Source organism: Streptomyces sp. NPDC048623 (genome assembly GCF_040650755.1).
Classification (GTDB): domain Bacteria; phylum Actinomycetota; class Actinomycetes; order Streptomycetales; family Streptomycetaceae; genus Streptomyces.
The window spans coordinates 283853-340255 of sequence record NZ_JBEZHV010000003.1; the positions used below are offsets into that span (position 1 = coordinate 283853).

Genomic DNA, 56403 nt, shown 5'->3' on the forward strand with positions numbered 1-56403 from the left:
TAGCCGCCGCTCATGGCGAAGAAGCCGGCCGGGGCGTGCACGGCGACCGCGCCCGCCATGGCGCCCGCGGCGGCGGCGCCGGCCGCGGGGGTGGCGAGGCCCAGGGCGAGCATCACTCCGCCGCCCGCCTCGCCGAGCCCGGCGGCGACGGCGCTCTCCCGGCCCGGATGGAAGCCCATGGCCTCCATCGCCTTGGTGGTGCCCTCGATCCCGCCGCCGCCGAACCAGCCGAGCAGCTTCTGGGTGCCGTGCGCGGCGAGCACGGCACCGGTGCCGACCCGCAGGACGAGCAGCCCGAGGTCGCGTCGGTTGAAAGCGGTCATGTCGGTCTCCCGGTGGCGGTGGGGGCACGGGTGCGGCGGATGCGCGCGCCCTGCGCGGTCGTCTCCACTCTGCGCCGGTCCGCCCGCCGCCGCCGGTGGACCGTGTGCCCGACTCATCCATACAGGTCATCTTTTGCCGTGTTCGCCCGCCGGTGCTTGAGTGAAAGCGCTGTGACGGCCCGCGGCGGGCCGCCCGGACGAGACCCGGCGAGACCCGACGAGACCGGACGAGAGTGGAGACGACGCATGAGCACCGATTCCGCCGAGACCGAGGCGCTGCGCGCGAGGGTCCGGGCCCTGATGCCCCGGGCCAAGGAGGACCTGACGCGCCTGGTCGCCCTGCGCTCGGTCGCCGACCCCCGGCAGTTCCCGCCCGAGGAGTGCGCCGCTGCGGCGGACTACCTGGTCCGGGCGTTCACGGAGGCCGGGTTGCGCGACATGCGCCGGGTGACGACCCCGGACGGCACGGACGCGGTGGTCGGGCACGCGCCAGGCCCCGAGGGCGCGCCGACGGTGCTCCTGTACTGCCACTACGACGTGCAGCCGCCGCTCGACGACGCCGCCTGGCGCACCCCGCCGTTCGAGCTCACCGAGCGGGACGGGCGCTGGTACGGGCGGGGCACAGCCGACTGCAAGGGCAACATCGCCATGCATCTGACGGCGCTGCGGGCGCTCGGCGGCGAGGACGGCAAGGGCTTCCCGGTCAACCTCAAGTTCGTGGCCGAGGGTTCGGAGGAGCAGGGCACCGGCGGCCTTGAGCAGTTGGTGCCGCGGCAGCCCGAACTCTTCGCCGCGGACTGTCTGCTGATCTGCGACACGGGCAACTTCGCGCTCGGTCTGCCGACCGCGACGACCTCGCTGCGCGGGCTCGCCAATGTGGTCGTGACCGTGTCCACGCTCAAGGGCGAGATGCACTCGGGCATGTTCGGCGGCCCGGCCCCGGACGCGCTCGCCGCGCTCGTACGCATCCTCGACAGCCTGCGCGACGAGGCCGGCAACACCACGGTCAAGGGTCTCGCCGGGGACGGCGGCTGGGACGGTGTGGACTACCCGCCCGAGCAGTTCCGTGCTGATGTCGGCGCCCTGGACGGGGTGTCCCTGCTCGGTACGGGCTCGGTGGCCGACGAGCTGTGGGCGCGGCCGGCGGTCACGGTGCTCGGCATCGACTGCCCGCCGGTGGTGGGTTCCTCGGCGGCGGTGCAGGCGAGGGTACGGGCCCGGGTCAGCCTGCGCGTACCGCCGGGCATGGACGCCGAGCAGGCGCGGGCGGCGCTCACCGACCATCTGGTGGCCGCGGCGCCGTGGGGCGCGCGGGTGGAGGTGGAGCCGGAGAGCGCGGGCCAGCCGTTCCGGGCGCGCACCGACGGGCCCGCCTACCGGGCGCTCGGAAGGGCGCTCCGCGCGGCGTACGGCACGGAGATGGTCCAGTCGGGGCAGGGCGGGTCGATCCCGCTGTGCAATGTGCTCGCCTCGCAGTTCCCGGAGGCGGAGATCGCCCTGATCGGGGTCGAGGAGCCGGGCTGTCTCATCCACGCGCCCAACGAGAGCGTGGATCCGGGCGAGATCGAGCAGATGGCGCTCGCGGAGGCGCTGTTCCTCAGCTCGTACGCGACGCCGCTCTGAGCGGGCGCGAAGAGAAGCGAACGCGATGAGAAGCGGGCGCGAAGAGAAGGGAGTGCCGCCATGGCACAGACGCATGAAGACTCTCCGTACGGACGCGACGCGTCGCCGGAGGACGTGCCGCCCGGGCCCCTCGGTCTGCTGGCCGGCATGGCCTGGCAGGCCCTGCTGGTGTCGGGCCTCGTCGCCCTCGTCGTCGGCATCCTCGTCCTGGTGTGGCCGGGGCAGTCGCTCCGTGTCGCCGGCATCCTGTTCGGCCTGTATCTGCTGATCAGCGGTGTGCTGCGCCTGGTCGCGGCCTTCGGCACGCATATGCGGACCGCGCTGCGGGTGCTGGCCTTCATCAGCGGCGCCCTGTCGATCCTGCTCGGTCTGTTCTGCTTCCGGGGAGCGATGCAGTCGGTGCTGCTGCTCGCGCTGTGGATCGGGATCGGCTGGCTGTTCCACGGCATCACGCAGACCGTGGCGGCCGTGTCCGACGACACGATGCCGGCCCGCGGCTGGCAGATCTTCCTGGGCATCGTCAGCGCGATCGCCGGTGTGGTGCTGATCGTCTCGCCGCTGGAGTCGGCGGAGATCCTCATCCTGCTCGCCGGCATCTGGCTGGTCGTCGTCGGCCTGATCGAGATCGTGACCGCCTTCATGGTGCGGTCGCGGGCGAAGCTGCTGCCGCCGGGCCTCTGAGCCCCGGTTTTTTCCGTGAGTGTCAGGCCCGCCCGGCTCCCACCGGGCGGGCCTGCGCTACATTTTGCCGGTCCTTGACCGCGATCGGTCACGATCCCCTTCTCCGGAGCCCGGCATTCCATGAGCGACATCGTCAACGGCCTCGGCCGGACCACCGCGTACGGCGCCCTCGGCGTCGTACTGCTCATCCTCGGCATCGTCCTGGTCGACATCCTGACCCCCGGCAAGCTCGGCCGGCAGATCTGGGAGGACCGCAACCGCAACGCGTCGATCCTGCTCAGCTCCGCGCTGCTGGGCATAGGCGGCATCGTCTTCACGGCGATCTGGACCACGTACGACGACTTCGCCAAGGGCCTGGTGTCCACGGCCGCGTTCGGCCTGCTCGGCCTGGTGCTCATGGCCGTCGCCTTCCTCGTGGTCGACCTGGTCACCCCCGGCAAGCTCGGCGCGACCCTGGTCGACCCGGAGCCCCACCCGGCGGTCTGGGTGACCGCCTCCTGCAACCTCGCCGTGGCGGCGATCGTCTCGGCGTCCATCGCCTGAGACCTGTCGGCCTGTCAACCGGTCAGCCGGTCAGCGGTCAGCCGGTTCCCGGGTGCGCCGCCTCCACCTCCAGATGGCGGTGGCGGCGCGCGCCCCGGTAGAGCAGGGCGTCCCAGCCGAGCCGTTCGAGGGCGCTCGCGCAGGCGGTCAGGGCCGCCTCCTCCTCGTGGGCGGCTCCGGAGCCCGGCGGGCCCAGCCACTCCACGACCGCGGTCCCCGGGCGTTCGCCCGGTATGACCCGGTAGCCGGTCGCCACCCGGGCGCCCGTCGCGTCGACCGCCGACGGCGGCTGCTTCGCCGCCTCCAGGGCGAGCGCCACCGCCCGTACCGGCTGGTGGAGCTCCCACGCGGCGGGCCGGGCGGCCGGGTCGCCGCCCTCACGGTTGCTCATACGCCGGATCTGCAGCAACCCTTCGAAGGCGGCCCGCACCTCGCGGGAGCGCTGCTCGGCCGCGGAGCCGGGCCGCGGCGGCCCGTCCCCCGTGTCCGCGGCGAAGGCGCCGCTCACAGCAGCCGCCGGATGTCGCCGCGCACGCGGTAGAAGCCGCCGGACGCGGAGTGCAGGGCGTCGACCACGTACCGGGCGCCGGGCTCGCGGATGGCGCGCGGGAACTGCACGTTCCACCCGCGGTCGTAGCCCTCGGTCACCACATGGACCCGGGTCCGGCCGCCCTCCTGGACGCACTCCACGACGATCGAACCGGCCGGGGCGACGCTGACCGCGTCGACGGCCGCGACCGTGGTGGCGGGCGCGTAGGTCGGCAGGGCCGCGGCGAGCTTGACGTCGTGGGTGACCGGGACGTCGCCCTGCTGAGCGGCCGCGATGGCCGCCTCGCTCGCGTCCACGCACAGCAGCGAGCCGTCCGTGGTCACCAGATACAGGCGCTCGTCGCGGTACTGCATCGAGAGCGCCGAACCGCCGCCCGTACCCAGCTTCCACAGGCGCGTGCCGTCCTCCGCGAAGCAGTAGACGGACGAGGCGTTGTCCCCGGCGAAGACGAACCGCCCGCCGGGCGAGGTGGCGCACGAGTACACGACGTTGTCGCAGCTGTAGACGGCCTCGGTCCGGCCGTCCCGCTTGGCGAGGCGGTGCACCTTGCGGCGGGCCGTGCCCGCGTAGACCGAGGTGTGCTCCTGCCAGCCGAACAGCACCCCGCCCTCCAGGGGCGTGTGCCAGAGCTCGCGCCCTCCGTCGGGGGCGTGGGCCGCGACGCCGCGGCTGTCGCCGTAGTAGACGGCGTCGGAGTCCGCGCGCACCATCCACGCGTGCTCGCCGCGCCCGCCGCGCGCCCACTGGTGCTCGTCCTCGTGGTCGATGACGGTGAGCCGGCCCGAGCGGTCGGCCACGTCGAGCACGCCCTCGTGGATGTCGAGCCAGAAGATGTCGACGTCGGCGGCGATGTCGTAGGCCGCGAAGGGCAGCTTGGACGACAGGTCGTACACCCGCCCGTCGTCACAGCCCGCGTAGATCCAGAAGTCGTCGGCCACCAGGCACTTGACGCCGTCGGGCAGGCTGTAACGGGCGAGCACCTCGCCGGTGTGGCCGAGGGTGAAGACCTCGCCCGCCTGGTTGCCCACCCACAGACGCTCGTCGTCGACATGGATGCCGAAGGCGGCGGAGCCGGTGCGGAAGCGCCACAGGACGGGCGCGACCGCCCGGGCCGTGGACGGCGCGGAGCTGACGGCGCGCCGGGTGACCGAGCGGGGCGCCCGCTGTCCCCGGACCGCCGGCTCGTACCCCTTGCGGACCTTCTCCCCTATCTTCTTCGCCGCCGCGGCCTGCGCCTTCTGGGGCGTGGCGAAGGTCGAGGTCTGCGTCTGACCGGCCGCGCCGATCCGTCCGTAACGGACCGACACCACCGTGCCGTCGACCGTCACCTCGTAGAACTTGTGCGCGCCGCCGCCGTCCTGCGACAGCTCCAGATAGGTCTTCGTCGTCATGCCCTGAACGGTAGGGGCACCCACTGACAACGGCCCGGCAGCGGCCGGCGAGGGGCGCGTCCGGCAGCACTTCCGGAACACGTCTCCTGGAGTCCCCCATTCCGTACATCTGTTCGCATACGCTGCGACCGCACCATCAACAACAAGCCATTCCAGGCGACTTGATCCCAGGGGGGATTCAGTGAAGCGCTTCTTCACGCGCGCGCTGTGCGCGCTCGGCCTGCTGCTCGGCAGCCTGGCCGCGACGGCCGCACCGGCCGGCGCGGCCTCGGCCACCAACACCGTCACGGTCAAGAACGTGGCCGGCGGCACGTGTCTGGAAATGCCCGGGTGGACCAGCGAGTGGGGTGCCCAGGCCACGGTGTGGGGCTGCAACGGCGGCGACAACCAGAACTGGGTCTTCAACGCCATGGGCGGCGGCTTCTTCCAGATCGTCAACCGTTCCTCCGGTCTGTGCCTGGAGCTGCCGGGCCTTCCGCCGTCGACCGCCGACGGCACCCGGGTCCAGCAGTGGCCGTGCAACGGCGGCCGCAACCAGCTCTGGTGGTTCGACCACTGGGGCAGCGGCAGCGGCGACGGCTCCCGCACGGCCGAGATCAAGAACGCCTACGCCGGGTGCCTGGAGATCAACGGCTGGCAGAGCGGAACGTGGGGCACGGGGGCCCAGCTGTGGAGCTGCAACGGCGGCGCGAACCAGCGCTGGGCGTTCCCGTACGAGTTCATCTACAACCACTGACGCCCTACGCCTGAGCCACCTCCTCCGCCCGGTGGTTCTCCTTCAGGGTGATCCTGCCCTTGCGGAGGGTGGCCAGGCGCGGGGCACGGCGGGCGATGGCGCTGTCGTGGGTGACCATCACGAAGGTCAGACCGTGCTCCTTCCAGAGGCCTTCGAGCAGGTCGACGATCTCGTCGCGCATCGACTCGTCGAGATTGCCGGTGGGTTCGTCGGCGAGCAGCACCTTGGGCCGCTTCACCAGCGCCCGGGCGATGGCGACGCGCTGCTGCTGGCCGCCGGACAGCTCGGCGGGCAGATGGCGGGCGCGCTCGCCGAGGCCGACGGACTCCAGGGCCTCGGCGGCGCGCCGGCGCCGTTCGCCGGCGCGGATGCCGAGGGGTACGAGCGCGGTCTCCACGTTCTCCTGGGCGGTGAGCGTGGGGATCAGGTTGAAGCTCTGGAAGACGAAGCCGATGAGCCGGCTGCGCAGGTCGGTGAGGCGGCGTTCGGAGACGGTCGCCAGGTCGGTGCCGTCGAGCAGGACGCTGCCGGCGGTGGGCCGGTCGAGGCCGCCGAGCATCTGCAGCAGGGTCGACTTGCCGCCGCCGGTGGGGCCCTGGATGACGAGGCGGTCACCCTCGCGGATGGTGAGGTCGATCCCGGCGAGGGCCTCGACTCTGGCCTGGCCGCGCCGGTACTGCTTGGTGACGCCGGTGAGTTCGTACATGGGATCCAACTCCTGGTGGTACGGGACGGGGTGCGGGCTCGGCGGTCGCCGTGGGTGCTGGGGCTACTCGATGCGGCGCAGCGCGTCCGCCGGGCGGAGGCGGGCGGCGCGCCAGGCGCCGAACGCGCCCGCGACGAGGCCGCCGCCGAGGGCGAGCAGCACGGCGAGGCCGACGGTGGTGAGGCTGACCGGCGCGGTCAGCGCGATGTCGAGGCTGCGGCCGAGCCCGCCGGCCGGTCCCCCGGCGCCGCCGCCCACGAGCACCCGGCCGCCGCCGGGCCCGCCGAAGCCGCCGCCACCGCCACCGCCCGCGCCGCCGCCGAGCTGGGCGGTGAGGGTGGGGCTGACGGCGGTGACGAGGTACGCGCCGCCGAGGCCGACGGCGATGCCGAGGACACCGCCGATGAGCCCGTTGACCAGGGCCTCGCCGACGACCTGACGGGTGATCCGGCCGCTCTTCCAGCCGAGCGCCTTGAGGGTGCCGAACTCCCGGACGCGCCGGCTGACGGCGGAGGAGGTGAGCAGCCCTGCGACGAGGACGGCGGCGATCAGCACCGCGTACGAGAGCCAGCGGCCGACGGTCGTGGCGAGGCCGGCGGCGGTGTCGAGAGAACCGGAGACGGTCTGCGCGAGGTCGGCGGAGGTGGTGACGGTGGTGCCGGTGACGTTCTTCTGGATGGCGGCCTTGACCGCGTCGATCTCCTTGGAGTCGGTGGCCCTGACGTACACCGTGGTGATCTTGCCCTTGGCGTCGGCGAGGGTCTGGGCCTGCTTCAGGGGCAGATAGACCTGCGCGGCGGCCTGGCCGCTGTCGGCGGTGGCGATGCCGATGACGGTGAGCTGCACGCCCTTGACGGTGAGGGTCTTGCCGACGGTCAGGCCCTCCTGCTTGGCGTAGGCGCTGTCGAGGACGGCCACCTTGGCGTCGGTCTCGGTGGTCTTGAAGCCGCGGCCGGAGGTGAGGGTGGAGGTGGTGAGGGGGCCGAGGTCGGGGGTGGCGACGTCGGTGCCGTAGAGGGTGAAGGAGTTCACGTCGAAGGCCGCGCCGCCGCCGGTGACGGTGTCCCCGGGGCCGGCGCCGCCGGGGCCTATGACCTTGCCGTCCTGGCCGTCCTGGCCGTCCTGGCCGCCGGCCTGTCCGCGCTGGATCTCGCCGCGCTTGAACTCGCCGTTGATCTTGAGGTTGACCAGGCTGAGCCCGCCGACCGCCTCGGCGACACCGTCCTGCCCGGCCACCGTGCCGACGGTGGAGTCCGGCAGGGTCTGGAAGCCCTGCACCATCAGCCGGTCGCTGCTCTGCTCCTTCCCGTCCCCACGCCCCTGGAACTCGAAGCGCGGCCGCTGCGCCTGCCCACCCGCCCCGGGCTGCTCGCGCGCCTTGGTGACCGTGAGGTCGGTGCCGAGACCGTAGAGGGATTCCAGGACCTTGCCCTGGGCCTGCTTCATGCCGGACGACACGGAGTTGACGACGATGACGAGCGCGATGCCCAGCGCGAGCCCGGAGGCGACGACAAGCGCCGCCTTCCTGCGGCGGCGCAGTTCGCGCCGGAGGTAGGTGAAGAACATGGGCGCGAAGGTAGGCGCGCCTGGTGATGACGGGATAAGGCCCGCGTGAGAGCGGGATGAGAGTGTGCGGCCGGGGGGCGGGGGGCCGCGTCGGGGCCCACGGCCCCGGGACGGGCCCGAGGCTTGGGACGGACCCGGGACGGGGTCGGGGCCCGGGACCCGGACTCGGGACGGGGTCGGGCCCGAGGCCGGGCCAGGCCCGGAGTCGGGGTCGAGGTCGGGGCCGGGGTCGGGGTCGGGGCCAAGCCGAGCGTGGGGCCGAGGTCTGGCCGTGCCGGGGCGGGCCGGGGGCCGGGGTCCGAGGCCGGAGTCAGGTCCGCGTCGGGACCGGGTCGGGGTCGGGGTCGGGCCTGGGTCAGGGCTGGGGCCGGGGCCGGGCCGGGCCGGGCCGGGCCGGGCCGGGCGGAGCCTAGCGCCGAGGTCGGACCGAGCTGGGGGCCGCGTTCGGGCCCGGAACGGATCCGGAGCAGGCACAGAGTCCGGGCCGGGCCCGGGATAGCGTCAGGGTCCACGTCGGGACCGGGGCCCGGGCTGGGGCTGGGCCCGAGGGTGGGCCGATCCCAAGGTCGAGGCGCCCCCGTCGGGGCAAGGGTCCGGGCGCCAGGGACGAGTTGGGGCCGAGGCCGGGCCGAGGGCAGGGCAGGGGTCGGGGACCGGGCCGGGCCCGGGGCCGGGGCGAAGTTCGGGTCAGGGGGCGTAGGTCAGTGGGTCCGACAGGATGTCGCGGATGACCAGCGCGGCGGCGCCGCGGGCCGTGTCGGCCGTCGTGGTGGCCGCGCGGAGGCGGCCCTTGGCGGGGGTCCAGAGGCCGGAGACGACGCGGCGGGCGAGTTCGGACTCGGCGGCCGGGGCGAGCCAGGGCATCAGGCGCGGATAGATGCCGCCGAGGACGACGGCCTGCGGGTCGAGCAGGTTGACCGCGCCGGAGACGGCGACACCGAGCATCCGGCCGGCCTCCTCCAGCGCGGCGAGCACCCGTGGTTCGGCCTCCTCGGCGCGCCGCACCAGGGTGTCGATGCCGCGCGCCCCGGCGTTGCGCAGCAGGGCCGCCTGGCCGGCGTACCGCTCCAGGCAGCCGTGCGAGCCGCACCGGCAGCGCGGCCCGTCGGGCAGCACGGTGAGGTGGCCGATCTCACCGGCGAAGCCATGGGCGCCGCGCAGCAGTTCGCCGTCGAGGACGATCGCGCCGCCGACCCCGATCTCGCCGGTGACGTGCAGGAAGGTGCGTACGTCCCCGAGGTCGCCGAACCACAGCTCGGCGAGGGCGGCCACATTGGCCTCGTTGTCGGAGGCGACGGGCAGCGCGGGCGTGCCGGCCGGGCGGGCGGCGCGCAGCGCGCGGTCGAACAGCACGTCCGCGTCGATGCGGTTCCAGCCGAGGTTGGGGGCCTGCTGGACGGTGCCGTGGGAGACCAGACCGGGCAGCGCGAGCCGTACGCCCGTGGGGCGCAGGTCGCGGTCGGCGGCCTCGGCGAGCACGTCGGCGGCGATGGCGGCGGCGCGGCGCAGCACCTCGACAGGGGCGAGGGCGCGGTTGTCGAGCGGGAGGGTGCGGCGGACCCGGCCGGCGCCACCGAGGTCGGCGACGCACACGCTGACGTAGTCGACGTTGAGCTCGACGCCGAGTCCGGCGGGGCCGGTGGTGGCCGGTTTGAGGACGGTGCCGGGGCGGCCGGCCTGGCCGCTGAAGGTCTTGCCGGACTCGACGAGCAGCCCGCGCTCCAGGAGCTGTTCGACGAGCGAGGACACGGCGGCACGGGTGAGGCCGACGCGAGCGGCGACGGCCGCGCGCGTGGTCTCGCCGCTCTCGTGCACGGTGCGCAGCACGAGGCTGAGGTTGTGCCGGCGTACGCCCGCCTTGTCGGCCTTGGGCTCCGAGGTGTCCTTGCGGCTGTTCATGGTGCGCTGAGCCTAACCGGCGGGCGGCGGAACGACCCCTGTCGCAGACGACAGTTCAGTGACCGAACCCTCTGCGCTAGGGTCTGTGCATGTCACTTCCGCGCGACTACGGCGGCCGGCGGGGCGCCCGCTGAGCGCCGTCCCTGCGGTGACCGCTTCCGTACGGCGCGGGGCGGCAGGCCTCGGCCCTCGACCGCCCGCACCGGCCGCCCACCCCGCCCTCCCCCGTACCGCTATCACCAAGAGAGGCTGAACCACCATGAAGATCCTGGTCGTCGGCGCCGGTGCCACCGGTGGCTACTTCGGGACGATGCTCGCCCGGTCCGGACAGGACGTCACCTTCCTCGTCCGGCCCGCGCGGGCCGCGGCGCTGCGCGAGCGCGGACTGCGCGTCGTGGGCCGGGACGAGGAGTGGCGGGTCGACCCGGGGCTCGTCACGGCCGACGAGCTGGCCGCCGCGCCCGTCCCGTACGACCTGGTCCTGCTCTCGGTGAAGGCGACCGGACTCGCGCGGGCGGCCGAGGACCTCGCGCCGGCCGTCGGCCCGGACACCGTGATCGTGCCGCAGCTCAACGGTCTCGCGCATCTGGAGGCCCTGAACGAGCGGTTCGGCGCGGACCGGGTGCTCGCCGCGGTGACGAAGGTGGTCACCACGCTCGACGAGACGACCGGCGACATCCTCCGCCTCGCGCCCCTCGCGCAGCTGATCCTGGGCGAGCAGGACGGCGGCTCGGCGACACCCCGGGTGGAGGCGGTCCGCGCGGTGCTCGCCGGCGCGGGCATCGACGCGCGGGTGCCGGAGAACGCGGTGACGGCGATGTGGCACAAGTGGGTGTTCATCACCACGATCGGCGCCCTGACCAGCCTGATGCGCGGCACCGTCGGCGAGATCAACGCGGTCCCCGGCGGTACGGAGCTGGCGACGGCGCTGCTCGACGAGGCGTCCGCGGTGGCGGCGGCCGCCGGGCACCCCGTGCCGGAGGGCGAGCGGAAGACCACCCTCGACGTGGTGACGGCCGCCGGCTCGCCGATGGTGCCCTCGCTCTACCGCGACCTCGTCTCCGGCGCGCCCACCGAGGTCGAGCACCTCTTCGGCGACCTGGTGGCCCGCGCCCGCCGCCTGGGCGTGCCGACGCCGCTGATGGACCTGGCGACGCTGCATCTGCGGGTGCACCAGGCGCGCGTGGCCACGTCGCGCTAGGGCGTGTGTCGAAAGTAGCGTCGTCCGCCCGCAGGGCGGGCCGGGAGGCGTCCGGTGCATGGGGCCTCCCCAGGCCCGCCAGGGCCGAGGGGAAGGTCGCAAGGCGGAGGGAGGAGAGCGCAGCGTGCTGCGCCGACGACTGACAACGCGGCGAGCGTGCGTGCAGGGCGCCTCCCGGCAGACGGGACTTTCGACACACGCCCTAGGGCGCCACGAAGAGGCCGGGGAAACGCGGGCCCAGCCAGGGCTTGCGGCCCCAGGCCAGGGCCCGGCCGGTGGCCATGACCGGGCGCGGGTCGATCCGGCCGAGGGCCATGAGGAGGAAGGCGACCGGCTCGGTCAGGACGGTGCAGTCGGGGCGGTCGGCACTGTCCGGACCGGTGGTCACCCGGCCGTCGGCGACCGTCACGCCGAACCGGGCGCCGCCCCAGAGTCGTACCCGGTAGCGGGCGGTGAGTCCGGCGACGGCGTCGGGCGCGGTGACCCGGGGCATCGCGGCGAGCAGGAAGGGGAGCGTCAGCTCGACGCGGGTGCGGTCCAGCATGTGGGGGCGGCCCAGCGCGCGGGCCAGGTCATAGCCGTGGCCGAGCATGTGGGTCAGCAGATAGGAGCCGAGGGTCGGCCGGTCGAGGGGGCCGAGCGGGGTGTCGAGGAGTTCGACGGGGTCGCCCTGTTCGACGGCGTCGAGGAAGGCGAGCGCCTGGTCGTGGACGAGGTCGGCGAGCGGTCCCGCCGCCCGTTCGGGGAAGGCGGCCAGGGCCTGCTCGTTGGCGGCGGCGAGGCTCTGCGGCGTGCCGTCGCCGTACGGGCGGGGCCGGCCGGCGGCGAGATCGGCCATCAGCTCGTTGGCCTGCCCGAGATGGGCGGCGGCCTCGCCGAAGGTCCAGATGGAGCGGGGCACGGGCCCGGAAGTGTCGGGGGCGGCCCGTACGACCTCCGCGATGTCACGGGCCGTGCCGCGTATCGCCTCCGCGAGCCCGTCCGGCAGCACCGTCATCTCCCGCCCCCTCTCACGCCCTGCTGATCAGTGGCGCAAGAGTAGGGGGCGGCCCCGACCGCTGCCCAGGGCCCGGGGCCGCCCGTCCCGGTCACGATCGGCTCACGACCCGGGCGAGCCGCAGGGTGAGGAGCTGGAAGGGGCGCAGGGCGATGAGCACCTCGTCGCCGTCGGTCCCGGTCTCTCCCTCCTCGCCGGGCCAGGGGCGTTCGAGGAGGTCGCAGGACGTGGCGCCGGCGAGCGGGAAGCCGGCGGTGAGCCGGGTACGGGCGCGGGCGCCGCGCGACTCGTAGAGCCGTACGACGACATCGCCGCTGCCGTCGTCGGCGAGCTTCACGGCGCTCAGGACCACGGCCTCGTCGCCCACGCTCACCAGCGGCGCCACCTCGGCCGCGGCGGCGCCGGGGACCCGGCGCTCGGGCTGGTTGATCCGGTGGCCTTCGCGGACGGCGTCGCCGATGCCCGCGCCCGGCACGAGGGCGTGCCGGAAGCGGTGCACGCCCTGGTCGGTGTGAGGGTCGGGGAAGCGGGGCGCGCGGAGCAGGGAGGCCCGGACGGTGGTGGTCGTGCCGCGGTCCTCCGGCCGTACGCTACGGGTGACGTCGTGCCCGTACGTCGAGGCGGTGACGAGGGCGACGCCCCAGCCGGGCTCCTCGAAGTGCACGAAACGGTGGTTGCAGGCCTCGAACTTGGCCGCCTCCCAGCTGGTGTTGGTGTGGGTGGGCCGGTGGAGGTGCCCGAACTGGGTCTCGGCGGCGTAGCGCTCGGTGTGCAGGTCGAGGGGGAAGGCGGCCTTGAGGAACTTCTCGGTCTCGTGCCAGTCGACCTCGGTGTCGAGGTCGAGGCGCTTCTCTCCCGCACGGAGGGTGAGGGTCTGGACGGCGGTGGAGGACCCGAAGGAGCGGCTGACGCGGACGGCCGCCGCCGCACCCAAGTCGTCCTGAATCAGGGTCAGTTCGTCGGCTTCGGTGAGGTCGGTGACGGTGTTGCGGTAGAAGCGGTCGACGTCCCAGGCGTCCCACATGTTGGGGAAGTCGGGGTGGAGCTGGAGCAGATTGGCGGCGGTGCCGGGGGCGATGGTCTCGCGGCCCGAGTCGAGGTCGACGAGGGAGACGACGAGGCCGCGGGCGTCGACGGCGACCCGGAGCAGTCCGTTGTCGAGGACGTGGCCGCCCTCGGGGCGCGGGACGGCGGTGCAGCCGCGCCCGGGGGTGGTGGCCGGTGCGCCGGCGGGGCGGGCACCGCCGGCGGGGACGCCGCCGCGGGCGTGCGGGGCGGAGTTGAAGACCACGTCCGCGTCTCCCTCCCCCGCCAGGGCCCGCTGGGCCCGGTCGATGATCCCGGTGAGCTCCTCGGCGACGGCCGCGTACATGCGCTCCGCCTCGCGGTGCACCCAGGCGATGGAGGAGCCGGGCAGGATGTCGTGGAACTGGTGGAGCAGCACCGTCTTCCAGAGGCGGTCCAACTCCGCGTACGGGTAAGGGAGTCCTGCTCGTACGGCGGCGGTGGCGGCCCACAGCTCGGCCTCCCGCAGCAGGTTCTCGCTCGCCCGGTTGCCCTGCTTGGTGCGGGCCTGGCTGGTGAGGGTCGCCCGGTGCAGTTCCAGGTACAACTCCCCCACCCACACCGGGGGTTCGGGATACTCCGCCTGGGCCTTGGCGAAGAACTCCGCGGGCCGCTCCCAGCGTACGGTGGCGGAGCCCTCCAGATCGCGCATCCGGGCCGCCTTGGCGATCATCTCGCGCGTGGTGCCGCCGCCTCCGTCGCCCCAGCCGGTGGGGGCCAGGGAGTGCCGGGCGCGCCCCTTGTCCTTGAAGTTGCGGACGGCGTGGGCGATCTCCCCGCCCTTCATCGAGCAGTTGTAGGTGTCGACGGGCGGGAAGTGGGTGAAGATCCGGGTGCCGTCGATGCCCTCCCACCAGAAGGTGTGGTGCGGGAAGGAGTTGACCTGGCTCCAGGAGATCTTCTGGGTGAGCAGCCACGTGGAGCCGGCCTGCCGGATGATCTGCGGGAGTCCGCCGGCGAAGCCGAAGGTGTCGGGCAGCCAGGCCTCGTGGTTCTCGACGCCGAACTCGTCGAGGAAGAAGCGCTTGCCGTGCACGAACTGACGGGCCATCGCCTCGGACGACGGCATGTTGGTGTCGGACTCGACCCACATGCCGCCGGCCGGGACGAAGCGGCCCTCGGCGACCGCCTTCTTGACCCGGGCGTACACCTCGGGCCGGTGCTCCTTGATCCAGGCGTACTGCTGGGCCTGGGACATCGTGTAGACGAAGTCGGGCTGGTCCTCCAGGAGCGCGGTCATGTTGGCGGTGGTGCGGGCCACCTTGCGCACGGTCTCGCGCAGCGGCCAGAGCCAGGCGGAGTCGATGTGGGCGTGGCCGACGGCGCTGATGCGGTGGGCGGAGGGCTCGGCGGGCGAGGCGAGGACGCCGGCCAGCTCGGCGCGGGCCGCGGCGGCGGTGCCGCCCACGTCCTGGAGGTCGACGGCGTCGAGGGCACGCTCGACGGCGCGCAGGATGTCCCAGCGGCGGGCGCCCTCGACGGGCAGCTCGGCCATCAGCTCGCCGAGCACCTCCAGGTCCATGACGAGTTCCCACACGGTCTCGTCGAAGACGGCGAGGTCGAGCCGGGCGAGGCGGTACCGCGGCCGGTCACCGGCGGTCTCCTTCTCGCCCAGCTCCGTGGGCAGGAAGGGGTGGTAGTCGAGGATCACCGGGTTGGCGGCGGCCTCGACATGCAGGACGACCTCCTCGCCGCCGGCCGCCGGGGCGGCGATCCTCACCCACTGATTGCGCGGATGCAGGCCCTTCACCGGGCTGCCGTCGGGGCGGTAGACCAGGCCCTCGCACTGGAAGCCGGGCATGTTGGCGTCGAAGCCCAGGTCGATCAGCGCCTCGACGGTGCGCCCGGCCCACTCCGCGGGGACGGTGCCGGTGACGGTGAGCCAGCTGGTCGACCAGGGCGCGCCCCAGGCGTCACCGGCGGCGATGGGGGTACGGGGCGCGGCGAGGCCCTCGGCGACCGGGACCGGTTCGCCGGGGGCGGTCCAGATGCCCGCGGTGAGGGGCACGGAGACGGGGTGGACGGCGGGGCGGATGCGTTCTTCGAGGACCCGCTTGAGCCGGGACTCGACGAGGCTGCGGTCGTCATGCATGCGGAGCGCTCCAGGGGCAGGGGCGGGGCGGGAGTATGGACGCGGGTACGGGCGGGGTCAGCCGCGCTGGCCGGTGCCGGGGTCGTACGGCGTACCCGGCACGGGCGGCGTGGGCGGCGTCGCCGGTCTTTCGGCGGTGCCGAGGCGGTCCGGTGCGGCCGCCTCATCGGGCGTGACCAGCGCATCGGGTGTGACCAGCTCGGTGATGCCGCGGGCGGCCAGGTACGCGGGGTCGTCGGCGCGGGCCGCGAGGACGACGGCCGGGCGGGCCCCGTCCGCGGCGAGACGCATGAAGGCCTCGAAGTACGCGCCGCCGGGCCCGCAGGACGAGCGCTCGGTCACCTCCTCCGGGAGGTCCACGACGAGCGCGGTGCTCCTCGGCGCGGGCCGGACCGGGCTCGTACGGGCTTCGGCGACGGCCTCGGCGAGTGCCCGGCCGGCCGGTTTGACCTGCCGGTCGTTGGTCAACAGGCCCAGGCTGTATTCCAGTTCGGGGAAGTCGGCGAGCGAGCGGTCGACGTCGTGGGAGCACCACCACGTGATACCCCACAGATCGGGGCAGTCGAGCGCGGCGGCGACGGTCGTCCGGGTGAATTCGGCCGCGCGCCCGGCGGGGATGTGCGGGGCGGGGGCGCCGACCTCCTGGAGCCAGACGGGACGGCGGGGGTCCTCGGCCCAGGCCTTGGACAGCTCGATCAGATACGCGGCGTGCCGGCCGGCCGCGACCGACTCGGGGCCGTAACGCTGGGCGGTGCCGTTGAACACCCAGGAGTGGACGGCGGTGGCCGCGCCGATGCGGGCGGCGTGGGCCGGGGTGAAGGGATGGGCGTCCCGGTACCAGGCGGCGTCGTAGGCGGCGTGCAGATGCAGCCGGCCGGGGGCGCCGTCCTCGCAGGCGGCGAGCATGCGGAGCAGCCAGCTCTCGGCCTGGTGGGGGGTGATCCGGTCGGGGTCGGGGTGGGGGTCGCCGGAGAACTGGTCGATCTCGTTCCCGAGGGTCATGCCCAGGAAGTTGGGGTGGTCGGCGAGGGCGGCCGCGAGGGTGCGCAGATAGGCGGCCTGGCCGTCGAGGACGTCCGGGTCGGTGAAGAGGTTGCGCCGGTGCCAGGTGCGGGTCCAGGCGGGCAGGAAGTCGAAACTGGACAGATGGCCCTGGAGGCCGTCGACAGCGACGTCGAGGCCGCGTTCGGCGGCGGCGTCGACGAGCGCGGCGAGCTGCTCGACGGCCCGGGGCCGGATCAGGGTGCGGTTGGGCTGGAAGAGCGGCCACAGCGGGAAGACCCGGACGTGGTCGAGGCCGAGGGCGGCGATCGAGTCCAGGTCGGAGCGGACGGCGTCGAGGTCGAAGTCGAGCCAGTGGTGGAACCAGCCCTGGCTGGGCGTGTAGTTCACGCCGAAGCGCGGGGCGTCGGAAGGAGGGTGCGTCATCTGCGGTGCGGTGTCCTTCGTGAGACGGCGAACGATGGCGTCGGTCGGCCCTTGAACGGTCAGCCCTTGAGCGGTCGGCCCTTGTGCGGTCAGCCCTTGAGCGCGCCCTCCTCGACCCCCTTGAAGAAGAAGCGCTGGAGCGCCGCGAAGACGGCCACGATCGGCAGGAAGGCGATCATGGTGCCGGCGGCGATGAGGCGCGGGTTGGCGGTGAACGTGCCGTCGAGGTACTGCAGGCCGACCGTGAGGGTGTAGCGGCCGGGGTCGTTGAGCACGATCAGCGGCCACAGGAAGTCGTCCCAGGCCGCGATGAAGGTGAAGATGACGACGACGCTCAGCATGCCCCGTACGTTGGGCAGAGCCACGTGCACGAGCCGTTGCCAGGCGTTGGCCCCGTCGACGAGGGCGGCGGCGTCGAGCTCGGGCGGCACGGACCGGAAGGCCGTGTACATGAGGAGCACGTTGAGCATGGCGACGGCCCCGGGCAGGGCGACGCCGAGAAGGGTGTCGGTGAGACCGAGGCTGCGCACGGTCACGTACTGGGAGACGAGGGTGACCTCGCCGGGCAGGACGAGTGTGGCGAGGAACAGGCCGAGTGCGAGGCGGGCGCCGCGGAAGCGCAGCCGGGCGAGCGCGTAGCCGGCGCAGGTGGCGCCGACCACGTTCCCGAGGACCATGATGGCCGCCACGATCAGCGAGTTGGCGGCGTAGGTCCACACCGGGATGGTGTCGGCGACCCGGGCGTAGTTCGCCAGGGTCGGGGCGTCGGGCAGGAAACCGGGGGTGCGGGAGTAGACGTCCTCGCCGGGTCCCTTGAGCGAGGTGGACAGCTGCCACAGGAAGGGCCCGACGGTGAGCAGCAGGACGAGCAGGAGGAGCGGATAGCGGACCGCCTTCTCGGCGGCGGTCGGGGCGCGGCCCGGGGCTGCCATGCCGTCAGGCCCCCTTCCGGTCGAGCCGGGCGAGCACGAGCATCGGCCCGACGGTGAGGACGAAGAGCAGGATGCTGAGGGCGGAGGCGTAGCCGATGTGTCCGGTGAAGCCGCGGCTGTACATCTGGATGAGCATGACGACGGACATGTCGCGCCCGCCCGGTCCGCCGGTGCCGTTGGACAGCACGTACAGCTCGGAGAAGACGCGCAGCGCGTTGACCGAGATGAGAACGGAGACCAGCAGCATCGCGGGGCGGACGCCGGGCAGGGTGACGTGCCAGAAGCGGCGGGCGGCGGAGGCACCGTCCGCGGCGGCGGCCTCGTGCAGCTCGCGGCCGACGTTCCCGAGCGCGGACAGGTAGATGACCATGTAGTAGCCGAGTCCCTTCCACACCGTGAGGGCGATGGCGCTGAACAGCAGCAGCCAGCGGTCGGTGAGGAAGGAGACGGGCCGGTCGGCGAGGCCGAGCTGCTGGAGCAGGCCGTTGAGCAGGCCGCGGTCGTCGAGCACCCAGCCCCAGATGATGCCGACGACGACGGCGGAGGCGACGACGGGGGTGTAGAACGCGGTGCGGAAGAAGGTGATGCCGGGCAGTCTCTTCTCCACCAGGAGCGCGACGAGCAGCGGCAGCAGGGTGAGCAGGGGCAGGCAGATCAGAAGGTAGACGACGCTGTTCATCAGGGCGTCCGTCAGCTGGGCGTCGTCGAGGGCCCGCCGGTAGTTCGCCAGGCCGGTGAAGTGTCCTCCGCCGAGGGGTCTGGCGTTGGTGAAGGACAGGATCACGGTGTTGACGGCCGGCCACAGGTTGAACACGGCGAGCCAGAGCAGCGCGGGGCCGGCCAGCAGCCAGGGCGTGAACCAGCGTCGGTGGGTCATGGCGATCCGTTTCCCCCTTTGTGTCCGTCTCGGTCCCGCTCTCCCTCGCCTCAGTCCTTGAGGAGCTGGTCTGCGCGGGCGACCGCCGTGTCGAGCGCTTCCCTCGATCCGGTCCGGCCGCTGATGGCGAGCGCGATCTGCTGGTTGATCAGGGTCTTGATCGCGTCGTTGGCCTGGACGGGTTCGAGCACCCGGGCGGTGGCGAGCGAGCGGAAGGCGGTGACCTTGGCGTCGCCGGCGTTGCTGCCGTCGCTCTGCGCGAAGAAGGGGTCGGCGGCGGAGGCGGTGGTGGACGGGAAGATGCTGGTCTCGTGGGCGAAGGCGGCCTGGTTCTCGGCGTTGGTCACCCAGCGGGCGAGGGCGAGGGCCGCGGTCGGGTTCTTGGTGCTCTTCGGGATGGACACGCCCTGGACGTACAGCGGCGGGGTGCCCATGGCCGGCGAGGAGACCACCTTGGGGGCGAGGGTCGGGTTGTCGACGGCGAGGCTGGTGATGTAGTTCGCGCCGGCGGTGGTCCAGGCGGCGGTGGCGGAGCTGAACAGTCTGGTGTTGCCGGCGTACGTCTCGGTGAGCACGTCCTGGGGCAGCAGGCCGTCCTTGAAGGCGGTCCGGTAGGTGTCGAGGACGGCGGCCGCTTCGGGGGTGTTGAAGGTGAAGTGGGTGCCGTCCGCGGAGATGATCGGCACACCGGCGTTGGCGAGATCGATGAGGTTGGGCTTGCGGCTCATCAGATAGGTCTGGCCGCCGGACTTCTCCTTGACCGTACGGGCGGCCTCGACGAGCTCGTCGAGCGAGGCCGGCGGCTTCTTCGGGTCGAGGCCGTACTTCGTGAACAGCTCGCCGTTCCAGTAGTTGACGTCGGTGTTGAGGTACCAGGGGTATCCGTAGGTGCCGTCGTGGCCGGGGAAACGGTACGCGTCGAGGCCGCCCTTGACGTAGTCCTGGGCGACGGCCTTGTCGGACGCGCCGACGTCGAGCAGGAGGTTCTGCCTGACGAGGGGGAGGGCGAAGTCCGGGGGCAGGTTGACGACATCGGGCAGGGTGCCGCCGGCGGCCTGGCTGAGCACCTTCTCCGAATAGCCCTCGCCCGGCTGGTCCAGCCACTCGACCCGCACGCCCGGGTACTTCTTCTCGAAGCCGTCGATCACCTTGTCCATGTAGGCGGTGAACTTCGGCTTGAGCGCCCAGGTCTGGAGCGAGACCTTGCCCTTGACCTCGCCGCCGGTGGAGACCGGGCCGGGGGCGCCGGAGTCCCCGGTGTCGCCCAGGCCGCAGCCGGCGAGGGTCAGGGCCGCGAGGGCGGCGGCGGTGGCAGTGGCGGTCCAGCGGGCCAGTGGGCTTCTCCGAATGTGTCGCACGAGGGTGTCTCCTTGCTCGGACGTCGCGGGGGTGTGCGCGGGCCTTGCTCGGTGTCTCTGACGCTCGGCTTGCTCGGTGCTCGGTGCTCGGTGCTCGGCACTCAGCTACTAAACCGGTCTAGCGATGCGGGACTATGCTCGTGGCTAGACTCCGGTGTCAAGGGACCGTGCGGAATCGGCCGTCCGGAGACGGCCGCCGGGAACGGAGCAGGGAGGGGCGTCCGGTGGCCAGACCGACCATCGCCGACATCGCCAGGGAGGCCGGAGTCTCCAAGGGCGCGGTCTCCTTCGCGCTCAACGGGCGCCCGGGGGTCAGCGAGGCCACCCGGGACCGGATCCTGCGGGTCGCCGAGCGGATGAACTGGCGCCCGCACAGCGCCGCCCGCGCGCTCGGCGGGGCCCGCGCCGGGGCGGTCGGCCTGGTGCTCGCCCGGCCCGCGCGCACCATCGGGCTCGAACCCTTCTTCGGCCAGCTGCTCTCCGGCCTCCAGGCCGCGCTGTCCACCCGCGGCACCGCGCTCCAGCTGCTCGTCGTCGAGGACACCGCGGCCGAGATCGAGGTCTACCGCCGGTGGACCTCCGAGCACCGGGTGGACGGCTTCGTCCTGGTCGACCTCCAGGTGCGCGACCCGCGCATCCCGGTCCTCGAAGAACTCGGCGTGCCCACGGTGGTGCTCGGCGGGCCGGGCAGGCACGGCGCCCTTCCCTCCGTCTGGGCCGACGACCGCGCGGCGATGACCTCGATCGTCGAGTACCTGGCGGCGCTCGGCCACCGCCGGATCGCCCATCTCGCCGGGCTGCCCTCCTTCCAGCACACCCAGCGCCGGATCCGTGCGGTACGGGACGCGGCGCGCCGTCTCGGCCTGGCCGACGCCGTCTCCGTACCGACCGACTTCAGCGACGCGGAGGGCGCCGCGGCCACCCGCACCCTGCTCGCCCGGCCGGCCGGGCAGCGGCCGACGGCGATCGTGTACGACAGCGACGTGATGGCGGTCGCCGGGCTCGGGGTCGCGGCCGAGATGGGCGTACGGGTGCCGGGCGAGCTGTCCCTGGTCTCCTTCGACGACTCCGCGCTCGCCCGGATCGTGCACCCGGCGCTCACGGCGCTCTCCCGTGACACGTTCGCGCTCGGCGAGCAGGTCGCGACGGCCCTGCTCGCCGTGGTCGACGATCCGGCCGCGGGACGCGACGTCAAGAACCCGACACCGCGCCTCACGGTGCGCGAGAGCACCGCGGCGCCCGCCGGCGTATGACGGCCGGCCCTCTTGACCCTTCCGCTAAAGGGGTTTAGCCTCCCGGACCGGGCGGCCGACCGCCTTCCTCGTACACATACGCTCACCTCCCCCGTACCGCCCCTCGCACCATCGCGCCACCGGCACCACCAGCCCTTTCCCCCCTCCTGCTGGACCGGAGCTCCGATGAGACGACTTCCCCTCCTGCTCGCCGCCGCCCTGTCCGCGGCCCTCCTCGGCCTCGCCGCCACACCCCCCAGCGCCTCGGCGTCCGCACCGAAGCCTGACAACGTTGTCGCCACTGCCGCCGCCACCGGCGACCAGCCGTACGCCTCCTACTGGTACCCGAACTCGATCCTGACCTGGGACCCGGCCACCGACCCCGACGCGCGCTTCAACCGCTCGCGCGTGCCCCTCACGCCGCGCGTCTCCGACCCCGCCCTGAAGGCGAACGCCAACGCCCGGGCCGGCGAGGGCGAGGTCGTGTCGCTGGTGTCCTTCGCGCCCACCTCGAACAATCCCTCCCAGGGCTCGCTCGACCCGCGCTACTACGCCTTCGGGCACTGGCAGTACATCGACAAGCTGGTCTTCTGGGGCGGTTCGGCCGGTGAGGGGCTGATCCTGGCCCCCAATCCCACCGTGATCGACGCCGCCCACCGCAACGGCGCGAAGGTCTACGGCACGGTGTTCTTCCCGCCCACCGCCTACGGCGGCCAGATCCAGTGGGTGCGCGACTTCGTGCAGAAGTCCGGCAGCCGGTACCCCGTCGCCGACAAACTCGCCCAGGTGGCGCAGTACTACGGCTTCGACGGCTGGTTCATCAACCAGGAGACGGCCGGTGGCGACGCCACCCTCGCCACCGAGCTGCGCAACAGCATGCGTTACGCCCGCACCCTCGGCCCGGTCGAGTTCATGTGGTACGACGCGATGACCGAGTCCGGCGCGATCAGCTGGCAGGACGCGCTCACCAGCGCCAACGACGCCTTCCTGCAGGAGGGTTCGCAGCGCACCAGCGACTCGATGTTCCTCGACTTCGGCTGGGGGGCCTCCGCGCTCGACTCCTCCCGTACGCTCGCCCGTTCCCTCGGGCGCAGCGAGTACGAGCTGTTCGCGGGCGTCGACACCGAGGCCAACGGCTACAACACCGGCGTGCCGTGGAGCGCCGTGTTCCCGGCCGGGCAGCCGCACACCACCTCGCTCGGCCTCTACCGCCCCGAGTGGACCCACAACTCCTCGACGGACCGGGCCGATTCGTACGCCCGCGAGGCCCGCTACTGGGACGGCGCCAACGGCGATCCCTCCGACACGGCGACGACATCGAGTTGGAAGGGCCTCGCGAACTACGTCGCCGAGTCGTCGCCGGTCACCGCCAAGCCCTTCGTGACCTCCTTCGACGCCGGCCAGGGCGACTTCTACCACTCAGGCGGCGTACGCGTCTCGTCCGCCGGCTGGAACAACCTCTCCCTCCAGGACGTGCCGCCCACCTACCGCTGGCTGGTGCAGTCCGCGGGGACGAAGGTCAAGGCCTCCTATGACTTCACCGACGCCTACGAGGGCGGCTCCGCGCTGCGTCTGACCGGACCGCTGGACGCCGTGAACACCGTACGGCTCTACCAGACACGCCTTCCGGTCGCCGCCGACACGAAGCTTTCGGTGGTCCTGAAGACCCCGGCGGCGGGACCGACGCGCCTGAAGGCAGCCGTCTCCTTCGCCGACTCCCCCACCACCTTCACCACGCTCGACCTCGGCGCCACCACGACGGCCGGCTGGGAGCGCAGGACCCTCGACCTCTCCCCGTACGCCGGGCGCACGATCGCACAGCTCGGCCTGCAGACGGCGGGGACGGCCGCCTCGTACGACATCAAGGTCGGCCAACTCGGCGTGTACGACGGGGCGGTGGACGCCCCGGCGGCCCCGGGCGCGCCGACCGTGCTCGGCAGCACCGACACCGGTACGGGCAGCAAGTCGCTGCGGATCGCGTGGGCGGCGTCGGCCGCCGGGGACGTGCACCACTACGAGGTGTACCGGCGCAACGCGGACGGCAGCCGCACCTTCCTGGGCGCCACGCCCAACGACACGTACTTCGTGCCGAAGCTCGACCGGGCCGGTACGGAGACGTCGACGACGCTCGACGTCGAGGCGGTGTCCACCGAGTGGGGCCGCTCCCCCGCCATGAGCACCACGGTCACCTGGTCGGCGACGACCGAGGCGAATCTGGCACTGAACCGGCCCGCGACGGCCTCCGGCCAGTGCAACTCCTCGGAGGGTGCGGCGAAGGCGGTCAACGGCAGTGTGTCCGGCGGCACCACCGACAAGTGGTGCACCCTCACGTCCGACAAGTGGCTTGAGGTGGACCTCGGTTCGCCGCGCGCGCTCACGCGCTTCGTGGTCAGGCACGCGGCGGCGGGCGGCGAGAGCGCGAGCTGGAACACCCGGGACTTCCGGGTGGAGGTCCGCGACAGCACCACGGCCGCGTGGACCACGGCGGTGACCGTCGCGGGCAACGCGGCGGCGACCACGACCCATCCAGTGGCGCTCACCGCCCGTTACGTGCGCCTTGTGGTCACCAGGCCGACGCAGACCACGGATCCGGCGGCCCGGATCTACGAGTTCGAGGCCTGGGGGTCGTGACGACCGGGTCCGGGGGCGTCACGGCTGCGCCGTGGCGACCTTCACCCCGAAGCCGATCAGGACGACGCCGGTGATCCGCTCCATGCCGCGGCGTACGGCGGCCCGGGCGAAAAACGCCCGGGCCCTGGCGAGGAGCAGCACATAGCCGCCGAGCCAGAGGACGGTCAGCGCCGCGTGGACGAGCACCAGGAGGGTCATCCCGGTGTGCGGGGAGAGTCCGTGCGGCGCGAGCGTCGGGAGCAGGCCGGTGTAGAAGACGGCGATCTTCGGGTTGAGCACGTTGTTCACCAGGCCGGTGCGCCACGGGTTCCCGGACGGTGCCGGCAGCGCGGCCTGCGCCGTCGCGTCCGTGTGCGCGCCACGGCGGGCGGCGCGCAGGGCCTGGACGCCGAGGACGACCAGATACACGGCTCCGACCAGTTTCACGACGGTGTACGCGGTGGCCGACGCGGCCAGGACGGCGGCGAGCCCGGCCACCGACAGCACGCCCCAGACGAGGAGTCCGGTGGTGATCCCGGCGACGGTCAGCAGTCCGTCGCGCCAGCCGGCGGCGACCGCCCGCCGGGTCACGACCGCCATGTCGGGTCCGGGCACCATCGTGAGGAGGGCGAGGACGCCCGCCGCGGCGAGGAATTCGTACAGCATGGGCCGAGTGTGCCATCCGGGCCTCTGTTCCCCGGGGACCGGGCGTGTTCGACTGGGCCGCATGACGCTGCTGAGCCGCACGTACGCCGACATCTGCCGACAGGGGAACGAGGAGCTGCGGGACGCGGTCGCGCGCGCCCAGCTGCCGCCCGCATTCGACACGGCCTGGCGGCGGCACCTGCTGCCGCGCCCGTGGTTCGTGCATGAAGCCGAACTGCACGCCTTCGCAAAGGACTTGGAGGGACTCTTCGAACTCCTCGTCTCCCTCCCCGAGCGGCTCTTCGACGGCGACGCCGAGCGGTACGCGAAGGAGCTCGGGCTCGATCCGCGGCATGCCGCGCTGCTGCGGCGGTCCGCCGAGGGGCGCCCGGCGAAGCTGGGGCGCGCCGACGCGTACCACGACGGCACCGGCTACCGCCTTCTGGAGTTCAACCTCGGCAGCGAGGTCGGGGGCATGGACATGGCCGTGTGCAACGACGCTCTCCTGAAGGTCGGCGCCTTCGCGGACTTCGCCGCCGCGCACGGTCTGGCGCACGTGGACACGGCCGCGCTGCTCGCCGCCGATCTGCGCGAGCGGGCCCGGACCGCGCTCGCGGGCGGCGCGGCCGAGCCGGTGATCGGGCTGATCGAGGGCAACGGCGCGGTCGGCGCGTACGGCACCCTGATGCGCGCCTTCCAGGAGACGATGGCGGCGCAGGGCCTCGACCTGCGGATCGGCGAGATCGGCGAGCTGCGCACCCGTCCGGACGGCAGGCTGTCCCTGGGCGGCGCCCCGCTCGATCTGGTGCTGCGCACCTTCGGGGCGAGCCAGCTGCTGGACGACCCGGCGGGCATGGCGGCGGCCGAGCAGCTGTTCCGGGCCCATGACGCGGGCCGGACCGTGCTGTTCACGTCTCTGGAGAGCGGTTTGTACGCGCACAAGAACGCGCTCGGACTGCTCTCCGACCCGCGGTGGGCGGGTGCGTTCGACGCGGCGGAGCGGGCGTTGGCGGACCGTGTCCTGCCATGGAGCCGTCCGCTGGGCGGCGCGGCCCCGGCGGCACTGCTCGACGAGTGCCGGGAGCGGCGCGAGCAGCTGATCCTCAAGCCGGGCGGCGGCCACGGCGGTCTGGACACCTTCGTCGGCTGGGAGTGCACCGACACCGAGTGGCGGACGGCGCTCGCCGTGGCCGCCGAGCGCGGCTGTCTGGCCCAGGAACGGGTGGTCCCGCGCCCCGAGCCGGTCGTCGATCCGGCGACCGGCCGCGCCGACGACTGGATCGCGGCGCTCGGCTTCTTCCTCACCTCGCACGGCTACGCGGGCGCGCACGCCCGCGCGAACCGGGCGGACGGCGGGGCGATCGTCGGCATGAGCAGCAACCCGGACACCCGGATGGCGTGCGTGTTCTCGCACCCGTGAGGGACCGCCGGGGCCGGACGGCTCAGTCCGTGGCGGGTTCGGGCGCGGGCAGGGTCGCGGGTTCGGCGACCCGGCGCAACAGGGCGTGCAGCAGGGTGCGTTCCTCCTCGGACAGCGGGGCGAGCAGCCCGTCGGTGACGCGGCGGCTGCTGCGCTCGGTGTCCTTGAGGTAGGCGCGGCCGGCGTCGGTGAGGACCACGATGCGGCTGCGCCGGTCGCCGGGGGCGGGACGGCGCTCCACGAGGGTGAGGCGTTCGAGGTCGTCGACGAGGCCGACGATGGCGCTGGGGTCGTAGCCGAGGCGGGTGCTCAACTCACGCTGGAGAGCGCCCTCGACGGTGGCGAGGTAGCGGAGCACGGCGTAATGGCGCAGCCTCAGGCCGGATTCCTGGAGGGCGGCGTTGAAGAGCTGCCCGGAGCGCTGGCCGAGCCGGTAGAGCAGATATCCGGTGTCGGAGTGCAGCCCGAGCATCCAGGGGTCGTCCGCGCGGTCCTTGCCGTCTCTGTCGTTCATGGCACCAGCATGCCGCAGGACCGATGTCGATCACAACCATTGACGTCAACAACTATTGGTCCTAACTTCCTTTCCGGCGGATCGAAGCCGATCGAGCGCACGCTCTCCCGACCGCCGTCCGCCCCTCCCCCGTGCCTGAAGGGACCCTCATGTCACCCACACCCACACCCACACCCACACCCGCCGTCGATCTCACCGGCAAGGTCGCGATCGTCACCGGCTCCGGCCGGGGCCTCGGGCTCGCCTACGCCACCGCGCTGGCCGCCGCCGGTGCCTCTGTCGTCGTCAACGACCTGGACGCCGAGGTCGCTGAGAAGGCCGCCGCCGGCATCGTCGAGGCGGGCGGCCGGGCCGTCGCCGAAGCCGTCGCCGTCGGCACCGCCGAGGCCGCGGACCGGCTCGTCGAGCGGGCCGTGAGCGCCTTCGGCCGGCTCGACGTCCTCGTCACCAACGCGGGCATCCTGCGCGACCGCGTGCTGTGGAGGATGACCGACGAGGACTTCGACGCCGTCGTCGGCACCCATCTCCGGGGCACCTTCACCTGCGCCCGCGCCGCCGCCGTACGGATGCGCGAACAGGGCGAGGGCGGCCGGCTGATCCTGGTCGGCTCCCCGGCCGGGCAGCGCGGCAACTTCGGCCAGACCAACTACGCCGCCGCCAAGGCCGGCGTCGCCGCCATGGCCCGTACCTGGTCGATGGAGCTGGCCAAGGCCGGGATCACCGTCAACGCCGTGGTGCCGGTGGCCGCCACCGCCATGACCGAGACCATCCCGGCCTTCGCCCCGTACGTGGCGGCGATGCGCGACGGCGCACCGCTCCCGGACTTCCTGCGCAAGGGCGAGGGCTTCGGCACCGCCGAGGACTGCGCGGCGCTCGTGCCCTTCCTCGCCTCCGACGCCGCCGCCGGCGTCACCGGCCAGTGCGTCGGCATCGGGGGCGACCGGCTGGCGCTGTGGTCGCACCCCGAGGAGATCGCCACCGCCTACGCGGACGGCGGCTGGACCCCGGAGACCATCGCCGCCGCCTGGCACACCTCGGTCGGCCGCGCCCCGCAGACCGTCGGCATCCCCGCGCCGCGCCTCCCGGAGGCGTGATGAGCGCGATCGACCCCCGTCGGCTCGTCGCCATCGACGTCCACACCCACTGCGAGGTCTCCGCGAGCGGCCGGTCCTCGCTCTCCGGCGAGCTGCACTCCGCCTCCGGCGCGTACTTCAAGGTCGAGGGCGGCCGGAAGCCCACCCTGGAGGAGATGGCCGCGTACTACCGGGAGCGGCGGATGGCCGCCGTGGTCTTCACGGTGGACGCCGAGCACGCCACCGGCACCGAGCCGATCCCCAACGAGGAGATCGCCGAGACCGCCGCCGCCCACCCCGACGTGCTCATCCCCTTCGCCTCGATCGATCCCTTCCGTGGCCGGGCCGGGGTACGGGCGGCGCGCCGGCTGGTGGAGGAGTACGGGGTCAGGGGCTTCAAGTTCCACCCCAGCATCCAGGGCTTCTTCCCCGACGACCGCCTCGCCTACGGCCTGTACGAACTCATCGAGGAGACCGGCACCGTCGCGCTCTTCCACAGTGGGCAGACCGGGATCGGCGCCGGCGTGCCGGGCGGGGGCGGCATCCGGCTGAAGTACTCCGACCCGATGCGGGTGGACGACGTCGCCGCCGACTTCCCCCACCTGAAGATCGTCCTGGCGCACCCCTCCTTCCCCTGGCAGGACGAGGCGCTGGCCGTGGCCACCCACAAGCCCGGGGTGCACATCGACCTGTCGGGCTGGTCTCCGAAGTACTTCCCGCCGCAGCTGGTGCGCTACGCGAACACCCTGCTCAAGGACAAGGTCCTCTTCGGCTCCGACTATCCGGTGCTCAGCCCGGACCGCTGGCTGGCCGACTTCGCCGAGCTGCCGATCAAGGACGAGGTCCGCCCCGCGATCCTCAGGGACAACGCCGCCCGGCTGCTCGGCCTCACCGAATCCGCTGTGTGAAAGGGCCATCGATGCGCAACGAGGGACTGGGGTCGTGGCCCGCCCGCCGGGCCCGCAAGACCCCGCACCGCACCGCCCTGATCCACGGGTCGAGTGCGCTCACCTACGGCGAACTGCACGAGCGCACCACCCGCCTCGCCCACGCCCTGCGCGCCGCCGGAGTCCGGCGCGGCGACCGCGTCGCCTACCTGGGCCGCAACCATCCGGCGTTCCTGGAGGCCCTGTTCGCCGCCGGACTGCTCGGCGCGGTGTTCGTGCCGCTCAACATCCGGCTCACGGCGCCCGAGATCGCGTACCAGCTCAGGGACTCGGGCAGCGCCGCACTGCTCCACTCCCCCGAACTCGCCGCCGTCGTGGCCGAGTCGGGCGGGGCGCGGACCGTCGTCGAGGTGGGCGGGGCGGCGTACGAGGAGCTGCTCGCCGACGCCTCCACGGCACCGGTCGACGAGCCGGTCTCGCCCGACGACCTCTGCCTCATCATGTACACCTCGGGGACGACGGGCCGCCCCAAGGGCGCGATGCTCACCCACGGCAACATCGTCTGGAACGCGGTCAACGTGCTCGTCGACCACGACCTGGTCGCGGACGAGACCGCCCTGGTGTCCGCCCCGCTGTTCCACACCGGCGGGCTGAACATGCTGACGCTGCCGGTGCTGCTCAAGGGCGGCGCGTGCGTGCTCGTCGAGGCCTTCGACCCCGGTGACACGCTCGATCTGATCGAACGGCACGGCGTCACCTTCGTGTTCGGGGTGCCGACGATGTTCGACCAGGTGGCCCGGCACCCGCGCTGGGCGACGGCCGACCTGTCGAGCCTGCGCCTGCTCAACTGCGGCGGCGCACCCGTACCGACCCCGCTCATCGCCACGTACCAGGAGCGCGGGCTGACCTTCCTCCAGGGGTACGGGATGACGGAGGCGTCCCCCGGGGCGCTGTTCCTGGACGCGGAGCACGCGGTCACGAAGGCCGGCTCGGCCGGGGTGCCGCACTTCTTCACCGACGTACGGGTCGTGCGGCCCGATCTTGCCCCGGCGGAGACCGGCGAAACGGGCGAGGTGCTCGTACGCGGCCCGCACGTGATGAACGGGTACTGGGGTCTGCCCGAGGAGACCGAGGCGGCCTTCGTGGACGGCTGGTTCCGCACGGGCGACGCGGCCCGGGTCGACGCGGACGGCTATGTCACCATCGTCGACCGCTTCAAGGACATGATCATCTCGGGCGGCGAGAACGTCTATCCGGCCGAGGTCGAGGACGCGCTGCTCGCGCACCCCGACGTCGCCGAGTGCGCGGTGATCGGCGTACCGGACGAGAAGTGGGGCGAGACCGCCCGCGCGATCGTCGTCCCCCGGGCGGGAACCGCTCCCGATCCGGCCGCGATCCTCGCGTCCCTGGACGGGCGGCTGGCCCGCTACAAGATTCCGAAGTCCCTGGTCCTGGCGGAAGCGCTGCCGCGCACGGCCTCCGGAAAGCTCCTCAAGCGCGAAGTCCGCTCCCGCTACGGGACCGCAGAAGCGACGACCGAAGCGACCACCGAAGCGGCCACCGAATGAACATCGAGAAGGGAACCCCCATGAGCATCACCGTCGACGGCATCGCCGAACTGAAGAGCCTGGCCGGCACGGAACTGGGCAGCAGCGACTGGATCGACGTCACCCAGACCCGGATCGACGGCTTCGCGGACGCGACCGGTGACCACCAGTGGATCCACGTGGACGTGGAGCGCGCGAAGGAGGGCCCGTTCGGCGCGCCCATCGCGCACGGCTATCTGACGCTCTCCCTCTTCATCCCGCTCTTCACCGGGCTCCTCGATGTCCGAGGGGTGGCCACGAAGGTCAACTACGGCCTGGACAAGGTCCGTTTCCCGGCCCCGGTCCCGGCCGGCTCCCGGCTCCGGCTCTCCGCCCGCCTCGCCGAGGTCACGGACGTACCGGGCGGCGTGCAGATCGCCGTCGACGGCACGATCGAGATCGAGAACGCGCCGAAGCCGGCCTGCGTCCTGCGCAGCCTCTCCCGCTTCTACGCCTGACCGTCCGCCACCGGCCTCGGACCCGGGAACTCTCCCGGGGGTTCGCACGTTGCGCGTGCGACCTGATCGATCGATGTGTGACACGACGGCTCCGCCGTCGTCGGGGAGTCGTGAGCGACCATGGCCATGGTGGGCCTGTTCTGGATCACCGAGGGTGACGTGTACGTGGGGGCGAAGCCGACGGGGCACGGGCCCGGGGTGCGGTTGACTCCCGGGGGCGTGGTGGGTCTCGGTGACGGGCAGTCCCAGCTGTGGCCGTGGGAGGACGTCAGCGGTCTCACCGTCAGGGACATCCCGGAGAAGACCCTGATGCGCCAGGTCGGGGTGGTCGGGGACGCGGCCCTGAACGTCGTGGGCGAGCTGGTCCTTCCGGTCTTCGGTCCGCGGGCGGGCGACGCGCCGCCCCGGCTCACGGTGGAGGTGGAGACGCCGCAGGGCACCCGCTCGCTCGCGGCGTACGTCGCCGCGGCCGCCGGCTACCCGCAGAGCGAGGTGGACCTCTCGCGCTCCCTCCTCTCCCGCCTGACCGAGGGCGCGGCGACGATGGAGACGACGCTGGCCGCGATGGCGGAGTGGGGCCGCGGCCGTGAGGGCGGCACGCCCCGCCGCGCGGAGCGCGAGGCGCTGCTGCGGAAGTGGCTGGACTGAGGACTGGACTGAGGACTGGACTGAGGACTGGACTGAGGGCTGGGCCGAACTCCCGGTCGGGCGACGGGTCTCAGCGGCCGTCGAGCAGCCCCTTCAGGCCCGCCGCCAAGCGCTCGTACTCCTCCGCCCGGTTGTAGATCTGGGCGCTGAGCCGGATGCCGCCACCCGTGGGCCAGGGCCAGACGAGGACGCGGCAGGCGAGGCGGGTCGCGATCTCCTCGCGGAGCGCGGCGGCCTCCGCGTGGGTGCGGGCCAGCCCGCGGGGCAGCCGCAGTGAGCGCATGGCCAGCTCTTCGCCGTACGGGAGGGGTGTGAGGCCCGGGAGGCGGGCCAGCGTCTCCGCACCGTACGCGACGAGTTCGGCGTTGTGGCGGCGCAGCTTCGCGGCGCCGAGCGTGGCGATCAGTTCGAGGCCCTCGGGCGCGGCGAGCAGGCCGGTGTAGTCGGCGGTGGCGCGGTACTCCACCGCGCGCGGGAAACCGTGGCCGTGTTCCCAGGAGGGGACGGGCGCCGGGACCTTGGCGCGGTGCGGCGCGCCCACCGCCAACACGGCGCTGCCGGCCGGGGCGTAGGCCCACTTGTGCAGGTTGCCGAACCAGAAGTCGGGCTCTCCGGCGAGCGGCCGGGCCAGCATGCCGGGTGCGTGCGCGCCGTCGACGACGGTGCGGACCCCGCGCTCGCGGAGCGCCGCGAGAAGGGCCGGGCCGGCGACGACGCGGGCGGTGGGCGAGCTGATCTGGTCGAGGACCGCCACGGTGGTACGGGGAGTGAGCGCGCCGAGCACCGCCGCCGCGACGGCCTCCTCGTCCGGCAGCTCCGGGTCGAGGGCGACGGTGGTGACGCGGGCCCGGCGGGCGGCGGCGTCGGTGACGGTGCCGTAGCCGTGGTCGGTGACCAGGACCTCGTCCTCGGGGCCCAGACCGAGCGCGTCGAGCGCGAGGTTGGCGGCCTCGGTCGCGTTGGTGACGAGGGCGATGCCCTCGGGCTCCGCGCCCAGGTGCGCGGCGATCCGGTGCCGGGCCGCCGCGAGCCGCTCGGGCACGGAGAGGAAGAAGGCGTCGGGATCGGCGTCCGCCTCCTCGATCAGGCTCCGCCGCGCCTCCATGACAGGGAGCGGTACGGCGCCGAAGGAGCCGTGGTTGAGATGCGCCACGGCCGGCCCGAGCCGGAACAGCTCGGCGCCGCCCGGGAAGGCGGCGGGCGTGGGTGTCGCGGAGTCGATGTCCTGCTGTCGCGTCCTCATGCCCGCCCCACCCCTGCTCGTCCCGTTCCGCCGGCCCCGGTGTCGCAGTATGCCCGACCCGGCACGGGCCGCGACCCCCGGTGGGGTCCCGGCCCGTGCCGTCGCTCACCCGGACACGTCGGCCCTCGCCACCGCCGTGTCCGCCGCGTCCGCGAGGTCCGCCGTATCCCCCGTATCCCCCGTATCCGCGAGGTCCGCCGTGTCGTCGAGGAAGCCGCCCGACTGGTGCTGCCAGAGCTTGGCGTACGGACCGTCCGCGTCGAGCAGTTCCTTGTGCGTGCCCTGTTCGACGACCCGGCCCCGGTCGAGCACGACCAGGCGGTCCATGCCGGCGACCGTGCTCAGCCGGTGCGCCACCACCAGGGCGGTGCGGCCCTCCATCAGGCGCCACAGGGCGTCCTGGACCAGGATCTCGCTCTCGGAGTCGAGCGCGCTGGTGGCCTCGTCGAGCAGCAGGATCGGCGCGTCGCGGAGGATCGCCCGGGCCAGGGCGACCCGCTGGCGCTGTCCGCCGGACAGCTTCACTCCGCGCTCGCCGACCATGGTGTCGAAGCCGTCGGGCAGCGCGTCGGCGAACTCCGTGACGTGCGCCGCCTCCGCCGCCCGCCGGATCTCGGCCTCGGTGGCGTCCGGGCGGGCGAAGGCGATGTTGTCACGGAGCGTGCGGTGGAACATGGCGGGTTCCTGCGGCACGTACGCGATGAGCCCGCGCAGGTCGGCCTGGCTCATCCGGCTGATGTCCTGGCCGGCGACGAGGATCCGCCCCGCGTCGACGTCGGTCATGCGGAGCAGCAGCCTGGTGAGCGTGGTCTTGCCGCCGCCGGAGCGCCCGACCAGGCCGATCTTCGTGCCGGCGGGCACGTCGAGGTCCAGGCCCTCGAAGAGCGGCCTGGCGTCGGCGCGGCCGCCGCCGTGGGTGAAGGTGACCTGCTCGAACCGTACGTCGCCGGTCCGGGACCGGAGCGGCTCCGGGCACTCGGGGTCGACGACGGTCGGCGGGGTGAGCAGCAGTTCGGTGAACTGGGCGGCCTCGGTCATGGAGCTTTCGAGCCGCCGGTAGATCTGGTTGAACTCGAACATGATGCGGGTCGCGTTGGAGTAGTAGGTGAAGGCGACGATGACCGTCTCCACCCCGTGCTCCCCGGCGCCGAGCAGCAGCGCGACGACCAGGCCGAGGACGTTGGTCAGCACCGACATGGGTGCGACCACGGTGTCGATGCGGAGGTTGCCGTAGTCCCAGGAGCGGAGGGTGAGCCGGCGCGACTCGGCGACCCGGGAGCGGTGTTCGGCCGCCTCGCGGTCCTCGGCGGCGAAGGCCCGTACCGTGTCCATGTTCATCAGGCTGTCGGCGACGTGGCCCGAGACCCTGGCGATGGCCTCCTCGCGGCGGGCGACGAGCTTCTGCCGGCGCCGGATGAGCGGTGTCACACAGCACGCGGTGAGCACGATCATCAGGAGCAGTCCGGCCACGAGCAGCGGCTCGTACTGCCACAGCACCACGGACGCGAACAGCAGGGGCACGAAGCTGCCCATGATGTTGAAGGTGAGGGTGTCGACGAACTCCTCGAAGCGGGAGGCGAAGCTCAGCACCCGCTTGGTGAGGGAGCCGGCGAAGTTGTCGTGGAAGAACGCCGCGTCCTTGGCGAAGAGTTCGTCCATGCCGATGATGTAGAGGCGCTCGATGCCGAGGGCGTCGGTCCGGTTCAGGCAGTGCAGTCCGGCCCGCCACAGTCCTTCCGAGAGGAGCAGGACGGCGGCGAAGCCGAGGACGTACGGCAGCATGCCGTCGAGGTGGGTGGCGCTCTCGCCGCCGTCGCCGTCGCCTGCGATCCGGCCGACGAGCTTGGCGACGATGAGCGGTGCGATGTAGGCGATGCCGATGTTTCCCAGTGCCGGGAGCAGCAGCGCGGGAACGGCCACGCGGCGGAGCCGGGCGAGTTCCTTTCCGTAGTGGCGAAGTGCGAGGAGCACCGGGCCTCGGCCCGGCGAACCTTTGTGTGATTCAGGCGAATCCATACCAACCCTGCTTTGTCGGACCCCCATGGAGTTGGCAAGTGTCCCGTGCCCGAGTCGGCCCCGTCCAAGCGTTTTTGCGACGCTTGTGACTCAGGTCGTCAGGGTGGCCGGGGTGGGTCCGTCGGGGCGGACGGTGATGCTGAACGCGGCGCGTTCGGGCACGGAGCGGAAGCGCGGGGCCGGGGCGGGCAGCAGCTCTTCGAGGAGGGCCGTGGACTCGCGGAGGGCGAACTGCAGCCCGAGGCAGGCGCGGGGGCCGGCGCCGAACGGGTAGTAGCCGCCGGGGTGGGCAGGGCGGCGCCCGGGCTCGGTGAAGCGGGTGGGGTCGAACTCCTCGGGGTTCTCCCAGAGTTCGGGGTCGCGGTGGGTGAGGTAGGGGCAGACGACGAGGTCGGTGCCGGCCTCGATCGTGTGGCCGGAGAGGACGTCGGGCTCGGTCGCGTGACGCGGCAGGATCCAGGCGGAGGGGTAGAGCCGCAGGGTCTCGTGGACCAATGCCTGGACGGCCTGCCGCCGTTCGGGTGAGCCCTCGGGGCCCGCGGCGAGCGCGCGTTCGCGCGCCGCGGGGTGGCGGTCGAGGAGGAGGTGGAGCCAGGTCAGGGTGGACGCGGTGGTCTCGTGGCCGGCGACCAGGAGGGTGACGAGTTCGTCGCGGATCAGCCGTTCGGTGTACTCGGGGCGGCTCTCGGCGGCGTCGAGCAGGACGTGCAGCAGCCCGGGGCCGTCCGGCCCGGCGGCTCCGTCGCGGGCGGCGGCGACGGCCCGGTGGGCCACGGCGTCGATCCTGGCCAGGTCGGCGGCGACGGCGGCGTCGGGGGCGGTCCCGTCGGCGGGCAGGCGGGGCAGGGCGGCCACCACGGAGGCCACGGAGGCGAGTTCGCGTTCCGTGGCCGGGTCGAGGGCGTGCCCGGTGAGGGAGCGCCAGATGGTGTCGAGGGCGAAGCGGCGCATCTCCTCGCCGACGTCGAAGACCTCTCCGGTACGGGCGTACGCCGCCCATCGCGCGCCCGCGGTGCGCGCCGCGCCGGCGATCCGCTCCTCGTACCGGCGCATCCCGCGTCCGGTGAACTGCGCCTGCAGCACCCTGCGTTGGCGCTGCCAGGCGTCGCCGGTCGCAGCGAGGAGGCCGTCCCCGATGAGCGGCCGGGCGCGGTGCGAGCGCTTCACGTAGCGGTCGGGGTGCCGGACGAGCACGTGCTGGACGGCCTCGGGCGCGGTGACGAGGACGGTCACCGGCCCTTCCTCCCCCATCCGTACTCCGGCCACGCCGCCGAGGTGTTCCCGCGCGGTCCGGAACAGGGTGACGAGTGCCCCGCCGCCGTCCGCCCGCCAGGCGGCGACGGCCGCGGCGTCCAGCTCGGGCACGGGGGTGGAAGTTGCCACGAGGCTTGCTCCTCCGGGGACGGGACGGGCGAAGGCGGTCGTCACGCACTGTAGAGCGCCGGACGCGCGACGCGAGAGGGCGCGCGACGGGAACCGGCCACGCCGGGCCGGAGGCCCCGGCCCCTGCCGGGCCGGGCTTCCACCGGAATCCATGGACAGGTAGGTTAGGTTAGGCAAACCTAAGTCGATGGGATTCAGCAGCCCCCGGGAGATCACGCATGCACCCCCGCACCACGCACCCGACCGGACCGACCCCCGCCGAGCGGCTGCGGACGATCATCGCGGCCGCGCACTCGATGACCGTGGTGAGCGACGGCCGGTACGAGGAGGTCCACGGCCTCGACGGTCCCGGCCCGCTGGGGCGCATCCATCTGCACGACCCCGCCGAGTCGTCGGGCCGCGCGGGCTCCGCGCACGGCCGGGACACCGCTCGCATCCCCATCCGCCTGGAGCTCACGGACATCTCCCCCACGCCCGTACGCGACCGGGTGCGCGCCCGGGTCACGCTGTCGGGCCTGGTGGCCGCCCCGTACCGCGCCGACTCGGACGGGAGCACCTGCATGGAGCTCGGGCAGGCGGTGATCGAGGACGCGCGCGGGCGCACGTACGTGACGCTGGAGCAGCTGGAGGAGGCGGAGCCCGACCCCATGGCCACCTGCGAGGCGCCCATGCTGCACCATCTGGTCGCCGGGCATCCGGAGCTGGTGACGCTGCTGCTCCGGCTCGTCGAACCGGCCGTCAAGCGCGGGCTCGTGCGCGCGCTGCCGCTCGCGCTCGACCGGTACGGGATCACGCTGCGGCTCGAAGGGCGGGCCGGGCACCGGGATGTACGGCTCGCGTTCCCGACGCCGATGACGGAGGTCGACCAGGCCGGTCTGCAGATCCACGCGCTGCTCGCGGCCGCCCGCCGGTGCTCGCACCACCGGCTGCCGGCCTGAGACGCCCTGCGGCCGGCCGGTGTGGGGCGGATCACTCCGGGCGGGCCCGGCTTCGCACCTACGATGCATGATGGATACACGTATATGCGTGTGTCCCTGGGCCGGACAGGCCCTGGTCCCGCATGTCCGAGGAGACGGATCCCGTGAGCACCGGCGTCGTCGCGCGCGAGAGTTACTACCAGCGGACCGGTGAGCACCGGTACAAGCCAACTCAGCACGCGGGCGGCGCGTGGAGCGCGGACGAGATGCACTTCAGCCCGCTCGCGGGCCTCGTCGTGCACGCGATCGACCGGCACCTCGCGGGGCGGCCGGGCGGCGCGGCGCTCGCCCGGATCAGTTACGACATCCTGGGCCGGATCGCGCTCGACGAGTGCGAGATCACGGTGGAGACCGTACGGCCGGGCCGCACCATCGAACTCCTCGAAGCGACCGTGGTGATCGGCGAGCGCCCGGTGGTGCGCGCCCGCGCGTGGCTGCTCGCCTCCCTGGACACCTCTGCCGTGGCCGACAGCCCCCAGGAGCCGCTGCCCGGCCCCGACGAACTGGACCCGTGGCGGATGGCCGAGGCCTGGGAGGGCGGCTACATCGCGTCCATCGACGTCCGCCGCACCCCGTCCGTGCGCCGGGGCCGCGCGGCCGCCTGGATCTCCTCGCGCCTCGACCTGGTCGCCGACGAACCGAGCAGCGCCCTCGCCTCGTACATCGCCCTCGTGGACACGGCGAACGGCATCGCCGTCCAGCAGGACCCGGCCGCGTGGATGTTCCCCAACGTCGACCTGACGATCCATCTGCACCGCGGCCCGCGCGGCCCCTGGACGGGCCTGGACACCACGGTCACCTTCGGCCCGACGGGCCAGGGCCTGACCAGCACGGTCCTCCACGACCTCACGGGCCCGGTGGGCCACGCCACCCAGATCCTCACGGTCCGCCCCCAGCCCACCGCCTGAGCCCCGCACGCCGCCCGAGTCAGACACGGCCCGATTCACACACCTCCCGATTCACACACGACACCGGCCGGTATCCCCCGCCCGTCACGGGGGACACCGGCCGGTCGGACCCGGTGGGGGTCAGCCCTTGCGGGCCTCGGGGTGGCTGGTCGGGGCGGTCAGGCGGGTCGCGAGGATCGCGGCTGCCAGGACGCCCAGGGTCAGGGCCATCGGGAGCAGCACCATGAGCAGGGTGCTGAGGCCGTGGAGGTGACCGGTGGTCAGGAGGATCGCGGTCGCCGTCGCGAGGGCCAGGCCGACGCCGAGGGTGCCGGCGAACAGGACCGGGAGGCGGTGCGGGCGGGGCGGGGGCGGGGCGGCCGTGAGGGCCTCCCAGTGGGCGGCGGCCTCGCGCTGTTCCTGGCGGGCCAGGAGGACCGCGCGGATGCGCAGGACCAGGCCCGCGCCGGCCCCGGCCGCCGTGACGGCGGCCAGGGGGACGACGGGCAGGCCGCCGAGCAGCAGCACCGCCACGCAGGCCGCGGTGGCCCAGCCGGTGACGCAGGCCGCCGCCGCGAGGCGCCGGGACACCGGCCGGTCGGCGCCCGCCCGCAGGTCGGCGAGGGCGGGCACGTACCAGACGCAGCCGGAAGCGGTCACGGCCCCGATGCCCACGGCGAGGACGACCGCCGGCATCAGTGGCTCACCGGCTCGTGGGGGTTGTTCCTGAGCCGGTCGAGCTCAGCGATCTCGGGGTGGTGCAGGTCGAACGCCGGGGACTCGGAGCGGATCCTCGGCAGCACCAGGAAGTTGTGCCGCGGCGGCGGGCAGGACGTCGCCCACTCCAGCGAACGCCCGTAGCCCCACGGGTCGTCGGTGTCGACCTTCTTGCCGTACTTGGCGGTCTTCCAGACGTTGTAGAAGAACGGCAGGAGCGACATGCCGAGCATGAACGAACCGATGGTGGAGATGGTGTTGAGGGCCGTGAAGCCGTCCGCCGCCAGATAGTCGGCGTACCGGCGCGGCATGCCCTCGATACCCAGCCAGTGCTGCACCAGGAAGGTGGTGTTGAAGCCGACCGTCAGCGTCCAGAAGGTGATCTTGCCGAGCCGCTCGTCGAGCATCTTGCCGGTGAACTTCGGCCACCAGAAGTGGAAGCCGGCGAACATCGCGTACACCACCGTGCCGAACAGCGTGTAGTGGAAGTGCGCGACCACGAAGTACGAGTCGGAGACGTGGAAGTCCAGCGGCGGCGAGGCCAGGATGATGCCGGTGACGCCACCGAAGGTGAAGGTCACGAGGAAGCCGGTGGCCCAGAGCATCGGTGTCTCGAAGGACAGCGAGCCGTTCCACATCGTTCCGATCCAGTTGAAGAACTTCACACCGGTCGGTACGGCGATCAGCATCGTCATGAAGGAGAAGAACGGGAGCAGCACGCCACCCGTGACGTACATGTGGTGCGCCCACACGGTCACGGACAGACCGGCGATCGCGATGGTGGCACCGATCAGGCCGATGTAGCCGAACATCGGCTTGCGGCTGAAGACCGGTATCACCTCGGAGACGATGCCGAAGAACGGCAGCGCGAGGACGTAGACCTCGGGGTGGCCGAAGAACCAGAAGAGGTGCTGCCACAGCAGTGCGCCGCCGTTGGCGGGGTCGAAGATGTGCGAGCCGAACCGCCGGTCGCATTCGAGGCCGAAGAGCGCCGCCGCGAGCACCGGGAAGATCATCAGCACCAGGATGGACGCGAGCAGCACGTTCCAGGTGAAGATCGGCATGCGGAACATCGTCATGCCGGGGGCCCGCATGCCGATGACCGTGGTGATGAAGTTGACCGCGCCGAGGATCGAGCCGAAGCCGGACAGGGTCACGCCGGTGATCCACAGGTCGGCGCCGAGGCCGGGCGAGTGGACGGCGTCGGAGAGCGGCGCGTACAGGAACCAGCCGAAGTCCGCGGCCCCGCCGGGGGTGAGGAAGCCGGAGGCGGCGATCGTCGAGCCGAACAGGAACAGCCAGAACGCCAGCATGTTGAGCCGCGGGAAGGCCACGTCCGGCGCGCCGATCTGCAGCGGCATGATCCAGTTCGCGAAGCCGGAGAACAGCGGCATCGCGAAGAGCAGCAGCATCACCGAGCCGTGCATCGTGAACGCCTGGTTGAACTGCTCGTTCGACATGACCTGCGTGCCCGGGCGGGCCAGCTCCGCGCGCATCAGCAGGGCCATGACACCGCCGACGACGAAGAAGATCAGTGCCGAACAGAGATAGAGCGTCCCGATCTGCTTGTGATCGGTGGTGGTGAGCCAGGTCACCCACGAAGAGCGTTGCGGTGCGCCCTCCCCGGTGACCGGGCGGTCCGGGAGCGGCGGCTCCACGGTGCTCACCTGCGTGCTGTGTGCCTCGTCCACTGGACGGCGACCTTCCTTCCGTGCTGCATGGGACGGCCGGAGGTCGGACCCCACACGGGGGATGGGTACGGCCAGCCTCCGGCCGCCCCACATGCTCGTCCGCGCGGGGCGGTCTGATCAGGGCCGTACAGTCCCGGCCTGGCCTGCCGGGGGAGGGCCGAACGGCCCCTGCCGCAAGGCCCGAGCGGCTCGCGTAGGCTGCTGAGGGGCCTGGGCGGCCGGGCAGTTCGCGGGATTTCACGGATCCCACGTATCCCGCGGATCCCGCGGACCGACGGAAGCGCCGGCTCCGACACACACGGCGGCGGTACGAGCGACAGGCGTACGCACCGCCGTCGTACGGGCAGCGCGGCCGTACGGGCACCAGCAGCGCGACGACAACCCGGGCGGACCGCCGTCCGGTACGAGGACGAGAGCCACCAGCACCATGACCGACACCGCCCCGACCGCCCCGCGTCCGCCCTGGCCGCGGCTCGACGTCCCCGAGCGCATGCACGACCTGCTCGCCGCCGTCATGGACCTCGGCCGCGACCTCGAACTCCCCCAGGTGCTCCGCAGCATCGTGGAGGAGGCGGTGAGCCTCACCGACGCCGAGTACGGCGCGCTCGGGGTCATCGGCCACGACGGCGAGCTCGGCGACCGGCTGTCCCGCTTCCTGCCCGTGGGGCTGGCCGACGAGGTGGTGGAGCGGATCGGGCCGGCGCCGTGCGGGCACGGCATCCTCGGCGAACTCATCCGCAACCCGGCGCCGCTGCGCCTCGACGACCTCAGCAGTCACCCGAGCAGCTTCGGCTTCCCCGCGCACCATCCGCCGATGCGGACCTTCCTGGGCGCCCCGATCCGGGTCCGGGGCGAGATCTTCGGCAACATCTACCTCACCGAGAAGCGCGGCGGCGGGACCTTCGACGCCGACGACGAGGCCGTGCTCACCGCGCTCTCGATGGCGGCGGGCGTGGCCATCGACAACGCCCGCCTCTACCACGACAGTCAGCGCCGCGAGCACCGGCTCGAAGCGCTCGGCGAGATCACCCGCACGCTGCTCGCGGGCACGGAGGCGGACGAGGCGCTGCGGCTCATCGCCCGCCGGGCCATGGAGGTGGCCGACGCCGACCAGGCGGCCGTACTGCTGCCGACCGGGGCGGACGGGGATCTGCGCGTACGGGTCGCGCACGGCGACCACGCGGAGCAGGTCCTCGGGGCGGTGCTCCCGGCCACGGGCTCGCTGTCCGGGCTCGCCGCGCACGCCCACCGGCCGGCCGTCACCACCGATGTGCGCACCGACCCGCGGGCGCTGCCGCTCGGGCCCGTCACGGACGCGGCGGAGGACGTGGACGCGGTGGAGGACGCGGTGGAGGACGCGGTGGAGCACGGGCCGGTGGTGGCGGTGCCGCTGCCGGTCGACGCGGCGGTGTGCGGGGCGCTGCGGTTGAGCCGGCGGGCCGGGCGGCCGGGGTTCGACACCGACGAGACGCTGCTCATCAACGGCTTCGCCGACCAGGCGGCCATCGCGCTCCAACTCGCCCGGCACCGGGCCGAGTCGGAGGAGCTGGCGGTGCTGCACGACCGGGACCGGATCGCCCGTGACCTCCATGACGTGGCGATCCAGCGCCTGTTCGCCACCGGGATGACACTGCAGGGGGCGACGCGGAAGATCGCGGACGAGCAGGCGGCGGAGCGGGTGGGGCGGGCCGTGGACGACCTGGACGCCACGATCCAGATCATCCGCTCGACGATCCTGCAGCTGCGGACCGCGGACGACGACCGGCGGGGCCCGGCGCTCCGGAGACGGCTCGCCGAGACGGTCCAACTGGCCGGTCAGCACCTCGGGTTCCGGCCTTCGCTGCGGATCTCGGGCCCGGTCGACAGCACCGTCTCACCGGCTCTCGCCGAGCATGTCCTGGCGGTGACGGCCGAGGCCCTGAGCAACATCGCCCGGCACGCGGGGGCGGGCCGCGCCGATGTCGAGCTCACGGTCCCCGACACCGCCGACCGTCTCGTCCTCACGGTCACGGACGACGGCCGGGGCCTGGGCCCGGCCCGCCCCACCGGCGGCCTCCTCAACATGGGCTCCCGCGCGGAACAGTGCCGCGGCGCCCTGACCCTGGACACCCCGGAGGGCGGGGGCACGCGGATCGTGTGGAGCGTGCCGCTGACGGTGGACTGAGGGGGCGCCGGGGTCGGCGCCGAAGCCGGGGTCGTACGGGCCCGCCTTCGGGGCGGGCCTCGGCGCTACGGCCGGGCCTCGGCCGCGGGCGGCGGGTCGGGCTCGGGGTTCACCCCAGGCTGAGGGCGGCCTCAGGGCCCGTACGGCGGGGGCAGGCCACCGCAGTCCCGGACCCGGCCGCAGGGCCGCTCGGGTCCCGGGCTCAAGCCCCGGGGCCGGGACCTGGCTCGACGCCAGGGTCGGCGCCGGATAGGGGCCGGGCGCGAGCCACGCCTTCGGGCCCCGGGGCAGGCGCCCAGGGGCGGGCCCGGCCTCAGGGTCGGTCAGGCCCCCGCGGTCCGGCCTCAGGGCCGTGCCGGCCCCGGGGTCCGGCCCCCAGGGCCGGTACCGCCCTGGCTCGGGTCTCCTTCAGGCCCCGCCGCTCAAACGCCCGTACCCGTGCCCCGTCCCTGCGTCTCGCGCAGGCGGCCCGCGATCACCGCCGCCTGGACGCGGCGGCCCACGCCCAGCTTGCCCAGGATCGCCGAGACGCGGTTCTTCACCGTCTTCTCGGCGAGGTAGAGGCGGTCGGCGATCTGACGGTTGGTGAGGCCCAGGCCGATGAGGTCCAGGATCTCCAGTTCGCGCGGGGAGAGCCGGTCGAGGTCGCCGGGGGCGGTCGGGGCCGGGTCGGGTTCGGGCTCGCGGATCCGGGCCATCACGCGGCTGGTCATCCGGGGGTCGAGCAGCGAGCGGCCGGTGGCGACCGTGCGGACGGCGGTGATCAGGTCGGAGCCGCCGATCTGCTTGAGGACGTAGCCCGCGGCACCCGCCATGATCGCGTCGAAGAGCGCCTCGTCGTCGTCGAACGAGGTCAGCATCAGACAGGCGAGGTCCGGCAGCTCGGCGCGCAGCTCGCGGCACACCTCGACGCCCTCGTGGTCGCCGCCGGTGGCGTTGCCGAGGCGTACGTCGAGCACGGCGACGTCCGGGCGGACGGCGGGCACCCGGGCGAGGGCCTCGCGGGCGTTGGCCGCCTCGCCGACCACGACGATGTCGGGCTCGGCCTCCAGCAGGTCGCGGACGCCCCGGCGGACCACCTCGTGGTCGTCGAGCAGGAACACCCGCACGGGCGCGGCGGGCCCGGCGGGACTGCCGGTCGGGTGGGAGGGACGGTGGTTCACCGAGGTCTCCTGAGCAAGGGCGGAGCGGGGGCCGGGCCGGGCCGATCGGCCGGCCGCACCCGGGACGACCGCCAGTATGGCAAGGAGTGCCTCGGGTCCTTCGGCCCCGGTCCCCCCGGGCCGAACGGCCCTGTCCGTACCTTCCGGGCACATGGTCGACTCTCTACGCGACCTGGGGTGCCCGCTCCGCCGTGACCCGACCGTCCCTCGGGGCCGGGGCCGGCACCCCTGGGGCGCACCACATCCCTCGCTGGACACCACCGCGAACCGACCGCGAGCCCACCGACCGCGAGCCCGAGGCAGGCACCGTGCACGACGAAGCAGTCCGCGACCGAACCGGCGCCGAGGACACCCGCCCCGGGCGCCGTACGGTCGAGCTGGACGGTGCCGAGGCGCTGCAGCTCCTCTCGACGGTGCCGCTCGGGCGGATCGTGTTCACCCGGCGCGCGCTGCCGGCCGTCCGCCCCGTCAACCACCTGGTGGACGCCGGCGACATCGTGCTGCGCACCCATGAGGGCGCGGCGCTGACCACGCATGCGCGGGAGGCGGGGTCGGACGGCGTGGTCGTGGCGTACGAGGCGGATCAGATCGATCTGGTGACACGGCTCGGCTGGAGCGTCGTCGTCACGGGCTACTGCCTCCCGGTGACCGACCCCGCGGAGGCGGACCGGTACAGGGCCCTGCTGCATCCCTGGACGGACCAGCGCAACGACGAGGTGCTGCGGATCCGGCCCGATCTGGTGACCGGGATCCGTCTGGTTCCCGCCGTCCGGCCCGCCACCCCGAAGACCGCCTGACCGCCTGGCCGCCTGGCCGCCGGCCGCGCGACCGACCGGCCGCCGGCCGCGCACCGCGGCACGGGACCGCACCCGGCCCGCGCATCGCGCCCGGCCCGCGCGCCCCGGCCCGTACTCCCCCGGCCTCCCCGCTCCCGCACGCCGTCTCACCCGGCTCCGACCTGCGCGGACGCCCGTGGCACTCTGGTTCTCGCGCGTCAGGAACGCGTCAAGGACGAGCCGGGGTGCGGGGAGTGGACATGTCGGAGCGGCCGACGGGCGGGGAACCCGAGGCGTACGCGGGGTACGACGTCTATCTGGAGGGGTACGCGGAGATCCTCAGCGGGATCTGCGCCACCGGCCGGCGGGCGAGCCGCGAGGAGCTGGCGGCGCTGCGGGCCCGCGGGGAGCGGGCCGCGGACGCGGGTCTCGGGCTGCGTTCGCTCGTACGGGCGCATCTCGCCGCCGCCCGCGCGGTCCTGACGGATCTGCCGAGGGCGGAGCACGACCGGCTGCTCGCGGCGGTCGAGCAGGCGGTGGACGCGTTCGCGGAGGGGCACGAGCGGGCACAGCGTCTGGCGGTCCGTCAGGAGGAGGCCGCCCGGCGGGAGTTCATCGACGACCTGCTGTACGGGCGGAGTGATCTGGGCCGCCTCGCCGAGCGCGCCGAACGGTTCGGGCTGCTGCTCTCGCACACGTACGCGGTGGCCGTGGCGCAGGGCCCGGAGCCGTACGCCGACGGCTATCCGGTCTCCCGGGCCGTCGAGTCCTCGCTGCTCGCCCGGTTCGGTTCCCGGCGGATCCTGCTGACCACCAAGGACGGGCGGCTGATCTGTGTCGCGCCCACCGACCAGCCCGATGTGCTCACCTTCTTCGCCAAGCAGGCGTACGCGTCGATGGACGGCGGCGGCCGGGTGGCGATCGGGCGCCCGCACTCCGGTGTCGGCGGCGTCGTCCACTCGTACGAGGAAGCACTGAACGCCCTCGACATCGCCGACCGGATGCGTCTCGGCGGGCCGGTCCTGTACGCCGCCGATCTGCTGGTCTACCCGGTCCTGGCGCGCGACCGGCAGGCGATGGCCGACCTGGTGCGCAGTGTCCTCGGGCCGCTGGGGCAGGCCCGCGGCGGCGCCCGGCCGCTCCTGGAGACGCTGACCGAGTACTTCGACGCGGGCTGCGTCACGACGGAGGCGGCCCGGCGCCTCTCCCTGAGCGTGCGCGCCGTGACGTACCGGCTCGACCGGATCCACCGGCTGACGGGGTCCGATCCGGCCGATCCGGCGCAGCGCTACACGCTGCAGACCGCGGTGATCGGGGCGCGGTTGTTCGGCTGGCCGGATCACGCGCTCTGAGCACGGCGTCACCGGCGCCGGACGGGCGGCCCGCTCAGCGGTCGGACCCGGCGGCCGGTTCCGCGGGCTGCGGGTGCCGGGCGAACCAGCGGGCGAGGGGTTCCGCGGTCGCGCCGTGCAGGATCACGCTGAGCAGCACGGTCGCGGCGGTCACGTTGACGACGAAGTCGGCTTCGTCGCTCGGTAGTTGGAGGTAGGCGAGGACGGCGAAGACGATCGAGGTGACGCCGCGTGGACCGAGCCAGCCGATGGCCACGCGTTCGGGCCTGGTGAAGTCGGAGCGGGCGAGCGAGGCGACCACGGGCACGAAGCGGGCCACGATGAGCACGAGGACGGCGTACGCGAGGAGCTGGGGGACGTGCCCGCCGTTGAAGGCCTGGGTGGTGAGGGCTCCGAAGGCATACCAGACGGACAGGGCCAGGAGATGACCGATGTCCTCGACGAGGACGAGCGATTCACCGCCGACGACGAGCACGGTGTTCGCGTACCACAGGCCCGCGACGAAGGCGGCGACGAAGCCGTTGCCGTCGATGAGGACGGAGGCCGAATAGGCGAGGAAGGGCAGGGCAAGGGCCGCGAAGCGGAGGTTGGCGGTCTTGGCCCAGTGGTGCTCGAAGGACCAGCGCACGGCCACCGAGGCCAGGTAGCCGAGGACGCTGCCGACGATCGTCGCGAACACCACTCCCTTGAGGGCGTTGAGGACGAGGTCGGCGAAGGTGTCGCCCTCGGCGGAGACGATGTTGGCGACGCAGAAGACGAAGAGCGGCGAGATCAGTCCGTCGTTGAAGCCGCCCTCGATGTTGAGGGCGGCCCGCACCCGCAGCGGTACGCGCGTGTCGCGCAGGAACATCAGGACCGGGGCGAGGTCCATCGGCATGACGACGAGCGCGGCGACGGCGAGCAGCCACCAGCCGGTGCCGGGGAAGACGAGGGCGCCGGCGAGGACGGCGAGGACCAGCGAGGCGGGCAGCGCTATCCCGAGCAGCCGCCCCATGCCCACCGAGCCGCGCAGCCGGGGCGCGTAGTCGCGGGCCTCGGTGGCGTCCGTGAACAGCATGACCGCGAGGACGAGTTCGAGGCCCCGCTGGAAGGTGTGGGTGTCCATGTCGATCGCGACGACCGGATCGTCGCCGCCGCTGAGGAGCATGCCGGCGACGGCGAAGGTGATCGGCGCGGTGATGCTCCAGCGCGCCAGACGGTCCGACACCAGGACCCACAGGAACAGCAGGGACAGCAGGACGAGCAGTGCAATCACGGTGACTCGCAGAGCAGGGACGGATACGGCATTTCCTGACAGAAGACATATCCTCGCAGGCGGCCGGGCGGGTACGGGGTGGGACACCCGGGTACGCGGCACGACCGGCCCGGGTCGGGCAGGGTGGCGTCCTCGCCGGCCCGGCGGCCCGCCCGTCGCCGGCGATCCGACGGGGATTCGATGGGGCATGGTGCCACTCGGTGCCAGGTCACCCACCCCGTGGCACCATTCGACGCCACATGGCGCCATAGACACTTGCCATGGCGCCACTTTGGCGCCATGATGGACCCATGGACCTGACCCCCTACGTCGATCACCTCCGGCACGAGCTCGCGGTCGCCGCCGAGGCGGGCGGGGAGGACGCCCGCGCGCTGGCCGAGCGGCTCACCACCCCCTTGGAGTCGGCCGTACGTCTGACCCTGCTGAACGCGCTGTCCGCGGCCTCGGACGAGATCACCCGCGAGCTGGCACCCGGTTCGGTGGACGTGCGGCTGCGGGGGGTCGACCCCGAGTTCGTGGTGATGGCGCCGCCCACGCCCGAGACGACCGGCCCCGTCACCACGGAGATGGCGCCACCGATGGCACCGGTGGCACCGCCCGTGGCGCCATCGGCGCCCGCCCTGGCGGCGGACGGCGACGACGGCGGCACGGCCCGCATCAACTTCCGCCTCCCCGCCCACCTCAAGGCCCGTGTCGAGGACGCGGCCGGTCAGGAGGGCCTGTCCGTCAACGCCTGGCTCGTACGGGCGGTGGCCGCCGCCCTGGATCCGGGCGCCGCGCCCCGGCAGGCCGGCCCGCAGGCGGTCACCCCCCGGTCCCCTCGCCAGGGCCAGACCTACCAGGGCTGGGCCCGCTAGACGGGCTCCGCCGGGCAGGCCCCCGACACCGGTCCCGGCCGACCCGGCTCGGCCCGTACCCGTACCCGTACATCACCACCCCTCCCACCTGCGCATTCACCCTTCACAGTCACGAGGACGGCACAGCCATGCCCACGTACGAGACTCCCGAGCCCATCACCGCGATCCTCGAGTTCGACATCGCCCACGTCCGGCTGGCCGCGGGCAAGCGCATGAACACCGTCGTCGAGGTGGAGCCCAGCAACCCCGACGACGAGAACGACAACCGGGCGGCACAGCAGACGAAGGTCACGTACGCCAACGGCACCCTGACCCTCAAGGGCCCCCGGAAGCGCTCGGTGTTCGGCAGGGTCGGCTCGGTCGACATCACCATCGAACTGCCGGCGGGCTCGCAGCTCCAGGCCCACAGCTCCATGGGCGACTTCCACTGCCAGGGACCGCTCGGCGAGTCCCGGGTCAGGTCCGGGCTCGGCGACATCCTGCTCGACGAGACGGGCCCGGCCGTGCTGCGCACGGACCACGGCGACGTACGCGTGGACCGTGCGACGGGCGACGCCGACATCAACGGCCAGGGCCGGATCGACCTCGGCGAGATCGCCGGCGCGCTGACCCTCAAGAACGGCATCGGCGACACCACGATCGGCACCGTCACCGGCGAGCTGCGCGCGAAGGTCTCCATGGGCCGCGTAACGGTCGGTGCCGCCGAGTCCTCGGTCGACATCCGCACCTCCCAGGGCTCCATCCAGGTCAACGAGGTGGCCCGCGGCAAGGTCGAACTGCGCACGTCGCTCGGCAGCGTCGAGGTCGGCGTCCGCGAGTCCACCGCGGCCTGGCTCGACGTCACCGCCAAGGTCGGCGTCGTCCGCAACTCCCTCGGCGCCGCCGAAGGCCCCGGCGACGCCGCCGAGACGGTCGAGGTGCACGCCAGCACCGGCGCCGGCGACATCGTGATCCGCCGCGCCTGAGGAGGGTCCGGGCGACCCTGGCGCCGTCGGACCAGGCGTCGTCCGGTCTGAGCGCCGGCGGTCCTGACCGTCACCGGGCCGGCCGCCCGGCCGCCCGAGAGCCGGCCCCGCACCGTCCGCCCCTCCCGCCCTCCGGCCCTCCGGCCTGACCACCGCCCGCCCGGGCGGCCCAGGCACCGCCGGGCGCGCCTTCGGCGTGCCTCCGAAACCTCATGTGCCATGTCACATCACACAGGCCTCTCTGGAGCCCTCATGACCCTCACGTCCACCGCCCCCGGCACCACCGCCGCACCGGCGATCGCCGCCCAGGGGCTACGCAAGTCCTACGGCGAGAAGCTCGTCCTCGACGGCATCGACCTGACCATCCCGGAGGGCTCGGTCTTCGCCCTGCTCGGCCCCAACGGGGCCGGGAAGACGACGACCGTGGAGATCCTCTCCACCCTGATCGCCCCCGACGGCGGCACGGCCCGGATCGCCGACCATGACCTGATCGAGCGCCCCGACGGGGTGCGGGGCGCGATCGGCGTCACCGGTCAGTTCGCGGCCGTCGACGGCCTGCTCACCGCCGAGGAGAACCTGCTCCTGATGGCCGCGCTGCGGCACATCCCCCGGCCCGAGGCCCGGCGCCGGAGTGCCGGGCTCCTGGAGCGGCTCGACCTGACCGAGGCCGCCCGCAAGCCCGTGGCGACGCTGTCCGGCGGCATGCGGCGCAAGCTCGATCTGGCGATGACGCTGGTCGGCGACCCGCGGATCATCTTCCTCGACGAGCCGACCACCGGCCTCGACCCGCGCAGCCGCCGCGTCCTCTGGGAGATCATCCGCGGACTCGTCGACGGCGAGGGCGTGACGGTCTTCCTCACCACGCAGTACCTGGAGGAGGCGGACCGGCTCGCCGACCGCATCGCGGTCCTCGACCGCGGCCGGATCGTCGCCGAGGGCACCGCCGACGAGCTCAAGCGCCTCATCCCCGGCGGCCACATCCGGCTCCGGTTCGCCGAACCGGCCGCGCTCGACCGGGCCGCCCACCACTTCGGCGCCGGCGCGCGCGACGCCGAGGAACTCACCCTGCGCATCCCCAGCGACGGCGGCATCCCGACGCTGCGGGCCGTGCTCGACGTCCTCGACGCCGCCGGGATCCAGCCCGAGTCGCTGACGATGCACACCCCCGACCTCGACGACGTCTTCCTCACCCTGACCGGCACCGGCACCCCCGACACCTCCGTGGAGATGACCCGATGAGCACCCTCGGCTACGCCGTCAGCGACTCGCTGACCATGCTGCAGCGCAACCTCAAGCACGCCCTGCGCTACCCGGCGATGACCGTCTCCGTCGTCCTCATGCCGGTGATGATGCTGCTGCTGTTCAACTACGCCTTCGGCGGCGCCATCGGCGCGGGCATCGCGGGCGCGCCCACCGGTGGCGGGAAGTACATCGACTACGTCGCCCCCGGCATCATCCTCATGACCGCGACGGCGGGCGCCGTGGCCACGGCGGTCGGCGTGTGCGTCGACATGACCGAGGGCATCGTCAACCGCTTCCGTACGATGTCGATCTCGCGGGCCGCGTTCCTCACCGGGCATGTCGTCGGCACCGTCCTGCAGACGCTGGTCGCCATCGCCCTGGTCATCGGCGTCGCGCTCGCCATCGGCTTCCGTCCCGACGCCACCCTCGTCGAATGGCTCGCCGCGGCCGGACTGCTGACCCTGCTCACGCTCGCGCTCACCTGGCTCTCGGCCGGCATCGGCCTCGTCGCCAAGACCCCGGAGTCGGCGAGCAACACGCCGCTGCCGCTGACCTTCCTGCCCTTCCTCGGCAGCGCGATCGTGCCGACCGACTCCATGCCGACCGGGCTGCGCTGGTTCGCCGAGTACCAGCCCTTCACGCCGGCCATCGAGACCCTGCGCGGGCTGCTGATGGGCACCGCGATCGGCGACAGCGGCTGGATCGCCCTCGCCTGGTGCGCCGGCCTGACCCTCGTCGGCTATCTGTGGGCGCGGTCCGCCTTCGGCCGTACGGCGAAGCGCTGACCGCACCGCGCGACAGAGGGCCAGGACGAAGGCGGTCAGCTCACCGCCCGCTTCACCAGCGCCGTGATCCGCTCCTCGACCTCCGGCGTCACCTCGGTGAGGGCGTAGGCGGCGGCCCACATCGGGCCGTCGTCCAGGCGCGCCTGGTCGCTGAAGCCGAGCGTCGCGTACCGGGCCTTGAACTTCTCCGCGCTCTGGAAGAAGCACACGACCTTGCCTGCCTCGTCGGCGTACGCGGGCATCCCGTACCACAGCTTGGGCGCGAGACCGGGGGCCGCGGCGGTGACGACGGCGTGGACACGCTCGGCCATGGCCCGGTCCGAGTCGCCCATCTCGGCGATCTTCGCGAGCACGTCCTGCGCCGCGAGCGCCGCCTTCTCCGCCTTCGAGCCGCGCCGCGTCGCGGCCGCCTTCGTCTCGCGGGCGTGGTCCTTCATGGCCGCGCGCTCCTCGGCGCTGAAGCCCTCGTACCCGGTCGTCTCGGTGCCGGCCATCATCGTTCCCCTGTCGGTCGTCGTGAGCGTCGCGTCCGCGGTGGCGCGATCGCCATGACCACAGTCTTCCGAGCGGGACCACGGACCGCATCCGTGCTCACCACGGAACGGACCACGGACGGCTCCCTCGCGGCACGTCAGAGCGCCGCGACGATGTCCTCCACCCGCTCCTTCGCGTCGCCGAAGAGCATCGCCGTGTTCTCGCGGAAGAACAGCGGGTTCTGCACGCCCGCGTACCCGGACGCCATCGAGCGCTTGAACACGATCACCCGGTCGGCGTGCCACACGGTGAGCACCGGCATGCCGGCGAGCGGGCTCGACGGGTCCTCCGCCCCGGCCGGGTTGACGGTGTCGTTCGCGCCGATGACCAGGACGACGTCCGTGTCGGCGAAGTCCTCGTTGATCTCGTCCATTTCGAGGACGATGTCGTAGGGCACCTTGGCCTCGGCGAGCAGCACGTTCATGTGGCCCGGCAGCCGCCCGGCGACGGGATGGATGCCGAACCGTACGTCGACGCCCTTGGCGCGCAGCTTCTCGGCGAGTTCCGCGACCGGGTACTGGGCCTGGGCGACGGCCATGCCGTACCCGGGGGTGATGATCACGGACCGTGCGGATTCGAGGAGTTCGGCGACGCCCTCGGCGGTGATCTCCTGGTGTTCGCCGTAGTCGACGTCCGCGCCCGTGGGGGCCTCGATGCCGAAGCCGCCGGCGATGACGGAGAGGAAGGAGCGGTTCATCGCCTTGCACATGAGGTAGCTGAGGTACGCACCGGAGGAGCCGACCAGGGCGCCGGTGACGATCAGCAGGTCGTTGCCGAGGAGGAAGCCGGAGGCGGCCGCGGCCCAGCCGGAGTAGCTGTTCAGCATCGACACGACGACCGGCATGTCACCGCCGCCGATGGAGGCGACGAGGTGCCAGCCGAGGGCGAGGGCGAGCGCGGTCACGGCGGTGAGCAGCCACAGCTCCGGAGTGATGACGAACCACACCGTCAGGGCGAGGAACGCGCCGACCGCGCCGAGGTTGAGGGCGTTCTTGCCGGGGAGCATCAGCGGCCGGGAGGCGATCCTCGCCGAGAGCTTGAGATTCGCGACGATCGAGCCGGTGAAGGTGACCGCGCCGATGAAGACACCGATGAAGACCTCGGCGTGGTGGATGTCCAGGGTGCCGAGCGCGACCAGGTCGGCGGCCTCGACGCCGGCGGGCCGGTCCTCGACGGTCAGGAAGCCGTTCCAGCCGACGAGGACGGCGGCGAGGCCGACGAACGAGTGCAGCAGCGCGATGAGTTCGGGCATGGCCGTCATCTCGACACCGCGGGCGCGCCACAGTCCGGCGAGCGCGCCGAGCACCATGGCGAGGGCCATCAGACCGGCACCGGCGCCGCTGATGTCGCCGTCGGCGGCGAGCACGATCGTCGCGACGAGCGCGACGCCCATGCCGAGCATGCCGAAGGCGTTGCCGAGCCGGGCCGACTCGTGCCGGGAGAGTCCGGCGAGGGCCAGGATGAAGAGCAGCGCGGCGACGAGGTAGGCCGACTGGGCGGCGAGGGTCGCGGACATCTCAGCTCCTCCTGAACATGCCGAGCATGCGGCGGGTCACCGCGAAGCCGCCGAAGACGTTGATGCCGGCCAGCAGGATCGCCACGGTCGAAAGCACCGTGACCGCCGTGTTGCCGTGGCCGATCTGCAGCAGGGCGCCGACCACGATGATCCCGGAGATCGCGTTCGTCACCGACATGAGCGGGGTGTGCAGGGCGTGGTGGACGTGCCCGATCACGTAATAGCCGATGACGATCGCGAGGACGAAGACCGTGACGTGCGGCAGCAGTGCCGCGGGCGCGAATCCGGCGGCGAGGAAGAGCGCGAGTGCGCCGAGGGCGACCGCGCCGAAGCGGCGGGCGGGCGACGGGGGTCGCTTCACCGGGGACACCGGTGGTTCGGCGGTGGTCGTGGGCGCGGGGGCGGCGGAGACCTGGACCGGCGGGGGCGGCCAGGCCGGCTCCCCGTCCCGTACGACGGTGACGGAGCGCAGTACGGGGTCGTCCCAGTCGAGGACCGGCTGGCCGTCCTTGCCGGGGGTCAGCAGCTTGAGCAGGTTCACCAGGTTGGTGCCGTACAGCTGGGAGGCCTGGGCCGGCAGCCGGCCCGCCAGGTCGGTGTAGCCGAGGATGGTGACGCCGTTCTCGGTGACGGTCTTCTCGCCCTTCACGGTGCCGACCACGTTGCCGCCGTTGGCGGCGGCCATGTCGACGATGACCGAACCCGGCCGCATCCCGGCCACCATCTCCGCCGTGATCAGGGTCGGCGCGGGGCGGCCGGGGATCAGCGCGGTGGTGATGACGATGTCGGCCTCGCGGGTCTGCGCGGTGTAGAGCTCGACCTCGCGCGCCTTGTAGTCGTCGCCCATCTCCTTGGCGTAACCGGTCTTCGAGACCTCGACCTCCGGGGACTCGATCGGCAGGTACTCGCCGCCCAGCGACCGCACCTGTTCGGCGACCTCGGGGCGCGGGTCGGTCGCCCGTACGATCGCGCCGAGCGAGCCGGCGGTGCCGATGGCCGCCAGACCGGCGACGCCCGCGCCCGCGACGAGCACCTTCGCCGGCGGCACCTTGCCGGCCGCCGTCATCTGGCCGGTGAAGAAGCGCCCGAACTCGTGCGCCGCCTCGACCACCGCCCGGTAGCCGGCGATGTTCGCCATCGACGAGAGCACGTCCATGGACTGGGCGCGGCTGATCCGCGGCACGGCGTCCATCGAGAGCACCGTGAACGGGCGCCGCGCGAGCTCTCCGGCCACCGCCGGCTCGGCCCCCGGCGCGAACAGCGCGATGACCGTGGCGCCCTCCCCGACCCGGTCGAGCTGCGCCGGGCTGGGCGCGTTGACCCCGAGCACCACGTCCGCGGCCGTCGCCTCCCCGATCCGGGCCCCGGCGGCCTCGTAGGCACGGTCGGCGAACCCCGCGGCGACACCCGCGCCGGGCTCGACGACGACGTCGTACCCCAGCTTGCGGATCGGCTCGACGGTGGCGGGCGTGGCCGCCACGCGTTTCTCGCCCGCCCGCGCTTCCTTGAGGACCCCGACAATCACGAATGCTCTCCGTTCGCCGTCGCTGGCGTCTCCGCCATCCCTGCGGTGCCTGCTGTGCCGGTCGTGCCTGGCGTACCGGGCGTGCCAGCCGTGCCTGGCGTGCCGGCCGTCACCGGCCTGCTGTCCCCCACTGGACCAGAAGTGCCCCCGCGACGACCGCCCGACACGGGCACCGGAAGATCCACTCCTTGGCCGGTCCGGTACCGCGCGCAGAGGGACGTTCAGGCGTTCAGGTCACCCGTCCTCCGGTGCCCGCATGCCCCGGGCGCGCGCGGCCTTCGTCGCCGCGTCGGATCCGAGGAGGTCCAGGACTTCGCGGGCTCGGGTCGGGTGGGTGGAGGACGTGAGGACGCCCGCGCTGAAGAGCGAGCTGATCGCGGTGTCGCCCGGCAGGGGGCCGGCGACGAGGACCCCCGGCAGGTCCATCAGCTCGCTGTGCTGCTGGAAGGCCAGGTCGGCCCGGCCGGAGGACAGCAGGGTGCCGGCGGGCACGCCGGGTGGCGCCTGGAGGAGGCGGGGTCCTATCAGGTCGGTGAGATCGAGCCGGTCGATCAGCTCGACGAGCGCCGTCCCGCTCGGGCCCGTGGAGTAGGCGATCTTCTTCGCGGACAGGAGAGCGGCTCGCAGGTCGGAGGCCGAGCCGAGCGCCGGGACCGGCGTTCCCTCCGGCACGGCGGCGACGACCTGGGAGATCCACAGCGGCCGCACCGTGCCTGCGAGCAGGTGCCCCTCCTTCTCAAGGGCGGCCATCGCTCCGCCGGCGAGCACCAGCAGGTCGGCCGTCACGCCCTCGCGTACGCGCCGTGCGATCTCGACCCCACCGGCGGCCTCGAAACGCACCGGGATTCCGTGGGTGAGCCGGATGTGCTCGGAGAGTTCGGCCAGGATCGGCCGGGTCGCCATCGAGGACAGACCGGAGATCTCTCGGTTCAACAGGGCCTCCAAGGTGTGCGGCAGGTGACAGGGCCGGCGGCCGGGCCGGCGACAGGACAGGTGATGCGGCGGGCAGTCGGGGCTGCTCAGGACCGGTCTGCGAGACTGGCCGCGTGAACCCGACCCAGCTCTCGGCGGCAGGAAAAGTCCTCAAGGTCCTCTCGGCGTTCGACCGTGAGCACCCCGCGCAGACGCTGTCGGAGGTCGCTCAGCGTACGGGTCTCGCGCTGAGCACGACACACAGGGTGGTGACGGAGCTCGCGGGCTGGGGTGTGCTCGAACGGGGCGAGGACGGGGCGTGGCATGTCGGGCTGAGGCTCTGGGAGATCGCCTCGGGATGTCCTCGTACCCAGATTCTGCGGGATGTAGCGCTGCCCTTCATGCAGGACCTCTACGAGGTGACCCACGAGAACATCCAGCTCGCGGTCCGCGAGGGCACCGAGCTCGTGTTCGTCGAACGGATCGCGGGGCACCGGTCGGTGGAGCTGCTGACCGCGGTGGGGACCCGTTTTCCGATCGCCTCCACCGGGATGGGCCGGGTGCTCCTCGCGCACGCGCCGCACGACATCCAAGAGGAGGTGCTCGACTCGCCGCTGCGGGCCTGGACCCCGCACACCGTCGTCGACCCGAAGGCACTGCGCACCCAACTCGACCGTATCCGCCGCGAACAGGTCTTCGTCAGCGACCGGCAGCTCTCGGAGAGCACGGTCGCCGTGGCCGCGCCGGTGCGGATCGGCCGGACCGGACCGGTCAGCGCCGCTCTCGGGATCGTGATCACGGCGCGAGGCGCGGGCCACGCACGCACGTTGCGGGATCCGCTCCTGAGGGCCGCGCACGGAATCTCCGACGAGCTCGGACGGCGTACGCGCACGACCGCCTGACATCCGGTCAGGCTTCCGCACGAGATCCCGGCGGGCTTCCGCCTGACGGAAACGCCGGCGACCGGGCGCGGTCCTGGCTGTCAACGTTCGAGGTGTTCGGGACGTTCACAGTTGCTCAGGAGATGCCATGGCCGATGCCGTCGACACCGTCGTCGACACCGTCACCTCCGTACCGGTCGCCGTCGTCGGCGGTGGGCCGGCCGGCCTGATGCTGGCGCACCTGCTGGGGCGCGCGGGGGTCGACACGGTCGTGATCGACACCCGCACCCGGCAGGAGATCGCGACGACCCACCGGGCGGGCATCCTCGAAGCCGACGCGGCCCGCGACCTGATCGAGACCGGGGTCTCCGACCGGATCCTGCGCGAGGGCCACGAGCACGAGGGCACCGAACTCCGGTTCGGCGGCCGGCCGCACCGCATCGACTTCAAGGCGCTGGCCGGCGTGTCGGTGTGGCTCTACCCGCAGACCGACGTGTTCATCGATCTGGCGGACGCGCGGG

Annotated in this window: 49 protein-coding genes (2 of these 49 only partly in view); 24 read left to right on the plus strand and 25 right to left on the minus strand. The window is 73.0% G+C overall.

From position 1 onward, the window contains the following. A protein-coding gene (locus tag AB0C73_RS06480) for a DoxX family protein (protein WP_362525303.1) crosses the window boundary here: on the minus strand, nucleotides 1-323 show its 5' portion. It extends 271 nt beyond the left edge of the window; 323 of the gene's 594 nt are visible here — the first part of the coding sequence; it begins with the start codon at nucleotides 321-323; the stop codon falls past the left edge of the window. A gap of 246 nt (nucleotides 324-569) precedes the next feature. Between AB0C73_RS06480 and AB0C73_RS06485 the strand changes: the two genes are divergently transcribed. The 3 genes from AB0C73_RS06485 to AB0C73_RS06495 all read left to right on the plus strand — a co-directional run bounded on the left by AB0C73_RS06485 (nucleotide 570) and on the right by AB0C73_RS06495 (nucleotide 3170). Continuing rightward, complete coding sequence (locus AB0C73_RS06485; RefSeq protein ID WP_362525305.1) at nucleotides 570-1946, plus strand: dipeptidase; 1377 nt, start codon at nucleotides 570-572, stop codon at nucleotides 1944-1946. Between the two features lie 60 nt (nucleotides 1947-2006). Next, nucleotides 2007-2627 (plus strand): HdeD family acid-resistance protein, encoded by a 621-nt coding sequence (locus tag AB0C73_RS06490; protein ID WP_362525308.1) that lies wholly within the window; start codon nucleotides 2007-2009, stop codon nucleotides 2625-2627. A 120-nt stretch (nucleotides 2628-2747) separates the two neighbouring features. After that, nucleotides 2748-3170, plus strand: coding sequence for a DUF350 domain-containing protein (locus tag AB0C73_RS06495; RefSeq protein ID WP_362525310.1), 423 nt, complete (start codon nucleotides 2748-2750; stop codon nucleotides 3168-3170). Between the two features lie 37 nt (nucleotides 3171-3207). Here AB0C73_RS06495 and AB0C73_RS06500 read toward each other — a convergent pair whose 3' ends face one another. Further along, nucleotides 3208-3678 (minus strand): hypothetical protein, encoded by a 471-nt coding sequence (locus AB0C73_RS06500; RefSeq protein WP_362525313.1) that lies wholly within the window; start codon nucleotides 3676-3678, stop codon nucleotides 3208-3210. Further along, the gene (locus AB0C73_RS06505; protein ID WP_362525315.1) at nucleotides 3675-5111 is read right to left on the minus strand and encodes a WGR domain-containing protein; all 1437 of its coding nucleotides are present in this window, start codon (nucleotides 5109-5111) and stop codon (nucleotides 3675-3677) included. The genes AB0C73_RS06500 and AB0C73_RS06505 overlap by 4 nt, the downstream gene beginning before the upstream one ends. 181 nt (nucleotides 5112-5292) lie before the next feature. Here AB0C73_RS06505 and AB0C73_RS06510 point away from each other — a divergent pair, with 181 nt between their 5' ends. Further along, complete coding sequence (locus tag AB0C73_RS06510; protein WP_362525317.1) at nucleotides 5293-5847, plus strand: RICIN domain-containing protein; 555 nt, start codon at nucleotides 5293-5295, stop codon at nucleotides 5845-5847. A 4-nt stretch (nucleotides 5848-5851) separates the two neighbouring features. On the opposite strand, the gene AB0C73_RS06515 is transcribed toward AB0C73_RS06510, so the two are convergent. The 3 genes from AB0C73_RS06515 to AB0C73_RS06525 form a co-directional block, all read right to left on the minus strand. Then, entirely contained in the window at nucleotides 5852-6553 is a 702-nt protein-coding gene (locus AB0C73_RS06515) for an ABC transporter ATP-binding protein (RefSeq protein WP_362525320.1), read from the minus strand. Between the two features lie 63 nt (nucleotides 6554-6616). After that, the gene (locus tag AB0C73_RS06520; protein WP_362525323.1) at nucleotides 6617-8119 is read right to left on the minus strand and encodes an ABC transporter permease; all 1503 of its coding nucleotides are present in this window, start codon (nucleotides 8117-8119) and stop codon (nucleotides 6617-6619) included. A gap of 687 nt (nucleotides 8120-8806) precedes the next feature. After that, nucleotides 8807-10018 carry an ROK family transcriptional regulator gene (locus tag AB0C73_RS06525; protein WP_362525325.1) on the minus strand — a complete coding sequence of 404 codons (1212 nt, stop codon included), beginning with the start codon at nucleotides 10016-10018 and terminating at the stop codon, nucleotides 8807-8809. A gap of 259 nt (nucleotides 10019-10277) precedes the next feature. Between AB0C73_RS06525 and AB0C73_RS06530 the strand changes: the two genes are divergently transcribed. Continuing rightward, nucleotides 10278-11219, plus strand: a complete 942-nt coding sequence (locus tag AB0C73_RS06530; RefSeq protein ID WP_362525327.1) for a ketopantoate reductase family protein — start codon at nucleotides 10278-10280, stop codon at nucleotides 11217-11219. A gap of 202 nt (nucleotides 11220-11421) precedes the next feature. Here AB0C73_RS06530 and AB0C73_RS06535 read toward each other — a convergent pair whose 3' ends face one another. From AB0C73_RS06535 to AB0C73_RS06560, 6 genes are all read right to left on the minus strand, one after another. Further along, on the minus strand, nucleotides 11422-12216 hold the full coding sequence (locus AB0C73_RS06535; RefSeq protein WP_362525330.1) for a maleylpyruvate isomerase family mycothiol-dependent enzyme: 795 nt from the start codon (nucleotides 12214-12216) through the stop codon (nucleotides 11422-11424). 91 nt (nucleotides 12217-12307) lie between these two features. Further along, a complete protein-coding gene (locus tag AB0C73_RS06540) occupies nucleotides 12308-15373 on the minus strand; it encodes a glycoside hydrolase family 38 C-terminal domain-containing protein (RefSeq protein ID WP_362525333.1) in 3066 nt (1021 codons plus the stop codon). A gap of 57 nt (nucleotides 15374-15430) precedes the next feature. Then, on the minus strand, nucleotides 15431-16801 hold the full coding sequence (locus AB0C73_RS06545) for a glycosyl hydrolase (protein WP_362525335.1): 1371 nt from the start codon (nucleotides 16799-16801) through the stop codon (nucleotides 15431-15433). Between the two features lie 89 nt (nucleotides 16802-16890). Further along, entirely contained in the window at nucleotides 16891-17733 is an 843-nt protein-coding gene (locus AB0C73_RS06550; RefSeq protein ID WP_362525336.1) for a carbohydrate ABC transporter permease, read from the minus strand. Between the two features lie 4 nt (nucleotides 17734-17737). Further along, nucleotides 17738-18610 carry a sugar ABC transporter permease gene (locus AB0C73_RS06555; protein ID WP_362525338.1) on the minus strand — a complete coding sequence of 291 codons (873 nt, stop codon included), beginning with the start codon at nucleotides 18608-18610 and terminating at the stop codon, nucleotides 17738-17740. 50 nt (nucleotides 18611-18660) lie between these two features. Then, the gene (locus AB0C73_RS06560; protein ID WP_362525340.1) at nucleotides 18661-19968 is read right to left on the minus strand and encodes an extracellular solute-binding protein; all 1308 of its coding nucleotides are present in this window, start codon (nucleotides 19966-19968) and stop codon (nucleotides 18661-18663) included. Nucleotides 19969-20192: 224 nt separating this feature from the next. Between AB0C73_RS06560 and AB0C73_RS06565 the strand changes: the two genes are divergently transcribed. Both AB0C73_RS06565 and AB0C73_RS06570 read left to right on the plus strand, forming a co-directional pair. Then, complete coding sequence (locus tag AB0C73_RS06565; RefSeq protein ID WP_362525343.1) at nucleotides 20193-21221, plus strand: LacI family DNA-binding transcriptional regulator; 1029 nt, start codon at nucleotides 20193-20195, stop codon at nucleotides 21219-21221. 165 nt (nucleotides 21222-21386) lie between these two features. After that, entirely contained in the window at nucleotides 21387-23831 is a 2445-nt protein-coding gene (locus tag AB0C73_RS06570) for a discoidin domain-containing protein (RefSeq protein WP_362525345.1), read from the plus strand. Between the two features lie 18 nt (nucleotides 23832-23849). Here the strand turns inward: AB0C73_RS06570 and AB0C73_RS06575 are convergent, their stop codons facing one another. Next, nucleotides 23850-24476, minus strand: a complete 627-nt coding sequence (locus AB0C73_RS06575) for a LysE family translocator (protein ID WP_362525347.1) — start codon at nucleotides 24474-24476, stop codon at nucleotides 23850-23852. A gap of 61 nt (nucleotides 24477-24537) precedes the next feature. Between AB0C73_RS06575 and AB0C73_RS06580 the strand changes: the two genes are divergently transcribed. Next, the gene (locus tag AB0C73_RS06580; protein ID WP_362525349.1) at nucleotides 24538-25875 is read left to right on the plus strand and encodes a hypothetical protein; all 1338 of its coding nucleotides are present in this window, start codon (nucleotides 24538-24540) and stop codon (nucleotides 25873-25875) included. Nucleotides 25876-25897: 22 nt separating this feature from the next. On the opposite strand, the gene AB0C73_RS06585 is transcribed toward AB0C73_RS06580, so the two are convergent. Next, nucleotides 25898-26389 (minus strand): MarR family winged helix-turn-helix transcriptional regulator, encoded by a 492-nt coding sequence (locus tag AB0C73_RS06585; RefSeq protein WP_362525352.1) that lies wholly within the window; start codon nucleotides 26387-26389, stop codon nucleotides 25898-25900. A gap of 149 nt (nucleotides 26390-26538) precedes the next feature. On the opposite strand from AB0C73_RS06585, the gene AB0C73_RS06590 reads away from it, so the two are divergent. From AB0C73_RS06590 to AB0C73_RS06610, 5 genes are all read left to right on the plus strand, one after another. Beyond that, the gene (locus AB0C73_RS06590; protein ID WP_362525355.1) at nucleotides 26539-27483 is read left to right on the plus strand and encodes an SDR family oxidoreductase; all 945 of its coding nucleotides are present in this window, start codon (nucleotides 26539-26541) and stop codon (nucleotides 27481-27483) included. Beyond that, nucleotides 27483-28370 (plus strand): amidohydrolase family protein, encoded by an 888-nt coding sequence (locus AB0C73_RS06595; RefSeq protein ID WP_362525358.1) that lies wholly within the window; start codon nucleotides 27483-27485, stop codon nucleotides 28368-28370. Before AB0C73_RS06590 ends, AB0C73_RS06595 begins: the two co-directional genes overlap by 1 nt. Nucleotides 28371-28381: 11 nt before the next feature. Further along, complete coding sequence (locus AB0C73_RS06600) at nucleotides 28382-29917, plus strand: long-chain fatty acid--CoA ligase (protein WP_362525361.1); 1536 nt, start codon at nucleotides 28382-28384, stop codon at nucleotides 29915-29917. A gap of 20 nt (nucleotides 29918-29937) precedes the next feature. Next, entirely contained in the window at nucleotides 29938-30393 is a 456-nt protein-coding gene (locus tag AB0C73_RS06605) for a MaoC family dehydratase (protein ID WP_362525362.1), read from the plus strand. A 120-nt stretch (nucleotides 30394-30513) separates the two neighbouring features. Beyond that, entirely contained in the window at nucleotides 30514-31041 is a 528-nt protein-coding gene (locus AB0C73_RS06610) for a hypothetical protein (RefSeq protein ID WP_362525365.1), read from the plus strand. 70 nt (nucleotides 31042-31111) lie between these two features. Here AB0C73_RS06610 and AB0C73_RS06615 read toward each other — a convergent pair whose 3' ends face one another. From AB0C73_RS06615 to AB0C73_RS06625, 3 genes are all read right to left on the minus strand, one after another. After that, entirely contained in the window at nucleotides 31112-32284 is a 1173-nt protein-coding gene (locus AB0C73_RS06615) for an aminotransferase class V-fold PLP-dependent enzyme (RefSeq protein ID WP_362525368.1), read from the minus strand. A gap of 105 nt (nucleotides 32285-32389) precedes the next feature. After that, nucleotides 32390-34300, minus strand: a complete 1911-nt coding sequence (locus AB0C73_RS06620) for an ABC transporter ATP-binding protein (RefSeq protein ID WP_362525370.1) — start codon at nucleotides 34298-34300, stop codon at nucleotides 32390-32392. Nucleotides 34301-34390: 90 nt separating this feature from the next. After that, nucleotides 34391-35683 (minus strand): cytochrome P450, encoded by a 1293-nt coding sequence (locus tag AB0C73_RS06625; RefSeq protein WP_362525373.1) that lies wholly within the window; start codon nucleotides 35681-35683, stop codon nucleotides 34391-34393. Nucleotides 35684-35901: 218 nt separating this feature from the next. Between AB0C73_RS06625 and AB0C73_RS06630 the strand changes: the two genes are divergently transcribed. Both AB0C73_RS06630 and AB0C73_RS06635 read left to right on the plus strand, forming a co-directional pair. Further along, nucleotides 35902-36621 carry a DUF2470 domain-containing protein gene (locus AB0C73_RS06630; RefSeq protein WP_362525376.1) on the plus strand — a complete coding sequence of 240 codons (720 nt, stop codon included), beginning with the start codon at nucleotides 35902-35904 and terminating at the stop codon, nucleotides 36619-36621. Nucleotides 36622-36743: 122 nt separating this feature from the next. Next, nucleotides 36744-37568, plus strand: a complete 825-nt coding sequence (locus AB0C73_RS06635; protein ID WP_362525379.1) for a thioesterase family protein — start codon at nucleotides 36744-36746, stop codon at nucleotides 37566-37568. Between the two features lie 120 nt (nucleotides 37569-37688). Here AB0C73_RS06635 and AB0C73_RS06640 read toward each other — a convergent pair whose 3' ends face one another. Together AB0C73_RS06640 and ctaD are read right to left on the minus strand one after the other, a co-directional pair. Then, complete coding sequence (locus AB0C73_RS06640; RefSeq protein ID WP_362525382.1) at nucleotides 37689-38243, minus strand: hypothetical protein; 555 nt, start codon at nucleotides 38241-38243, stop codon at nucleotides 37689-37691. After that, nucleotides 38243-40048 (minus strand): cytochrome c oxidase subunit I, encoded by a 1806-nt coding sequence (gene ctaD / locus AB0C73_RS06645; RefSeq protein ID WP_362525384.1) that lies wholly within the window; start codon nucleotides 40046-40048, stop codon nucleotides 38243-38245. Before ctaD ends, AB0C73_RS06640 begins: the two co-directional genes overlap by 1 nt. Nucleotides 40049-40445: 397 nt before the next feature. Between ctaD and AB0C73_RS06650 the strand changes: the two genes are divergently transcribed. Continuing rightward, nucleotides 40446-42119: a GAF domain-containing protein gene (locus AB0C73_RS06650; protein WP_362525607.1), complete on the plus strand. Its 1674-nt coding sequence runs from the start codon at nucleotides 40446-40448 to the stop codon at nucleotides 42117-42119. Nucleotides 42120-42541: 422 nt separating this feature from the next. On the opposite strand, the gene AB0C73_RS06655 is transcribed toward AB0C73_RS06650, so the two are convergent. After that, entirely contained in the window at nucleotides 42542-43282 is a 741-nt protein-coding gene (locus AB0C73_RS06655) for a response regulator transcription factor (protein ID WP_362525386.1), read from the minus strand. 308 nt (nucleotides 43283-43590) lie between these two features. Here AB0C73_RS06655 and AB0C73_RS06660 point away from each other — a divergent pair, with 308 nt between their 5' ends. Together AB0C73_RS06660 and AB0C73_RS06665 are read left to right on the plus strand one after the other, a co-directional pair. Then, entirely contained in the window at nucleotides 43591-44079 is a 489-nt protein-coding gene (locus AB0C73_RS06660; RefSeq protein WP_362525610.1) for a pyridoxamine 5'-phosphate oxidase family protein, read from the plus strand. A 239-nt stretch (nucleotides 44080-44318) separates the two neighbouring features. Continuing rightward, nucleotides 44319-45410 (plus strand): helix-turn-helix domain-containing protein, encoded by a 1092-nt coding sequence (locus AB0C73_RS06665; protein ID WP_362525388.1) that lies wholly within the window; start codon nucleotides 44319-44321, stop codon nucleotides 45408-45410. 34 nt (nucleotides 45411-45444) lie between these two features. Here the strand turns inward: AB0C73_RS06665 and AB0C73_RS06670 are convergent, their stop codons facing one another. Further along, complete coding sequence (locus AB0C73_RS06670) at nucleotides 45445-46665, minus strand: cation:proton antiporter (protein WP_362525390.1); 1221 nt, start codon at nucleotides 46663-46665, stop codon at nucleotides 45445-45447. A gap of 290 nt (nucleotides 46666-46955) precedes the next feature. Between AB0C73_RS06670 and AB0C73_RS06675 the strand changes: the two genes are divergently transcribed. The 4 genes from AB0C73_RS06675 (at nucleotide 46956) to AB0C73_RS06690 (ending at nucleotide 50514) form a co-directional block, all read left to right on the plus strand. Continuing rightward, a complete protein-coding gene (locus AB0C73_RS06675) occupies nucleotides 46956-47522 on the plus strand; it encodes a hypothetical protein (RefSeq protein WP_362525393.1) in 567 nt (188 codons plus the stop codon). 128 nt (nucleotides 47523-47650) lie between these two features. Beyond that, the gene (locus AB0C73_RS06680; RefSeq protein WP_362525394.1) at nucleotides 47651-48487 is read left to right on the plus strand and encodes a DUF4097 family beta strand repeat-containing protein; all 837 of its coding nucleotides are present in this window, start codon (nucleotides 47651-47653) and stop codon (nucleotides 48485-48487) included. Nucleotides 48488-48739: 252 nt separating this feature from the next. Next, a complete protein-coding gene (locus tag AB0C73_RS06685) occupies nucleotides 48740-49726 on the plus strand; it encodes an ATP-binding cassette domain-containing protein (protein ID WP_362525396.1) in 987 nt (328 codons plus the stop codon). After that, the gene (locus AB0C73_RS06690) at nucleotides 49723-50514 is read left to right on the plus strand and encodes an ABC transporter permease (protein WP_362525398.1); all 792 of its coding nucleotides are present in this window, start codon (nucleotides 49723-49725) and stop codon (nucleotides 50512-50514) included. The genes AB0C73_RS06685 and AB0C73_RS06690 overlap by 4 nt, the downstream gene beginning before the upstream one ends. Nucleotides 50515-50549: 35 nt before the next feature. On the opposite strand, the gene AB0C73_RS06695 is transcribed toward AB0C73_RS06690, so the two are convergent. The 4 genes from AB0C73_RS06695 to AB0C73_RS06710 form a co-directional block, all read right to left on the minus strand. Continuing rightward, nucleotides 50550-51008 carry a DUF1801 domain-containing protein gene (locus AB0C73_RS06695; protein WP_362525400.1) on the minus strand — a complete coding sequence of 153 codons (459 nt, stop codon included), beginning with the start codon at nucleotides 51006-51008 and terminating at the stop codon, nucleotides 50550-50552. Nucleotides 51009-51145: 137 nt separating this feature from the next. Continuing rightward, nucleotides 51146-52564 carry a Re/Si-specific NAD(P)(+) transhydrogenase subunit beta gene (pntB, locus tag AB0C73_RS06700; protein ID WP_362525402.1) on the minus strand — a complete coding sequence of 473 codons (1419 nt, stop codon included), beginning with the start codon at nucleotides 52562-52564 and terminating at the stop codon, nucleotides 51146-51148. A 1-nt stretch (nucleotide 52565) separates the two neighbouring features. Next, nucleotides 52566-54089, minus strand: a complete 1524-nt coding sequence (locus tag AB0C73_RS06705; RefSeq protein WP_362525404.1) for a Re/Si-specific NAD(P)(+) transhydrogenase subunit alpha — start codon at nucleotides 54087-54089, stop codon at nucleotides 52566-52568. A gap of 234 nt (nucleotides 54090-54323) precedes the next feature. Continuing rightward, nucleotides 54324-55022, minus strand: coding sequence for a substrate-binding domain-containing protein (locus AB0C73_RS06710; RefSeq protein ID WP_362525406.1), 699 nt, complete (start codon nucleotides 55020-55022; stop codon nucleotides 54324-54326). A gap of 113 nt (nucleotides 55023-55135) precedes the next feature. Here AB0C73_RS06710 and AB0C73_RS06715 point away from each other — a divergent pair, with 113 nt between their 5' ends. Further along, on the plus strand, nucleotides 55136-55903 hold the full coding sequence (locus AB0C73_RS06715) for an IclR family transcriptional regulator (RefSeq protein ID WP_362525408.1): 768 nt from the start codon (nucleotides 55136-55138) through the stop codon (nucleotides 55901-55903). A gap of 127 nt (nucleotides 55904-56030) precedes the next feature. Continuing rightward, nucleotides 56031-56403 carry the 5' portion of a 4-hydroxybenzoate 3-monooxygenase gene (locus tag AB0C73_RS06720; protein ID WP_362525410.1) on the plus strand. It continues 848 nt past the right edge of the window, so the window shows 373 of its 1221 coding nt (coding positions 1-373); its start codon is at nucleotides 56031-56033; its stop codon lies beyond the right edge, outside the window.

What these genes read in the sequence shown, in the direction of transcription:
- AB0C73_RS06485 (WP_362525305.1), top strand. Translation starts at nt 570, where the DNA reads ATGAGCACCGATTCCGCCGAGACCGAGGCGCTGCGCGCGAGGGTCCGG.
- AB0C73_RS06490 (WP_362525308.1), top strand. Translation starts at nt 2,007, where the DNA reads ATGGCACAGACGCATGAAGACTCTCCGTACGGACGCGACGCGTCGCCG.
- AB0C73_RS06495 (WP_362525310.1), top strand. Translation starts at nt 2,748, where the DNA reads ATGAGCGACATCGTCAACGGCCTCGGCCGGACCACCGCGTACGGCGCC.
- AB0C73_RS06505 (WP_362525315.1), bottom strand. Translation starts at nt 5,111, where the DNA reads ATGACGACGAAGACCTATCTGGAGCTGTCGCAGGACGGCGGCGGCGCG.
- AB0C73_RS06515 (WP_362525320.1), bottom strand. Translation starts at nt 6,553, where the DNA reads ATGTACGAACTCACCGGCGTCACCAAGCAGTACCGGCGCGGCCAGGCC.
- AB0C73_RS06520 (WP_362525323.1), bottom strand. Translation starts at nt 8,119, where the DNA reads ATGTTCTTCACCTACCTCCGGCGCGAACTGCGCCGCCGCAGGAAGGCG.
- AB0C73_RS06525 (WP_362525325.1), bottom strand. Translation starts at nt 10,018, where the DNA reads ATGAACAGCCGCAAGGACACCTCGGAGCCCAAGGCCGACAAGGCGGGC.
- AB0C73_RS06530 (WP_362525327.1), top strand. Translation starts at nt 10,278, where the DNA reads ATGAAGATCCTGGTCGTCGGCGCCGGTGCCACCGGTGGCTACTTCGGG.
- AB0C73_RS06535 (WP_362525330.1), bottom strand. Translation starts at nt 12,216, where the DNA reads ATGACGGTGCTGCCGGACGGGCTCGCGGAGGCGATACGCGGCACGGCC.
- AB0C73_RS06540 (WP_362525333.1), bottom strand. Translation starts at nt 15,373, where the DNA reads ATGCATGACGACCGCAGCCTCGTCGAGTCCCGGCTCAAGCGGGTCCTC.
- AB0C73_RS06545 (WP_362525335.1), bottom strand. Translation starts at nt 16,801, where the DNA reads ATGACGCACCCTCCTTCCGACGCCCCGCGCTTCGGCGTGAACTACACG.
- AB0C73_RS06550 (WP_362525336.1), bottom strand. Translation starts at nt 17,733, where the DNA reads ATGGCAGCCCCGGGCCGCGCCCCGACCGCCGCCGAGAAGGCGGTCCGC.
- AB0C73_RS06555 (WP_362525338.1), bottom strand. Translation starts at nt 18,610, where the DNA reads ATGACCCACCGACGCTGGTTCACGCCCTGGCTGCTGGCCGGCCCCGCG.
- AB0C73_RS06570 (WP_362525345.1), top strand. Translation starts at nt 21,387, where the DNA reads ATGAGACGACTTCCCCTCCTGCTCGCCGCCGCCCTGTCCGCGGCCCTC.
- AB0C73_RS06575 (WP_362525347.1), bottom strand. Translation starts at nt 24,476, where the DNA reads ATGCTGTACGAATTCCTCGCCGCGGCGGGCGTCCTCGCCCTCCTCACG.
- AB0C73_RS06580 (WP_362525349.1), top strand. Translation starts at nt 24,538, where the DNA reads ATGACGCTGCTGAGCCGCACGTACGCCGACATCTGCCGACAGGGGAAC.
- AB0C73_RS06585 (WP_362525352.1), bottom strand. Translation starts at nt 26,389, where the DNA reads ATGAACGACAGAGACGGCAAGGACCGCGCGGACGACCCCTGGATGCTC.
- AB0C73_RS06590 (WP_362525355.1), top strand. Translation starts at nt 26,539, where the DNA reads ATGTCACCCACACCCACACCCACACCCACACCCGCCGTCGATCTCACC.
- AB0C73_RS06595 (WP_362525358.1), top strand. Translation starts at nt 27,483, where the DNA reads ATGAGCGCGATCGACCCCCGTCGGCTCGTCGCCATCGACGTCCACACC.
- AB0C73_RS06600 (WP_362525361.1), top strand. Translation starts at nt 28,382, where the DNA reads ATGCGCAACGAGGGACTGGGGTCGTGGCCCGCCCGCCGGGCCCGCAAG.
- AB0C73_RS06605 (WP_362525362.1), top strand. Translation starts at nt 29,938, where the DNA reads ATGAGCATCACCGTCGACGGCATCGCCGAACTGAAGAGCCTGGCCGGC.
- AB0C73_RS06610 (WP_362525365.1), top strand. Translation starts at nt 30,514, where the DNA reads ATGGCCATGGTGGGCCTGTTCTGGATCACCGAGGGTGACGTGTACGTG.
- AB0C73_RS06615 (WP_362525368.1), bottom strand. Translation starts at nt 32,284, where the DNA reads ATGAGGACGCGACAGCAGGACATCGACTCCGCGACACCCACGCCCGCC.
- AB0C73_RS06620 (WP_362525370.1), bottom strand. Translation starts at nt 34,300, where the DNA reads ATGGATTCGCCTGAATCACACAAAGGTTCGCCGGGCCGAGGCCCGGTG.
- AB0C73_RS06630 (WP_362525376.1), top strand. Translation starts at nt 35,902, where the DNA reads ATGCACCCCCGCACCACGCACCCGACCGGACCGACCCCCGCCGAGCGG.
- AB0C73_RS06635 (WP_362525379.1), top strand. Translation starts at nt 36,744, where the DNA reads ATGTCCGAGGAGACGGATCCCGTGAGCACCGGCGTCGTCGCGCGCGAG.
- AB0C73_RS06640 (WP_362525382.1), bottom strand. Translation starts at nt 38,243, where the DNA reads ATGCCGGCGGTCGTCCTCGCCGTGGGCATCGGGGCCGTGACCGCTTCC.
- ctaD (WP_362525384.1), bottom strand. Translation starts at nt 40,048, where the DNA reads ATGTGGGGCGGCCGGAGGCTGGCCGTACCCATCCCCCGTGTGGGGTCC.
- AB0C73_RS06650 (WP_362525607.1), top strand. Translation starts at nt 40,446, where the DNA reads ATGCACGACCTGCTCGCCGCCGTCATGGACCTCGGCCGCGACCTCGAA.
- AB0C73_RS06665 (WP_362525388.1), top strand. Translation starts at nt 44,319, where the DNA reads ATGTCGGAGCGGCCGACGGGCGGGGAACCCGAGGCGTACGCGGGGTAC.
- AB0C73_RS06675 (WP_362525393.1), top strand. Translation starts at nt 46,956, where the DNA reads ATGGACCTGACCCCCTACGTCGATCACCTCCGGCACGAGCTCGCGGTC.
- AB0C73_RS06680 (WP_362525394.1), top strand. Translation starts at nt 47,651, where the DNA reads ATGCCCACGTACGAGACTCCCGAGCCCATCACCGCGATCCTCGAGTTC.
- AB0C73_RS06685 (WP_362525396.1), top strand. Translation starts at nt 48,740, where the DNA reads ATGACCCTCACGTCCACCGCCCCCGGCACCACCGCCGCACCGGCGATC.
- AB0C73_RS06690 (WP_362525398.1), top strand. Translation starts at nt 49,723, where the DNA reads ATGAGCACCCTCGGCTACGCCGTCAGCGACTCGCTGACCATGCTGCAG.
- AB0C73_RS06695 (WP_362525400.1), bottom strand. Translation starts at nt 51,008, where the DNA reads ATGGCCGGCACCGAGACGACCGGGTACGAGGGCTTCAGCGCCGAGGAG.
- pntB (WP_362525402.1), bottom strand. Translation starts at nt 52,564, where the DNA reads ATGTCCGCGACCCTCGCCGCCCAGTCGGCCTACCTCGTCGCCGCGCTG.